Raw genomic sequence first — 53217 nt, 5'->3', positions numbered from 1 at the left:
TTCGTCACCGCCGGTCAGGTCAGCGACTACATCGGTGCGCGGGCATTGCTGAGCAGCCTGCCGGATGTCGACTGGTTGCTCGGGGACCGCGGTTATGACGCCGACTGGTTCAGGGAAGCGTTGAAAGACAGGGGCATACGCGCCTGCATCCCTGGCCGGAAGCAGCGAAAGAAACCGGTGAAATACGACAAGCGCCGATATAAACGCCGCAACCGCATCGAGATCATGTTTGGCAGGCTCAAGGATTGGCGGCGTGTGGCAACACGATACGACCGCTGTCCGAAGGTCTTCCTCTCCGCCATCGCCTTAGCGGCGACCGTCATGTTCTGGCTATGATAGCTCAACGAGTCCTGACCCTAAAGAGACACAAACACCAGTTGGGGCTTCCCAAAGATGCTGAAGTCGAGGTTCTCCGGGTCGTGGCCATGCAGACCGGTCATGATGCCTGCGCCCGAGAGAAAGCCGCCCATGCGGAGTTTCGCCGTCTTTATCCGGAAACCGTAGTCCCGCAGCCGGAATACTCGGATCTGATGAATGTGGTGTCCGAGATCTATCGTCCGCAAGCCCTCGCCATTCTTCAAGAAACCCTGGACCGGATCGAGTCGGAGGTCGCCACGGGCGTGTTCATCCGGACTTCGAATGAACTGTCCAACCCCCGCCAGATCGCGAATGGTGACGATCCGGAAGCGCCGCATCCTGATCCGGAAGTTCGCACGCCCGGCGAAGCCGCAACCCGGACTCCGGAAGCCATGCTGCAGGATCGTGCCGCCGCGTGGCGTGACCGCCTCCCGATCCTGGACCGTCACTGGGGCCTGACCGGGTAACGGGGGCCGGGACGGGGCGTTCCGGATCACGCGACGAGACCATTTCGCCGATCCGGATGACCCCTGCGGCAGGGAGGGCGGCAGCGCGTCTCCCCGCGATCCGGAAGCCATGCCGCGCCGAAAGAATGTCAAGGCTGCCTTGCCGCCCGCATCCCGGACTCCGGATCCAAACAGCTTCGTCACCCCCGAACCCTGAAGGTTTCCGGATCCCCGCCTGCCTCACACCTGACACCGTCACCTCATCCCGCCCCCTGCGGGACCGCGCCCCTCCGCAACCGATGCTGCCGCCATCCGGAGATCCGGATGTCCCTCCCATCTCATACCCGGAATCTTGCCATGACCCAGACAATCGCAACCAGCCCCCGCAACCCCAATCCCGAATCCGGAACCCATAATCATCCCGTCTGGGGGCCATTGGCCCGCCAGGCCATTCGCCGCCTGCGGGCCGATCTGGCCGAGAGGCTGACCCCGTCCTGGGATCCGTGCCTCGACCCGGAAGACATGGATCTGCCCGAGCTGCTGGAGGCCGCGATGTCGCCTCCGGGCTCCGCTGCGCTTGATGCCTTGAACCGCAGCCCGGCGGCACAAAACATCTCCCCCGAAGAACATGACGCCATTGCGGACGCCGGCGGCGATCCGGCCGCCACCGCCGCCAACGGCACCTCGCAGCCCCGCATCCGCCTGCCCGCCGGCAAGTTGTTCCCACTGCTGCGCCTCGCCGCCAGTATTGGCAGCATCCCGGATCGCAATGCGATGCTGGTGCCGGGCGCGATCACGGTGATCGCGCGCGTCCCGGGTGATCTCATCGATCAGATCAACCGGCTCATGTCGCATCTTCTCCCTCAGGACATGTCCGTGGCCCTGTCACCTGGCCGTCTACCAAAGGGTCAGCCCTACGTGCTGCTGCTCAGCCCGGACATCTCGAACAACAAAGTCTCTGAACGCGCCGTGAGCGCATTTGCCGCCGATCTCGCGCGTGCTGTCGACATGCGCGCACCGATCGTGATCCTCTGGCCAGATGAGGCGGCCGTGCCCGCCATGCTGCAGCAAGCGCCAATCCAGCGCCGGGCCTTTGCGCCTCTGTCGGCGGAGATCCTGATGACCGCCCTGCGCGCCACGCATAGTGCCACCGGACGGATCGACGAGACTGCGGTTCGCACTGCCCTCCCGAACGACGCGGCCCTCTCCGACTTGGAGCCACTGGCCCTCAGTCTGGCGATGCGGGCGCCGAGTGCGAAGGCCGTTGCCGAACGGATCGTGACGCTGACGAACAAAGCCCCGCGCGCCGCAGCTGACGGCCCCTGGCTGGAAGACATCCACGGCAATACCCCGGCGCTGCAGGCCGCGCGCCAGATCACGCGCGACCTGCGCGTTTGGAAGACGGGTGAGGTCGCCTGGCAGGACCTGACCCGCACCCTGCTGCTCTACGGCCCGCCCGGCACCGGCAAATCGTGGATCGCCCGCGCGATGGGCAACAGCGCGGGGTTCAGCGTGGTGACCGGCACCTTCGGGCAGTGGCAGGCAGCGGGACATCTCGGCGACATGCTACGTGAGATGCGCAGGACGTTCAGCCAGGCACGCGCGCAGGCACCGACCGTGCTGATCATCGACGAGATCGACGCCGTCGGCTCGCGTGAAGATCGCGATCGGGATCGCCACAATCACAGCTACAGGGTCCAGGTGATCAACGCGTTTTTGGCCGAGATGGACGCCGTCGCGCGGGAGGAGGGCGTGATCGTCATCGGCACCTGCAATCATCCGGACCTGATCGACCCCGCTGTGTTGCGCGCAGGACGGTTCGACATGAAGGTCGCGTTGCCTTTGCCCGATGCCGATGGTTTGTTCAGCGTATTCCGGCACTGCCTGCCCGATTTGCGCGAGGTCGATCTGCGCGATCTTGCCGCGCGGGCTGTCGGCTGTTCTGCCGCCGATATCGATGCCGCGATCCGGCAAACGCGGGCAATCGCACGGGGACAAAAGCGTGACATGACGCTGGACGATCTGCGCCAAGTCTTCATCCTCGACCACGACCCGGCCATCGACCGCCGCGTCGCCCTCCATGAATGTGGCCACGCCATTATCTGCGCCGCCCTGAACCTCGGCCCGGTCCGCCGCATTTTCCTGAACCGCGACGGCGGCGGCGGCACGGTGTTCACCGCCAGAGAGAAGCCCGGACTGCTCAGCGACCTGCAAGACCGGCTGACCCAGATCCTCGCCGGTCGTGCCGCAGAACGCCTCGTTATCGGGGATATTTCGGCTGGCGCAGGCGGCAGTGCGGACTCAGACCTGGCCCAGGCGACGATGATCGCCACATCGATCCAGACACGATATGGACTCGGTGCCCAGGGCCCGGTCTGGACCGCAGATCCCGAGACCCTGATCGCGCTGGACCCCGACGTGCTGTTTCGTGTCCGCCGCGAGCTTGAGGCTGCCGAGAAGCGCGCTGTCCAGATTCTCAGCGTCCACCGCAACCTGCTCGAAGAGATGGCCGAGGCGCTGATGGCATCGCGCGACATGGACCGCACCGAGGCCCAGGACTGGCTCGCGCGGGTGCGCCATACCGCGCCGGACGACGATCATAACGCGCGCCCCGCGCCGCAACCGGAGTAGAGACTGAAGGGGTGACGCCCAACCGGCGATCACGCGTCACCCTGTCACACCACGCCCGCACAAATAATAGAGACAAAAAAACAAAAGAGCGGCAACGCCGCCAAACAAGCCCTCAAAACCAAAAACCGTGCTCCCTGCGGCGGGCCCTACCCGCCGCCCACTCCATTCCCCAGCGGAATAATAAGGAGAGAGCAAAAGACCGAGAACAAAAAACAAAAGATCAAAAAAACGCTTCGGGCATTTCGGCGCCGCAGTGCGTCCAATTCAAAGAAGAGAAAGATCAGGCGCAAAAGAACAACGTGATATGGCGCGGCACAATCAAATCCTCCGCCCGTGATGTCCTGACCCCTCTCCCCCCGGATATTCTCCCCAGATGGGACGATATCTGCGTCACCGTTCTCAGCCTCGCCCATCAACGCGGGCAATTATCATACCGGCTGCCGGACGGGTGCGAATCCCCCGAGGCTGCCGCGTGGTGGGGCCGGCGCGCGGGCGAGGTCCTGCCGCAGCCGAACATCACGGCCGCGCATGGGCTTGGCCCGGCCTGGGCCACCACGCAGGTGCTTTCGGTCCTCTGCGCGCTTGGTCTGGTCGGATCCGGTCAATGGGCCGCAGCCGCGGAACCGGTGCTCTGGCGCGAGGAGCCGCCGGAATGGGGTCTCGACATCGCCGCCGATCCGCGCTTCCGGCAGGCGCTGGACCGGGCCATCATCGAGATGCCCGCAGACATCCGCCACGAACTGGACCGGCTGGTCACGATCACCGAGGCGGACGTGACCGAGGGACTGATCCGGCGCGAGGCCCATCAGGAGGGGCTGCGCGCGGAATACGGCGCCAGCCGGGTGATCGGCCTGCCGCTCACCCGGGAAGCGGTAAAACAGGGCCTGATCTTCATCAGGATCCATGATCTGGATTGGCTATTCTTTTCGAACTGGCGGTGGCCGGACGGCTGGCTCCCCCCGTCAGAACGGAAACGGACGATGGAGATCTTCCACGACAGCCTCGCCATCCGCATGCGCAGGGCAGTCGTCAGGCGGCTATACCCGGACCGGCCGGAGTTTTCCGGATGAAGCATCGGGGCGATCTGGAAGCTGGATCATACGCCCTGCCCCGTAAAATCCGGATAATTCGCGCCCGATGTTCCGCTTCGCCCCAGCTCTCGCCCCGCCCGGCGATCAGGAGGCGGTCGTCGCGCGCTCCCAATGAGCCGCAGTCGTCCCTCGTCATCCCTCTTGAGGGTGAGATTTGCGTATTTTCAGGTGGTTATCCACATTCACGAGACACGAGAACCCAGTTTTCAGCTTAGAGAGCCGTTCCCATGCCCTATGATCATTCCAACAGCAGCGGGACCACCCGCACACAGGATCATCATCAGCGAACGCCGATGGGCCATGTCCCACGGCGCAGGGAGCAGCTCGGCCCATGGCGCGAGACCGGAGAGATATTGCCAGGAAGGACGGCGCCGCACAGACGGCGGCCGCCGCTTCGGCCCCTTCGGCCGATAGCACCGACAAAGCCCTTGCCCAGAATCACGAACCGCCGCACCCTGACCTTGTTCGCCTCGTCCAGCTGCTGGCGCGCCACGTCGCCCTGGCCGACATTGCCGCGCAGAAGGCAGCGCATCGCCCGAAGGAGTAACGCATGATCCAATCCCCCGCACTGCGCGCCGCGATCTATGCACGCTATTCTTCGGACAATCAGCGCGAGGCCTCACTTGAAGACCAGATCCGCATCTGCCGACGCCTGATCGCGCAGAAGGACTGGACCATTGCCGAAGTCTATACCGATGCCGCCATCTCCGGCGCATCGGCTCTGCGCCCTGGTTACCAGAAGTTGCAGGACGACGCCCGGCGCCGCCGGATCGACGTCATCGTCGCCGAAAGCATCGACCGGATCAGCCGCGATCAGGAACATATCGCCGCCTTCTACAAACAGGTCAGTTTTCTCGGCATCCCCCTGATCACCGTGGCCGAGGGCGAGATTTCCGAACTGCATATCGGGCTGAAGGGCACGATGTCGGCGCTCTACCTCAAGGACCTGGCCCAGAAGACCCATCGTGGCTTGGAGGGCCGGGTGCGCGACGGCAAGAGTGCCGGCGGCATCAGCTATGGCTATCGCGCCCGGCGCGAGTTGTGTGCCGATGGAACGCTCACCACCGGCGAACGGATGATCGACCCCGATCAGGCTGCGATCGTCACCCGCATCTTCACCGAATATGCCTCGGGACGTTCCGCCCGCGCCATCGCGGCGGCGCTGAACGACGAAGGCATCGCGTCGCCCGACAGCGGCAAGGGCGCGGGCACCTGGGGACCATCCACGATTTCCGGCAACTGGAAGCGCGGCACGGGGATCCTGAACAATGAGCTTTATATCGGCCGCCTCGTCTGGAACCGACAGCGTTTCGTGAAGGACCCGGCGACGCAGAAGCGTCAGGCCCGGCCGAACCCACCCGAGGACTGGATTATCGAAGAGGTGCCTGACCTGCGGATCATCCCCGATGACCTCTGGCATGCGACCAAGGAACGGCAAGGCGCGATCCGCGCCGATATGAACCCGGCGGGCGTCCAGTCTGCCCGGCCCCGGCCCGAACGCGCCCGCCGCCCGGACTACCTGTTCTCTGGCCTCGTCAAATGCGGCTGCTGCGGGGCGAGCTATACGCTGATCAACAAGACCCGTTACGGCTGCGCGGCGGCGCGCAACAAGGGCCACAGCATCTGCAGCAACCGTGCGACAATCCTGCGCGAAGAGGTCGAGGCCCGGGTGCTCGACGGGTTGCGCGAGAAGCTCCTGCACCCCGATCTGATCGCCGCCTTCGTCGAGGAATACCGCAAGGCGTTCAATGCCGCAGCGGGCGACCGCAGCAGCGACCGGGATAATGCCAGGCGCGACCTGAAGCAGATCCAGAAGAAGATCGCCGGCATCCTCGCCGCCATCGAGGACGGCATGTATCACCCGTCGATGAAGACGAAGATGGCGGATCTTGAAGCCCGGAAAGCGCAGCTCACGGCCTTCCTCGAAGATACCCCGGAGCCTCCGGCCCTGCGGCTGCATCCGCGCCTGTCGGATCTTTACCGCGAGAAGATCGCAAACCTTTCAGCAGCGCTTCAGGAACCGGGGATGAAGCTGGAAGCAACGCAGATCCTTCGGAGCCTGATCACCGAGATCCGGATGGTGCCCGAACCCGATGCGCCCGGCGGACACGAGATCGAACTGCTGGGCGAACTGGCCGGGATTCTGGCGCTTTCGGAGGCGGATACGACAAAGCCCCCGCGCTTGGCGAGGGCTGGTAAATCAGTCGAGTCGGAAACGATGGTTGCGGGGGCAGGATTTGTAAACTGTTTCGCAATGTCCAAAGCGATCATCCCGCCCTGCCTCACAATAGCAGCCTGAGGCCTTGCACGCAACGCATACTCAACTGCGCGCCCTGCTCCGCCGAACCCAATCCGCCCCGCCGTAGCTTACCGCATAGATGAAGACCTCGCGCACGTCATCATCGACTGCGAACACCACGATGCCCTTTCGTCCGGCCGGGATCGCCCGAAGCCCCGGAGAGATCTCATCGCGTCTGCTCCCCTTGTGCGGGGTCAGCGCGAGACTGCGGATCACCTGTTCGATTTCATCAAGCTTGGCCGCAGCACTGGATGCTCCCGCATAGTCAGAGATCCATTCGGCAATCCAGTCGAGGTCGTCGGCTACCGAAGGATGGAAGCGAATGCGGTAGGTCACCTCTCACCAGATGCCAGGCGGGCGCGAGCCCGGGCGAATACCTCATCACCATCAACGAAGGCATCGCGTGGCGTCTGCAGCCTGCTTCGGATCTCGTCGGCGAAGACACCGAGCGCGATCTCGCGCTCCTCCTCGTCCTGGATCATCTGCTCCAGCGCAGCCGCGACGAGCGCAGATTGCGAGGCGAAGACACCTGCCCCGACCTTCTCCGTCAGGAAACGGTGATGGCGGTCCGTGAAACTCAGCGTGGTTTTAACTGTCATGAAAGCCCCCACAGTATGACTACATCATACCTGAAGCAGCTTCGGACTCAATCCATTTCGACGAGCAGCATACAGCATACAGATGATCAATCTGCATTCATCAGCCGGACCTCCCCGAACACCCCACATGCTTCAATAGCAACTTCACCCCCGAGATTCCTTCACCATTCGCGCCTATGTTTTACTTATCGCAATCGGTGCGCCGGCCATTTTGTCCCCACTGACACCGAAGACCGCAACGGTGATCGCCCTGGCCTGCGCCGCGTCCGACGCACTAAAATCATGCCGATGCACCCCATCGACTCGCCATCCTCCAAAGCCCTGATCAAGGTGGATCGTCAGTTGACGCCCATCTTTCAAGGTGATCGCCAGGCTTCTGTTATGCGCCATCTTTGCCTTTGTAAGCAGACGGACATCCGCTCCCGGCACCAGTTGGCACATGACCTCACGCCGCGCCGTGTCGGCGGGAAATGTGTCGTGAAGGAAGCGTGGCTCTTCTCGCGGCCTGCCAGCGAAGGCCAGCGTGATCTCCTTGCGGGCGTCACCTGCGCCCGGCGCAGATTTCAGCACCTCGGACAAAAGCCGAAGCGTGTAGGGTGAAAGCAGATAGCGATCACTGTAAGATAAGCTTTGCACTCCGACAGACTGCATCGCTGCGATCTCCAGCGGAGCCTTTCCTGACAACCAGGACCAGAACCGCCGTCCAAAGCCAGAGGCAGGTCCATCCACATCTGTGCCGATATTCAAAAGATGGGCATTACCCACACCAAGTTCGATCAGCTTCTGCACAGACAATTTTGCACCGATTGCCAACTCGGGTGCAGGCCCCATCAGCACCGGCGCTGTCGTCCCGCTTCCCCATTCAGCCCCCGGAAATGCCTCTGGCGGCCCCATAACCGCGAGAGCCTCGCCACCGACACCGCAATCCAGACTGAGGAAAACCGGGGCATCGCCTGCCATCGGCAGCTGATCCACGCGATGAAAGTCGGCTACCGATGACAAAGCAAAGATCGCCAGTTTGCGAGAAAGATCGAACCCAGCTGCCGTCAAAGCTGTGGCTGGCAAGTGAATACGGGGGCGAACCCCGGCCTCCGACATCTTTGCAAGAAGCCGCCGCATCCGCCAGGAGCCAAAATCCCACTCCCCCGGATCGCCATGAAGCCAGATGTCTAGAGAACGCAACCGCCCTGATTGCAACCGCTCGGCGACGAGATCTGTAGCGCTTCGACCCGCCAACCTCGTCCGGGGTCCAAATACCTGCTCACTCGCATCCAGGGCCAACCGCATGCGCAACGCCTGCGCCAGATCGCGCGCACCGGGCCGATCAAGAACAATATCACGCCGGTTGAGATCAGGGCGCAGGATGCACGACGGGCAGCCCTTGCGGCAGCCGTCCGGACAATCCAGCAAAACAAGAGCGCGGTCGAGACAGGCCTCCAGCATCGACGGCTCGGCCATACGCGCAACAAGCCCTGCCCCGCCGGCAGCCCGATCATGAAGGAACAGCGACAGGCGCGCATCCTGTGCTGGCCCGGTCGAACGATCCGTCGCCGGGCCGATTTCGTCCGGCTCGACCCCCAGTCTCTCGGCCAGTGCCTCACGCAAAGCCGCAGCCAGGGCTAGGACCGCTCCGGCAGCAGGGTCGGCAGGCAGCTGCCATTCCCAAACATCTGTTCGCATGATCTGGGCCAGATGCACATTGTGCTGAATGCGTCCGGGCGTATTGGCCGATGGACAATACCCATCATGGGTCAGCTTCAGTCGGCGCCCCAACAGCAACGGCCGGTGAGAACGCATCGTCTTCGACGTGACAGTGGGGATGCCCGGCTGCGGCCTCGGCTCCGCCTCTGCGCGCCCACAATCAAGACAGATGGCGAATCCACCCCCCAATGGCCCCGCCACGGAGGGTGCCACCAACCCCGCCGGATCTGCGCGCATCCGCCCGACGCCATCGCCAAGCGCAATCCAGTCACCACCATGGGCCGAAAGGCGCAAGGGATCGGTTTCAACATGGGCAAGATTTTCATAGCCGACATGGGCAGGTTTAGCCCCGAGGAAACCGGCAGGCCGCAGCACCTTGCGATAACGCAGACCGCTGTGTCCACAGCGCGGACAAACAGCGGGTTCGCCTGCTTCAAGGTCAAAAGAGTGACAGGCATCGCAGGACCACAACGTGCGCAAATCCTCAAGCCTCGAGGCATCTGTGCCTGCCTCCCACGCCGGCAAGATTCCTTCCGACTGGTGAACGAGACCATCAATCACCAGTTCCGCGCCCGGTGCATATTCCCGGATCGCCTGATCAAGCGGGCGCGATGCCGTGCCACGGCGGAGGTGGCTGGTTCCCTCATCCGCATCAGCTGGACTCTGGGACAAATTGGCGAAGGTCACCACATCGGTCGGGAAGCCATAGGCCGGCGTAAAGCCGCGCCGTGCCAATTCTCCAAGCAAGAACTCCCCTGCAAGACGCCGCGCCCTGAGTTCCATTGCCTTGCGTGCATCTTTGTCAGCTGCCGCCTCCGCACCTTCAAGCAAAGTGCGATGTTCGGTGCGCCAACGCGAAACCAGACGCTCGAACGCATCATGGCATTGCGCGACAAGCGCATACACCGGGCGAGCCTCGAGGCATGTGCCCATAACCAATGGCGCGATCCGGCTCGCCTGCGCTTCTCCCCACGCGCCGGCAAGCGCAATCAAGAAGGCGTCGGCCATGGCCTCGGGAAGAACCGGCAGATCGGCCGCCTCCCCTGCCCCGAGGAATGCACCGATGCTACCCCTGACGTCCTGTCCGCCGTTCCCGGACAGCCATGCCGTCAACAGGGCGGCGTTGACATGGCGCTGCACCAGCGAGGGGCTGTCGAACCAGACCTTCGGCGCAACGATGGGTCGGCGCAGAAAATCGGCCGGGCTTTCGAAAACCCGGCGATCAAGTGGCAGGTCACGGCAGAAGGTCAGGGTAAAGGCCCAGGGCTCCCCCCGTCGGCCGGCCCGGCCCGCACGTTGCCGATAGTTCGAAAGCGCGGGCGGCACGTTGGAGTTTACCACCAATCGCACATCAGCGATATCAACCCCCATCTCCATCGTGGTCGAACAGTTGAGCAGATTGATGCGCCCCTCGCGGAACTTTTCCTCGTAACGTTGTAGCGTTGCCCGTGGAATCTGCGCGGAATGCTCCTGCGCCCGGATATAGGGCGGGAAGGCAGCAAGCCGGTCGTGCAGATCTGTCCAAATTCCGCGTCCACGCAAAACGGCCACCTCGGGGGCTGTCTCGGTCCAACGAGCGACCTCTGCCCGTTGATCGGGTGTCAGTCCGCCGGCATTGGCGACGGGCAGGCGCGGCATGGTGATCTCTGTCATGACTTGCAGGGGGTCGTTCGGACTGCGACCGCCCGCAGACCAGCCATAGGGCCTGCGCGTGACCGGGCAGAGCCAGGCACGATCCAGCCGCTCGACGGCGGCGCGCGAGAAATCCAGACGCCAGGCGCCTTGCCCCGTGTCGCGTGCGGCATTGGTGCATATCATCGCCCAAAGAGTGTCCAGAACCTCTCCTGCCCGGTCCTGATCCAACGCCGAATCCGGGCTGCCACCCGTCAACGCATAGATCAGCTGCACCAGCTTGTGACGCTCAGTCCTGGGTCCCGGCCAACGCCTGGCACGGTCCGGCATCTGGTCGGGGGGAGTATTTGCCGCATGGATCGTATTCAGCCGTCCAAAGCGCGGCGCAACAAGCGGCACCATATCCAGCGGCATCTCGACCGACAGCGCCTGACGGAACACCATATCGGCAGCCAGATGCGCAAGGGCTGCCCATCCCTCAGCGTCAATCCCTGCTTGTGCAAGCGGAGCCGGCGGCCCGAAAAGACGCGCCTGCTCCGCCATCTTCGGGAATGTCAGACGCAGCAAGCCCATCGTCTCGGGGTTGTTCTGGACACGCGGGCGACGGAACAGTTCGCGAAACAGAAAGGCTTCGGCAAGTTTCACCGGATCATCGGCCATTTCCTTGCCGATGCGGCGGCTGCGCCAAATGTCACCGGCAAACTCCGCCAGATCGACATGCCCTGCAAAGCGCTGCACCAGATCGCGCCAGGCGACCGGCGCAGACGCAGCTCCGGTCAACATCGTCAACTCGCGTTCTTTGTCGTCAGCCATATCGTCGAACCCCACGGCCCGAAGCTTTGCCACCTCGCCTTGGAGTTTTGCAACACGGGCAGGGTCGGCAGTCTCCCCCTCCTGCACCCTGTGCCAAAGAAAGGCCCGGGTCAGACTTCGCTCCGCATCCTGTTGCAATTTGGCGGCAAGGCGCGCGACACCCTGACGACTGTCGGTAAAAGTCAGTGCCCGCCGCCCACCGGCGGGCAAACCGGGCACTTGTTCTGGCGGCACTATGTCTTCAATCAGCCCACCAAGCGCATTGCCCAACAGGAAGGCGGGGCCGAAATGCAGACCCATCAATCGGGCGGAACCGGCACTGTCACAACAGTTTCGATCAGCCGGATCATAAAACAATTGCATCCTGCGGCCACGGACGCCATCTGGTATCGCATTGTCATAGATGCGCCCGTCATCGGCGAGCCATATTCCATCCCCGGCAGACAGCCAGGCAAAACCGCGATCCGCTTCGCCCCCCTCCCCCTCTTCAGGCTCTGCATCAAGCGCGTAGTCGTCCCCTTCGTCCGGCTCGGGCGGCTCCAATCGGGGCTCTGCCCCCCCATGGTAAATACCTTGCAAGAAGACCTGCCCACAGTCTGAACAGGAAACCACTTCGTAAACCGGTGCGCCACAATCGCAACGTGACCGTGCCGAGAACCAGACCGCACCAAAGGGCCAACCCGCTTCATCGCCTGCCAGGTCAGGCTGGCGACACTTGCAGGACGCATCTGGGCAAGCCCAGATCCCACCTTGGGAACGGTGGAAGATATGACCGCGCCATGGCAGCAAGGGCCGCCCCTGGCGGGTCGCAGTCCCCAAAAGATCGAGCAGCTGCGAGGCCTTCGCCCGTTCCTTCGGATTACCTGTTAAAATCTCTGCCACGCGCGAAAGGGGCAAGCCATCCCGGGACATCTCATTGCACAGCTTCTGAACTCTGGGATGCGGTGCCAGAACGGCGGCGGCCTCTTCAGGCGCCATCAGGGCAAGCCTGTCCGGATTCAGTTGAACATCCGGACCCTGTGCGGGCAGAACCGGCGCATCTTCCTTCCCCTCGACAACCGCGACCCGTGCCTCATCCTGACCGGCGAGCGCCGCCGCGAAAGCACGCAGCTTTGCCGGAGCATCCGCTTCGCCACCAATCGTGGCCGAGGTCGCCATCAGCCTCACATCTTCCGAGGCAACTCCGAACCCCGCCCTCACCCGACGCAGCAAAAGCGCCATCTCTGCCGCCTGGCTGCCAATATAGCTGTGGGCCTCATCCAGAACGATCCAGCGCAAGGCACCCTGGCTGACCTCAAGCAACGGCCGGTCCTTCGTCCGCAGCAGCAGATATTCGAGCATGGTGATATTGGTCACCAGAATTTCAGGCGGGCATTCGCGGATCTTCGCGCGCGAGCGCAGTTCGATCCTGTCAGATTTGATCACAGCTTCCCGTTCGGTCTCGGGTGTGTCACCATTCAAAAGCGCGAAGCGGACCCTGCCTCCCAAACCCGCCGCCCAGGCCGCGAGGCGCTCGCGCTGGCTCTCGATCAGGGCGTTCAACGGATAGAGCAGGATAGCCCGCACCCCGCCACCGGGTCTTGGATTGGCCAGGATGTCCTGCAGAATCGGAATCAGGAAGCACTCGGTCTTGCCCGCACCGGTGCCTGCCGTCACTAGAACCGAGCTGTTACCCTCAAGACTGGCACGCCACGCCTCCAGCTGATGCTGACGAGGTTGGCTGTCTCGTGCCATCGCTTTGCCTTCAGCCTGGTCGAGGGCAGTCACAAGACCTTCGCTCAGCAGCCCACCCGCCAGATCGCTCATGGTTTCATTTGCAAGCTGCCATGATTTCGCAACCTCGATCACCGGGTCGGCAATCAGGGCCGCAGGAGAACCCGGAGGCACAGACAGCACACGCAGAAGCAGCGCATTGAGCCCAGTTGATGCCAGTCGCGAACGAGCAACCATGCCGCGAGCCGAACGCTGCGCCAGGTGATCGAGTGCCGGTATAAGATTTGAATTGGATTGGGTCATCGGGTCGCTTCCAATGCGAGAGTCAGGGCGGCAGGCAGAGCCGTATCAAACCAGACCGGATCAGCCGCGCGCAGAGCAATGAGCTGCAGATACTCTTGGGGGGTGGGGTTTGATCGCCCCCCCGTTGCAACTTCGGCTGCAACCAGTGGGGCGTGCAACAGCGGGCGGGCGTCATCGGTCCCCGGCAAGGCAACTTTCAACTTCCGGGCTGACAAGCCCGACACACCATCGGGCAGGCGGGAAAAACGACGAAGCGCATCCTGCGCCGCATCTGCAAGACGATCGCGAGCTTTGGGCACGGCCAGTGGGATAGAAGCACCGGTCGCCGTCAGCGCCTGGGGCCATTCGCCGGCCCGTGCAAAAGCCTGCCCAAGATGCACCGCCAACTCGGGCCGCAATGCAATGATTTCCCCGGCGGCCTTCGCCAGCCGCTCCGCCACCAGCGAGCCGATATCTTCCTCACCGATACCCGCGTTGCGCAGCCGATGGCGCAACCCATCCCGAACAGAAACCAGCGCTTCGGTCCAGGCGGCGCAAGAAACCAAAGGCCACCATAAGGGGCTTTCGGTCTCTGTCAGCAGGGCTGCGGCACGATCTGCACGGCCAACACGCAGCAGAAGCGCTACCGCAGCGGCAGGCACGCGGGCAAGAGCCTGCACCTGATCAAGCGCAGAAGCATCCCCGGCATCTCTGACCGCAAGGATCAGGCTCCATATCCTGTCCCATCCCATGTCATCGGGTTCAGACAGCAAACGCCGCCACTCCTGTGCGTAATCCTGAAGGCGCTGCTCACGCGAAGACCATTCTCCGGGTTGCGCCGACCAGACCATAGGTCGCATTACACCACGGCTTTCCGAATAGCCCTGGACAAACCAAAGCCCATCACCATCTCCGAGCCAAACTGCCGGGTCCGTGCGGCTTTCGACATTAACCCTCACGATCCGGGCAGGGTCATCGAGACAGACCGCCGTCAGGCGCGTCACACCTGTCCCCAGATGCCAGAAGGGTCCCGCAGGCTCGGCACTCCAATCATATCGGCCGATCTCCAGTCGGGGCGTTTCCTGCCCACCTCCGATGAGACGCAAATTCACCCGACCATCGGCGCTTTGCAGCGCGAGGGCCTGATCAATCACATTGCTGAACTGGATCAACGGCACCGCCCCACCCGCGGAAAAGGCCACAGGCGCCCCGCCAAGAGCCATACGCAACTGCACAGCCCCGCCGTTTGCGGGCAAAACACCACGCCAGCCGGCCATCCCCTGTCTGGAAATCGGACGATTTCCCGTCACGCGCGCGCCCTGTGCATCAATAAGCCGGGCCACGCGAGAGGGCCAAAGGCCCGTCATGGCCAAGGTTTCCCCGTTGCGCGGATCGGACAGCCGAATATCCAGAGACGCCGGTTGTCCTTCAACAGTGAGCTCCAGCACCGCACGCCCGTCCGCACCGATCACGGCAGCTTCCCGATGCCCTCCGCCCCCAAGATGCAGATGAAGGCCCTGCGGCAGGCCAGAGGCTTGAAGACGAACCTCTCCATCAGAAATCTCATGCAAAGAGATCTTCATCGTTTCCGGCAAGACAATGTATCGGCACCTTGCAAGAATCACACCTGCATCTTGCCATTCTGCGACGCTCCCCCCCAACAGGCCGGCCACCGCTTTTGTGCGCACATGCGTGCCAAGCGGCCGCATCGGGCCATCGCCTTCAACGCCCAAGAGCATCGGGGATCCAAGAAAGGCCGCCACTCCCCCGTCCACCAGGAAACCCGCAAGCGGGCGACCAACCACAGCAAGCCTTGCCTCGGGAGCATCGGTGTCGGCGCCAGTCGTAATACGCAATTCATGCGCCCCGAAACGGACAACACCTCGGCCAGATACCGACCAAAGCGTGCCGCCAGGCGCCTTCGCTCCCATGCTGACATCCAGATCGCTGTCACTTTGGGGAGGTAAATCACCAGATACCAGCACGAAAACCTGACCCGCCCGCGTCAGTCCCCGTCCCGAAAGCGGCACCAATATTTCGGGAAATTCCGCATCGGCATCGACTGCCCGCCAGAGCGATGGCGCTTCATCCGGCGCGGGTTGCCCAGCGTCAATCACGATCCGGGCCAGAAACTGCCCGTCGGCATGCGCATTCAGGAACACCGGCTCGTCAGGTGCAGCAGGCATCAGCAGCGCCCCGCGCCCGGCATTGCGCACCAGTTCCCAGCCACCTTCTGCCGGGATACCAAGGAAGCCCGCACCCGTATCATTCGTCAGCCGCAAGCGCAGATGGTGGTCGACGCCTGACAGATTTGCATGCGGCAGAAACGCTCGCTCCGGGATTTCGGCTACACCAAGCCAGGGACCGCCGGGCTGCTTGCGCAACTGCCTGCGCACCAGAACGGGCGTTGGTCTTTCGCCGCTCCGTTCGCTGATAAGCACCGGACGGACCAGCGCTTCAAAAGCCTCTTGCGACAGCCGAAGGGGCAAAGCCTGGCGCCAACCAGGATGATTGGCATCAAGCCAGGGTTCGGCGGCTTCGACGACCATATCTCCAGGCAAGAGATTTCTGGCCGCAACAATCGCCAAGGCGAGTTCGGCCATAAGGCGAGCCTGCTCTCCGGTGCGCAAAACCTGGGGCAGATCATCGACCAGCCTAAGGGCCACGGTGTCGGCAATCGACACCCCGAGAGCACCCTCGGCCTCGATGGCGGAAACAAGTCTCAGCAGCGCTCCGCGATATCTGGGGGCATTTGCGAGTGCGAGATCGGGCAATCCCCCCTCGGCAAGCAAGGTGTAAAGAAACTCCCTATGCCCATGATCGCTACGCCGGAGCTTGCGCCTCCAAGCGGCAAGACCACGATCGGTCAACTCGATTGCGGCGGGTCGATCATAGTCGAGTGCAATACCTTCGAAAACGAACTCCCAGCTCAACTGTCCTCCCCGAAAACCCGTCCGGATATGCTCTGCCGCCCAAAGCACAAAGCCCTGCGCGGTCGATGGGGTAAGTCCGCCCATAGCGATCCGCATACGCAAAAAGGAACCCAGAGTCTCTCGTTCGGCATCGGTAACGCCATAGGCGTAAAGCGGGCGCCCATCAGGATGTTGCAGCCCGTTCCGAGCAAGAATTGACTGAACAATCTTCATAGAAAGGCTCCAAGCATCAAATCATCACAAAGAAGGGTAAAAGCGTCCACAGTCGTCAAACCTTGACGTAGGTCACATAAAAACTGCGGATCATGCGATGATCCTGCATGCGCTCGCCCAGAGAGAAGCCGTTCAGCTTGCGCGGGGTAGGCTGGAAAATGTCGAGGCCACGATCCAGAACCATCTTCCAGCCGGTATCCGTAGTGATATCGCGCGCATGCAGCGTCCCGGTGCCATCAAAGGCCCAGGTAAAATCCACCCCGGTTCCGGTGCATGCCTCCGCAATGCCATCCAGACATTCACGCTGCTCCTGGATGTTCCCATCATCCGGAGATGTCACAAGATGCACCGCAATCTGATCTTCGGGGGCTTTGCGGCGGATCAGCATCTCGATGAACTCCATCACGTTCCGGGCCTGATGGAACTTGCGGATATAGGGGTCGGTGATGGTGATCTTGCTCGCCCCATCCGTCCAGGGACCAAAGATCTTGTCGAAGCTGATCCCCTTACGGTTTTCGGTAAAAACGACATGGCCCGCTTTGGGAGCGAAGGCTGCGGGCGCCGTGGCGCCCGGCATCGGAGCCGCCGCAGCAGCAACCGGAGCCACGGGAGCAGGCTCGGCCTCTTCGATCACACTGTCAGTATCCACCGACCGCCGATGGTAGAACTGGGGGAACTCTTCCTCCTCCAGCGTGGTGACCACCCGTTTCGATCCGTTTTGGGCGACGTAGTAAAAATCTGCCGCATCAAACGTGCTGTCGATGCGCAAGAGTTGGTCCTTCACCCGCTTACGGCATTCGATGGCAAGACGAAGCAATTCCTCAACTTCCGCCTCGGTCTCGCCACCATTGGGGAAGATCAGTTTCAAGAGGCCCGACATCGTCTTGTTGATCGCCGCCCGGTCGCGGATATGGGTCTGAACCGGCACTGTGAAATAGCGGTCCGGCCGGTTCGAGAAGTCCTCGGCTCGCAGGTGCCGCAGGATCTCGGCCAGGTAGTCGACGATAAAGCCATAGCCCGCAGTGAACATCTCGCCCCGGATGATGTCGACCTCCCACCCCGGCAGATAGGCATGCAGCCGGTCGATGAAGGCTGGGTCATGAAACTGGGGCGGCAGGGCCTCGAACAGGTCGCTGTTCTTCAGCATCCACGGCACATTGTGATCCGTATTGCCGACAAAGGCAAAGCTCGCCTCGGCCCCCATCGGGTTTACGCCCCGCGAGAACTGCTTATTGGCCATGTAATTTTTCATGATGTCGACCAGCGCCTTGTTCGCGGTCTTTTCGCGACCTGCGAATTCGTCAAAGGCCACGACATCCCAGAAACCAACCAGCCCGATTCGCCCGTTCGAGTTATTCACGAAAAGCTTCGGCACCGTGATCTCGCCCCCCGAGATCAGCTGTCCGTGCGGGGAGAATTCAGAATAGATGTGGGATTTCCCCGTCCCTTTGGGGCCAAGTTCAATGATATTGTAGTTGCGTTCAACAAACGGGATCAGTCGCATCAGTTGCAAAAGCTTTGATCGCCGCCCAAAGACTGCAGGGTCAAACCCGATGCTTTGCATCAGAAGGTCGATCCATTCCTCGGTCGTGAACTGATCGCGGGCCTCGCGATAACCGTCATAATCAACTTTAGCTATCTGGATCGGCTTCAGCGTATCGATGATCCAAGGCGAAATCCGGCTGTCTTCAGAAAATTCATATTGCACATCGGCAATGCACCACACCCCAGTGACCAAAAGCTTTGGGTGCGCCTTGACGGTCGCGCTGTCGATCGCCACCCGCTTGATCCCGAGGTTCTCAAATACCGCCTCATAAGCATCTGTCTTCTCATTGAGCGCCACACTGACCTGATCGATGACCTTGTGACGACCGCGCTCCTTGATGGTCGACTGGATAAGACCCGCCTCCGAGCGGTGAACATAATGCTTGCGCAGGATGTCCTTCACTGTCTCGATGCCGGTTGCAATCGAAGCCTCATCGTCGGTCGCGCAATACTGACCGAGCAGATATTCCAGCACGTAGCCGGGCACGATAGCATTGCCCCGCACCGCTTTCACGAGATCCTTGCGAACCACGAAACCGGCAAAATGTTCGTTGATCTTGTCATCAAGGTTCGACATCGGCACCTCATTAATCGAAATCTGTGCTGATCCCGCGTTTCAGCAGCAGTGGCTGCGACGCGTGATCTTCGAAATGACTAGTCTTACCGATGCGTGTTCGCAGCTTCAGGAAGACTATCTGATTATTGTAAGCGTCTGCTGCTTTGGAGAGCAGGAAGCTTCGCGATAGCTCACGCTCGCGCGGGTTCTCGGATACGAAATCGAACTCAAGCTCAGCTTCGTCAGAGATAAGCGCTCCATCGGCAGCAAAGATCGCAGCGTGCACCAATCGAGGCTGTTGCTTCTCGGTAACTGGCTCTGCCTGGTAGAATGTGAGCTGAATCTGGCCAGTGGTAATCTGGGCACGGGGTGGCGGAATGATCTGCACCGTCACCTGCCCCACATCCTCTTTGCGCTGCTTGCCTACACGCAAGACAGGCAGAACGATCTCCTGCAGACTTGCCCCACCATGGACAAAGCGACTGCCGGATCCTTTCACCCGCAGGCGATTGATCGAGTTCGGGATCAGGAAGTCCTGATCCCCGCCCAAGCCCAGCTGCGCGGCCGTGAACTTCTTCATGCCACCGTTGCTGCTAAGGCTGCGCCCGATCACGAAACGTCGGTTGCGTGTCACAATGTCGCCTTCTGGCTCACTCAGCGCGAAATCACTTTCTTCCAAGGCTTTATGTTGCCACAGGAATCCATGATCGGCAGTGATCAGGATGTTGGAGAAATTGGCCGACGTCAGCTTGCGCACCAGCTTCACCAGATCCTCGATCGCTGCCTCTGTCGCCGCAGGAACATTCTCTTCGGTGGCGAGCTTGTCGCCAATTGCGTCAATCTGATTGTGGTAGAGATACAGGATGTCGTGATCTCGGAAGAGCTCTTTGCCCTCTGACGTTCCAAGGTTCATGAAATCCTTCGCCGCCAGAACCTTTACCCGGTCTCCAGCCCTGCCAGCAGCCAGCGCCTTTTCACGGGCGGCGGCGCCCATGGTGCTTTCACCGTCCAGCAGCACCAGATCATTGTCATCGCGGATCGCCAGTTGCCGGTGCGGCAAGAGCGCCGCCATGCCGAGCTGGGTATAGCTGGGCAAGGCCCCGATCATCGGCTTTAGATCGGCATCAAACCGGTTGAGCTTGCGGATCTCGCGCAGCGCCTCTTCGGCCACCTCATAGCGCAACGCATCCGAGATAATGACGACGACCTTCTGGTCTTTACGCCTGAACTCTGCGGCCTGCTCGCGGTAGAAATCCACCTGCCGTGGGAAGCCCGGAATCGCCCAGTCCGTCAGGCGCGCAACCTGGTCCTGCCAGGCATCGTTCAGCTTCAGCACGAAATTCGTGGTGTAGCGGTTCTCAACCGCCTCATAGAGCGCGGATAACAGCCCCGACTGACCGCTTTTCTGCATATGATAGATGAACTTACGATAAAGCTGGTCCAGCCGGAACCAGCTTGCGGAGTAGCGCTTCACACCATCGGACAGGCTGGTCATCGTCAGATCAGCCTCGGCCAGCGCCTGCTGAAACTCGGTCGCATAGCCGATGGCCTGATAAACATCGGCGTAACGGCCATACCAATGGCTCTGACGGCGATCACGCACCCATTTCAACACATCTGTCGCCGGCAGGCTCTGCTGGGCCAGCCCCTCAACAATGGCGACGACGATCCGCCGGTCCACTTCCTCGAAATGGTCATGCGGGATCAGGATGCGGAAATCGCGCGAGGCCAGATCATCCCTGATCTTCAGCACATCCTGATAATCGCCCGACAGCTTCTCGAACGCTTCACCCCACCGACGCGAAGCGCTCCAGCGGCGGAACATCAGCGCGGCATCGGTATTCAGGGGCGCAGTCTCTCCCATGGCCCGCGCCCAGGCGCTGGAAAACAGCGTAATGGCGAAATCCTGAAAATCCGGCGTATCCGGCCTATAGCCGTAGCGCGTCGAGACCTCTTTCCAGAAAAACTCCGCTAGCCCGACCCGATCCACCAGCTTCAGCGCGTCATCACGGTCTTCGGCGAGTTCGGCCAGCAACGCCTCGATTACCGTATCGAGATCGCCATCCGCACCGGCGCAGACTGCCAGCATCTTGCGGCGGACATCGTTGACGCTTTGCGACGGGCGCTCGCGCTCGATGGCGCGCAGGGCTTCCAGCCGCTTACCGGAACGGTAGAATTCGGCGTGATCGCGCACGGCCGCTTCGTATTTCGCCGGAATGCCAAGATCCGCCACCCAGATCGCTGCCTGATCGGCGCGGAACACGGCGCTAGCCAGTTGCACATCCAGCAGCCAGTTCTCAGGCATCGGCGGCTCAGGGCCGTCCTTGTAGAGCAGGAACCGCGCCTTCGGTTCCTGCCGTAGCATGCGGTATTTCAGGCCGAATTCGTTGTTGGCGATCTCCACCTTGGTCACGCCGGGCAGGTCAACGGTATCAAACGCCGCGCGCAGATCGCGGGCGGCGTCGTACCAGAAAACGATGCGGTGGCCCTGATCCTCATAGAGCCGCGTCAGGCCGGCAGTGATGCGGTCAGTCATCCGCAGCCTCCAGCCCCTTGATCGGCTTCAGCGCACCGGCGAACAGCGGATAGTTGCGCTTCACCCCGTCATCCAGATCGATGGCGATCTTCTGCTGCGCCATGGGGTAGACAACTTCGCGTTCCCATTCGGTCAACTCGGCAATCTGTTTGATGACCGTGGCTGTTTCCTTCTGCGCCTTTGTTTGCTGGGCGGGCGTGGCGGCAGGATCTACAGCCAGCTTTTCCAGCCGGGTGCGCTCCACCTCCAGCTTATGGATGAATTCGCGCACATATTGGTTCAGCACGACAGAGACGGTGTCGGGCCGGTAGCGGTGCATATAGATCAGCGCATTGAAGCTGCCCTTGGGGCTGGAGAACATCCAATAGATCGGGCGCTTCTTGTAGCGGCGCACATGATAGTCGAAGAAGTCTCTGGTGAACCACTTGCGCAGATCCTTCCCAAGCGCCGCCTCAACGAAGGCGAGGTTTTCGCGGAACTTCGCCTCACCAAAGGTGACGCGCAGGAAATCGCGGGCACGGGTGACTACATCATCGGCGAACCAGTCGGCATCCAGCACCGGGATAACATTGTCGCGGTCTGGCGCGAAGCTGGGCTCCGGCACACGGGCCAGATACTCCTCGATCCCTTCGCCCTGATTGGCGAGGATCAGGCCCGGCACGTCGAGGCTGTAGCGCCCGAACATGCATCCCACGGCAAAGTGAAGGAATTCCGCCACCGTATCCTCGCGCAGCCGCGCCTCGCGGTCCTCCTCCGTGCCCTTCACGCCATAGCGATAGGCCGGGTTGCAGGTGAGGGTGACTTCCTCGATCGCCACTTCGGGTGTGAGTTCGTCAGCCAGCCCATAGGCATCGATGAAGATGCGATTGTTCTCCTCCTCCAGCCGCTGCATCTTGTCCGTCATACCCTGCCAATGGGTGCGGAGGTTGGCATAGGTATCCGCCAGCGTTTCGGCCCGGTGATCGGGTGAGAGCAGCGGGAACGTGGTGAAATCCCAAGAGGTTTCGGAGGCATCCCAGTCGGATTTGGCGGTCAGTAATGCAGTTTCCGCAACGCGCCTGATTTTCGCTTTTGAGTTCTGGACAGCCTCCACCAGCCAAGGAAAACGAGCTACGTCGCCTGGCTGGGTCGTAACGGTTGGATTGATAGCTCCCAATGCAAAGTCGCAAATCTTTGAATTTAGAAACGCAGAAACGATGGAGAGATTTGAAGCGCCTGGAAATACCGACGATCCCGCCATGTCAAAAATCGTTCCCTGCTCGCAAATCCTGACCCCAAAGGATTTTGACTTGATCCGAGTCCAGGTGACCGCTGGAAGAAAATAATATTGTTCATTTTTGGGCTTCGAATTACTCGCTAGAATCTCTCCACGCTCAAGCCGCTCAAGCTTATCGTTGCGGATATTTTCTCCATCATTTAGCCAGTCAACGACCTTCTCGTTATTTCCAAACCAGCGCCGATAAGTTCCGCCGGCATTCAATGGGAACCACTTGTAAGCGGACGCTCGAGAGGTTTCCGGGTCAAGTGGCTCGAGCGACGACTTTGAGTGCTCAACTTCGTGCCAGATACGGACGAACTTTGCATTGTCTCCAGTTTGCAGCCCGGTACGGGTCGGAAAAACGTCTCCCAGACGTTCGGAACGCGCAAAAGCCTCGAGAAAGTTCTTACCCAACCAGTACGCTATCGGTTTTCCCGGAAGGTGCTCAATTTGGTTTTGTGAAGCATAGTACTTACCATCGATTGTCGAGCCAGATGCTATGGACTTGAGTTTCTCAGACTTCTCGCGTTCGTCGCGTCCATCGATAAGCCTAACAAAGAGGGCGGAATGGTCCATTTTCCGCGAATTCTGCAAGCAAAAGGCAGTTGTTGATACGACATCCCCACCTATCGAGTCGAATGCACGAGGGCCAAGATGTGCCATGGTGAGAAGGTGAGAGTGACTAAATAACTTACTGCGAAGCGCCTCAAAATATGGAAGAAACATCCATGACTGCATATTGACCATTGCTACGATGCCGGACTCTGCGGTCAGGCTCACAGCCCGCTCCATGAAGATCGCGTACAAATCGGATTTGCTGTCAGCGTAAAAGCTTTTTGCAAATTCCTGCAATTTCGAATTCATCCCACCTCCGCCCATATAAGGCGGATTAGCCACCACCACATGATACTTCGGCGACAGAGCCTCAGCCATGCGCAGCACTGCCACGACACGCGCCTGCACCTCCTTCAGCAACAGATCGGAGCCGAAATCACGCGCCTTGGCCACCCGCAGCGTCTCGGCCGGGTCGCGCAGCTTTGGCACGATCAACGAGCCGAAGTTCTTGGCCGGCTCGAACTGCCCCAGCGTCTCGCGCAGCTCATCCGTGAACAGATCCTTGCCCACCACGGCGGCCACGTCCTGCACCTCGGCGGGCGTGAAGCGCACATCCTGCAGCACGACGATGTCGGGCTTTTCTTCCATCCGCAGGAATCGCCGCCGCCCCAGCTTAGCCGCCGCCTTCATCGACAGCGCAAAGGCCGCCAAGGCGCCGGCGCGGTCGTCAATCTCGATACCGGTCAGGTTATGCTGCAGGATCAGGCCGGGGATCTCGGCCGCGTCATGGCCTTCCTCGGCATAGATTTCATAGAGCAGGTCAAAGGCATAGGTCAGCATATGGCCCGAGCCGCAGGCCGGATCGCAGATGCGAATTTCCTCGGGCCGGGTGATTTTCAGGAAATCCGTCTCCGGCTCTTCCGGCGCGATGTAATAGTCCATCTTCGCCGCCAGCTTCGATTGCGGGCGGTTCAGCAGCCACAACCGCCCCAGCGAGTTTTCCACCAGATAGCGGACGATCCAGTGCGGGGTGAACAGCTGCGTCGCGGCGGGGATATTCTCCGCTGTGATCTTCTGGTTCTTCTTCAGGCCCGCAAAGACCTGATCCTTCTTTTCGCTGATATAGAATTGGTACAGCCAGCCGATGATCTCGACATCCTGGCAGGCATCTTCCGTCATCATCTCGCGCAGGCGGGCAAGGATGCTGTCCAGCGACAGAAGATCGTCGGGCATCAGCAGTTCGGTATAATCCTCGGCCCGGTCGAGCATGTCGGCGCGCTCGAACATATAGGGCATCGCGCCGTGCCATTCGTTGCAGGCATGGATCAGCAGCAGCCGATAGGCTTCAGCCTGTCCGTCATGGGCGGGACGGGTACCATTCAGATATTCGGCAATCTCGGGCCGGGCGCGATTCGGCAGGTTGCCCGCCATCGCCTCAGCCAGAATTTCTGGCCGGGTAGCGCCATCGGCGGGTGATACGACGCGCGGGTTGGTCAGGCCTGTCGCATCCATGAAGCGCAGCGCGCTGAAGCGGTTGAACCAAGTGTAGGCCGCCTGTTCGATCACCTGGGCGCGGTTGCTGTTGGCGGCCGCTTCCAGCCTGGCAATCGCCTTGGGATGCTCGCGGCGAGCTGCCGCGCCTTCGGCCAGCACCATGTCCAGCCGGGCAGTGACCTGATCGATCAGCAGGTTGCGCGCACTTTGCGCAAATTTCTTCAGGGCGTTGGTATCCATCAGACAATCACTTTCTTGCCCGCGCCGATCTCGGCCAGCAGGGTCTTTTTCATCTCGTCGAGGTAGCGGGTCACATCGTCCTCATCTTCGAGATAGGTTTTCGCGAAGGGAACAGTGATCGACTGGGCCTTGACATATTGGGGTTTCACCGGTGCCGGCGGCACATATGGCGCTGGATGAGGTTCGGCCACGCCGCCGGTAGGTTCGGGTTGAGGCGTGGGAGTCGGCGCCGGTGCAGGCGTCAGTTCGGCAATCCGCGTCAGCGTGTCGGCCAGAAGGTTGGAACGCACCTCGGTCGCCCGATGGCGCAAGGCCGGAATCAGAGTTTGCGAGGCCACGGCGGATTTCTGCGCGGCAAGCTCATCCCGAATACGCGTCTGCTGCTCTGACGGTAGCGCACGGAATTCCGAGGTCTGGGTGGTTTTCTCGGCCACCTCTTCGATCGCCGCGATGACGGCGTTGCGCTCTGCCAGAACCGTTTGTTCGATACGCTCCTTCAGGGCGTAGAAATCCGCCTTGAGTTCCTGAATCGCGGTGCCCTTGAAGCACTGCGGATCGGCCAGTGCCTGACGCAACATGTCGGCGGCAGGATCTTCGGCAAAGGTAACGTTCTGTTCCTGCCTGGTCAGGAAAGAACGCACTTCATCATAGATGGCTTTTTGCGCCCCGCGCATGAAGCTGCGGATTTTGTCGAAGACATCCTCTTTTGCATCAAGAAGCTGGTCTTCCTGCCCGATGGGGCCGGTGATGAACCAGGTGGCAGATTGATCGCGCATCCCATCCAGCATGCTGCGCAAGGGATCGAGGGCCGTGGCAAAGGGATAGGCTGCAATGGCACGGCTCTCCTGCTCGACATCACCAAGCAGCTTGCGCAGTTGCGTCTGCCATTCCGCACCCAGACTGCGCGCGTCATTCCCCGAGGCGGGCAGATCGAACAGCTCCTGAAACAGTTCGCGCGATTTGCGGATCTGGGCGGCAGTGAACTCGATTTGCGGGGAAAGCAGAATGTTGCCAAGGGCATGGCTGTTGCGCAGCCCCTGTATCAGCGCATCGCCCTCCAGGAGAGCGCTGTCGGCCCGAGCTTCGAGCTTGCCGCGCGCAACAAGGCTCGCGGTCAGGCAGAGAACCGCGATGGCGGGCCAGCCATAAGGTTTTGCTCCGAACTTCTCGACCAAAGCCTTGACGGAGACACGCGTCCCAAGGCGCATCTGAGCCTGAGCATGATTCAGCACGTCCTGCTCGGCTTCAGTCAGACCGCCGCCCTCGCCTCCGAAAAGCCCACCATCAATGCGGCCTGCGCGCCCTAGATCGGCTTCCGTGTAAGTAATGCCGCGCAGGACAGGCAGGCTGGTATAGACCTTGTCGACCAGGACCTGGAAACCTTTGACCAGCCGATCCTGCGGATCTTCGCCGCCGATCTCCAGCTCGGCACCGCGCACGAAAAGGCGAGCATCCGCGATCAGGCCGCGCAGCCGCTGCACCAGTTCCTTTTCACGCCGTGTATTCTGGTCACGCTTTTCCGCAATGATACGATCACGACCGGGTTGGGCATCCCCGCTGGTGACCTGACGCGCAAATTTCACGGTCTGGAGCCAGAGGACGAGATCGCGCGTGAAGCGCACATCACGTCCCAGCAGGACAACCATCTCATCGCTTGCCATGCTGTTCGAGCGAACCACATCCGGCGCGTCGGAATCGTCGCTGAAGGGTGAGATGATGTTCACCGACAGCTCATGCTCCCGGTTCAGGCTGTGCCCGTCGAGCTTGCGGGTAAAAGCATAGTCCACACCCGCGCCAGCATGCTTGAGCTTGCTATGGCGCAAAACCGAACCGAAAGCCCATTCGTCGAGCTGCCGTTCGATTTCGGCGGGATCGACGGCGATTGCCTTGATCTCAGCCTCGACGTCCTTTTCTTCATTGGTAAGGAATTCGTAGACCTCACCATTGCGCTGGATCAGCGTCTGGCGTTCCAGAAGCGACAAAGCCTCTTCGATATTGCGGCGCTGCTCGGTCTGGTCCGTCTCGAACCGGGAAAGCAGGAGGATCGATATGTTGCGAGCGGTCGGCTTGAATTCCTTGACGTATTTCACAAGGAACAGGACTTTCAGAACCCGAACGGCGAAATCATCGCCAAGGTTCTTCTCGGCCAGCTGGATCGACTGCTGAACCGAGGATTTGAGGGCAGTGCGAATCCCCTCGAACATCAGGTCGAAGGTCGCCAGCCCCCCGACTGGCGTATCCGCCAGCTTCTTGGCCACCTCCTGAAACACCCCCAGCATGGAGCGTTCGCCGACCGAGCTGTGCTTGCCCTCAAACGCGTTATGCTGCGAGAGGCCCATGATCGCGCGCTGGAACAGATCATACTGGTAGTTCGGGAACGGGTAGCTCGCGACGAATTGCTCCTTTCCGGAGAAATTCCTGAACTTGAAGGAATTATCGCCGAAATCGAACAGAGTGCGCAGGTTGTTCTCCTCAGCATCATAAAGATTGCCGAGGGTGATCTGACCGGCCTCGGTCTTGGCCAGAAGGCGGCGCTGGATGACTTCGGCCACATCCTGGGAGTTCAGCGGCATCCGGTTGGCGAAGCGCGCCTGGATTTTCGAGAAGTCATTCTCCTGCTGCGCCGTCAGATCACCGATGACCGAACCCATGTCCTGCTGGGCGGTGACAACAATCCAGGCCTGTCCCTTGCACTTCGTGTTCAGGCTTTCGGCGATGGTCTGCAGGTTCGTCATCAGTTTGACGTTGTCGGCGATATACTGCCCAACTTCGTCAACGAAGAAATTCAGCCGGAACTTCGGCCCCTGCGCATCGATCCACGACTTCACCATATTGGCGAAATCCTCGATCGAGACTTTGGTATCCTTGCGGTATTGGCCGAGGATGTCCTTGCCGTCGTCCCCAGTTACCTCAGCGAAGGCAGCCGCCACATGGCGTCCTTCCATCAAAGCCTGCTCACGACCACGCTCCCACGGCTTACCCGAAGATTTCGCAAACGCATCCTTGAAGGCTGCCAGCTTTCCACGGCTATCAAGATCCCGCTCGAACTGCGCGATATGCGGCAGCTTACCGTAATAACCGCACATCTCGTCAAAGACCTTCTGGAAGACCGCTAGAAGCGCATCCACATCAGTCTTCGAGATGACATCGGCTTTCTGGTCGATATTGAACAGGACAGAGCGTGAAGGGATCGAAACCGCTTTGCGCAAGGCTCCAGCAAGCATCGGATTGTCAGCAAGCTTGCCTTCGAAAACCTCGAAGGCCCGGCGCCCCTCGATTTCGTCATTTTCCAAGAGAAGGGCAAGCATCTTGAGAAGGTGCGACTTTCCGGATCCGAAGAATCCGGAAATCCAGACACCATTGGCCGTATCGTAATTATTGTAGGCATCTAAGAACTGTTCAAGCCGAGAGCTGATTTCATTAGTGATGACATATTCATCCAACTCGGTCAGCAGGCTGGCTTTGTCATCGGCCTTGATTACGCCATCAATCGCGCGGTCGACCGGTTTGGCAAAGATGTCACGCAAAAGGGTAGCCATAGGTCAGACCTCGTAATTCAGGATATTGAAAGCGCGGTAGTATTTGTCGTCATGCAGCAGGCCGAACAGCTCGAGCGAAGCGCCGGTGGCCAGAGCATGAGTGTAGCTACCGGGAAAGAACATCACTGTCGGGCAGTCTTTGGCGGTGCTTTGCAGATTGTTCAGCACATTATGCGACCGCAGGAAGGGATAGACCTCGCCCACGCCCGACAGGAAGATCACGTCATGTGGCGTGTCTTCGATCAGCTTGCCAATCGCCGGGATCAGGTGCTCTTGCGGATCAAGAACGCCTTGCAGCAACTCTTTCAACTCGGCCTTGTCGGTATCGGCCTCAACCTCGATCAGCTGTTCGAAAATCTCGCGCTCTTTCAGGATCTCAATCGACAGATCGTAAAGATCAACATCAAGCACCCGCATACCGGCATGGCCGAGACGCGCGATCAGATCCTTGCGGTCTTCAACCTGAGTCAGGCCGTCCGCTGCATCATAGGCGCAGATGAAAAACGGCACCTCATTGCCCAACCCCTGCTTATTCAGGAACCGCGCGCTCGAAACCACCTTGAAAAGATGCTCGGCACGCACGCGCCGGTCTTTCATCAAACTCACCTTACCCCCTCACTCCCCGGAAAGACCCGCAGATCTTCAGGGTTATTCTCTTCGATCAGCAGCTTCATACGCAGCGGCAACCAAACGGCCTCAATCTGGCTGCTCACCGAGAGCAAACCAGATTCGCGCAAAATGCGAAACAGAACCTGCCGCAATTTCGCGCAGGTTGATGGCGAGAGTTCGGCAATGCCTTGATCGAATTCAGCCTTTCCCGCTAGAAACCGGTCGAAGGCGTCATGACCAAGTTCCAGCCTCCAACCGGCAAAGCGTTCGGCAATCACCTCAACCGCGAATTCACGAACAAAACGGTAAGTGCGACAAATCGCCAGCCACATCATCGCCTGCTGCCCGGCACGATCAGCTTCTTCCACCATCCACAGGCGCTCCGCCTCTGTCAGATGCCCGATCCGGTCATAGACTTCCCTCAAAGCACGTGTCTGTGACGCAAGCTTCGGCAACGAAGACGCGCCCTCCTGCAACAGCCGATCACGCGCGGCTGCCCAAGTCTCGCCCGCACGATAACTTTGCGCAATCACAAGGCTTTCGTTCAGCATTAGTCCACCGACGCTGAATGACATGCGATATTTCTGCGACGGTGCCATCATCAGACACCACCCTCGCCACCGGCGCCATCGAACTCATGCTGTGCCCGCGCAAGTGCGGCGGCGAGTTCAGCGGCATTCGCGGCCACGATATGCTGCGTGCGGGGATCGCGACCTTTCGCATCCTCCAACAACCCAAGGCGCCGCATCACATAGAACAGCATGGCATAGCGGACCGTTAGAACGGACCGCCCACCTACCATATCGTAATCCTTCGCAACCACAGCCTGCTGCCCCGGCGACAGCGCCGGATGCGGCACGAGGACGATGTCGAAAGTCTCATGCCACAGACGATCCTGCGCCCTGTCGGCACCGGGCGCGGAAGTCCCTCCGATTTCCAGAATACGCGGCAAAAGGAAATCCTTGAACCGCCCGGTCTCATGGCACCAGGCACGGGCATGCCAGCGGAATCCGTCATGACCAAAGGCGTGGGGGCTGATCCTGCGCCAGATCGGGTCCGGGCGATCGCGGCTCATCGACTGATAGCGGACATCCAGCGATTGCCCCTCTCGGATTGCCGCCAGAACGGCGCGCAATACCCCCGCATCGACCTTCCGGCGCGGCGTCAGCGCAACATCCATCTCGGGCGGCACAGAGAGCCAGTTGGTTCCAGCTTCGACCAACCCCTCGGCCAGCGTCCGCAGGCGCATCAGATAGGCGTCGGGATCTGGGTCCATGAACACAGGCCGGAACTTGGGCCCAGCCACATAGCGACGCGCGCTTTTATCATAGACTGCATTCTGGGGTGCGCGCTCCTGATAATGCGTCAGATCCTTGGAAGCCTGCGGCACCGAGACGCCAAATGTGTCGATCAGGTCGGATCGGTTGACGCCGCCCTCCCAGAACAGGCGGAATTCGATGAACTCCAACCGCCTCTCGACACCCCATTTCAGCATCACTGCTCCATCATACCGTAAGAATAGAAACTATATGGACATCTACGCAATGCCCGTATATTTTATATTCACACCAATCCAAACTTGTCAACCTGACCGAGACCACCCATGCGCATCCTTCACACCGCCGACTGGCATATCGGACAGACCCTGAACAATTGGTCTCGTGAACATGAGCATCGCGTCTTTCTGGAAAGCCTGCGTGATCTGATCCTTTCCGAACGCGTCGACGCCCTTCTCGTCGCCGGGGATGTCTTCGACGGCATCAACCCATCGGGCGAAGCACAGCGCCTGCTTTACGGCGCCATCGCTGATTTCCTGCGCGCCAATCCTCGGTTGCAGATTGTGATGACCGCCGGCAATCACGATCCCGCACAGAGGCTTGAAGCACCCGAAGCGGTGCTGGCGGCGCTAGGGGTGCATGTGATCGGCACCTTGCGACAGGGTCCTGAGGGCGTCGATATGGACCGTCATCTGATCCCGCTTCGAAATCGGATAGGCGAGATTCGAGCCCACGTTCTGGCCGTGCCCTTCCTGCGGGCGGCCGATCTGCCGGGCCTGCAACTGGGTGCCACTGGCGAGGCCGAGCCCGCCGTTACCGCCGCCGCCCGCGCCCTGCATCTGACCATGACCGAAGTTGCGACCGCCCGCGCGAACGGTTTCCCCCTCCTCGCCATGGGACACCTGACCTGTGCTGGCGGCCTCGAATCCGAAGGGGCAGAGCGCCGTATCCTGATCGGCGGCGAACATGCGGTGCCGCCCGACATCTTTCCGCCCGCGCTGTCCTATGTCGCGCTTGGACATTTGCACCGCCCACAATCGCTCGACGCAGGGCGGGTGCGCTATTCCGGCTCGCCCTTCCCCCTGTCCGCCGCCGAAATTGCCTATGAGCATGGCGTGACTCTCCTGGATCTGGACGAAGGCTTCGCGCCACGTCACATTCCCGTGCCGCGCCCTGTTGCCATGCACCGCCTGCCCGCACGAGGCGCGGCGCCGCTGGCCGAGATTGCCGCCGCGTTGGCAGCCATGAACCTTTCGCCCGACACGCCACGCAATGCGCAACCTTTCGTTTATCTCTCGCTCCTCGCCGACCGTCCGGTAACGCAGATTCGGGCCGAGGCAGAGGCGCTTATCGAGGCTTTGCCCGTGCGCCTCGCCGGCCTTTCGATCATCCGACCAGAAGTTGCCGCAGCCACTGACGCACCGCCCCCAAGCCTGTCCGAAACCACGCCCGAGGATCTGTTCATCGCCGCCTTCCAGCAGGCGCACGGACAAGAGCCGGGCAGTTCCCATCTGGCTGCCTTCCGCGACGCCATGTCCGAAGTCTGATCCGGGAGTTCTGAAAATGCGCATCCTCTCTATTTCCGGGCAGAATATCGCCAGCCTCGCCCAGCCTTTCACAGTGGATTTCTCCGCCGAGCCGCTGGCAGGCGCCGGCCTTTTCGCCATCACCGGCGAGACCGGGGCGGGAAAATCCTCGATCCTCGATGCGATGTGTCTCGCGCTTTACGGCGATGCACCGCGCCTGGCGGGTGGGTCGGCGACGGATGAGGTGCCGGATCCGTCGGGCGACACGATCAAGGCGCGCGATTCCCGTGCGATTTTGCGGCGCGGTGCGGCACATGGCTGGGCCGAGGTCCGCTTTACCGCCCGGGATGGGCAGGACTATATAGCGCGCTGGCAGGCGCGGCGCGCGCGTGACAAGATAGATGGCCGTTTGCAAAACGTCTCGCGTTCCTTGACCCGGACCGTGGATGGTCAAGCGCTTGCCACCCAACTCTCGGCCGTCAACGATAAGGTCGTAGAGTTGACCGGCTTCTCCTATGAGGAATTCCGCCGCACGGTTCTTCTGGCGCAGGGGGATTTCGACGCCTTCCTGCGCGCCGATACCAATGACCGCGCCGGGCTTTTGGAAAAGGTCACCGGCACCGGGCTTTATCGCGATGTCTCGATCCGTATCTATGAGCGGCACGACGCGGCCCGACAGGCCCATGAAGCGCTGATCCAGCAGCGGGCGGGCTACCGACTTTTGTCAGACGTGGATCGCGCCAAGATGGAAGCCGAGCAGGCGATCCTGACCGAGGCCCACCAGCACGGCATCGTCACCGGCAAGGCTCTGCAAACAGAACTTGATCTCCATACCCGCCACGCCGCCGCCCTGAGGCAACTCGCGCTGGCCGAGGCCGGGGAGGCAGAGGCTATCGCCGATCACACCGCCGCCGCGTCCGAGCGCGCACAACTGGCCCGCATTGATCGCGCCGCGCCCCTACGGGCGCCGTGGCAGGCCCTTCAGGCATCCGAAACCCGGCTTGATGCTGCGAACATGGCCCTTGCGCGCAGCCAGATGCTGGCGACCGAAGCAACGGGCAAGGCCATCACCGCGAAACAGCAAGCCGATCAGGCCGAGGCCGACCTTGCCGATCACGAGGCCGAGTTCAAAGCCTTCGGGCCGATCTGGGATCAAGCAGCGTCTCTGGACCAGCAGATCCTGTCCGCGGCAGAGGAGGCCACGGACGCGGAAAGTCATGCCACCCGTGCAGCGCAGCAGACAAAAGCCCTTCACGAGGCGCTCACCACCTTGCAAGCCGAGGAGACCAATCACCGCACCACGCTGACCGAAGCGGAAACGGCGCTCGCCAGCCTTTCAGCGGATGCGACCTTGGCCGATGGTTGGGCACAGATTCGCAACCAGATCGCGGAACACAACGGTGCCAGAGAAGCGCAAGCCGAGGCAGAAGCCGAGGCGGCCAAACACACAGAAAAACTGGTCGGGCTTGCGCGGGAACTCGCGGAGTTGAACACACAAGTTGACCGCGACCAAAAGGCCGAGGCCGATCTCGCCCGGCAGTCGGTTGAACTTGCCACAGGCATCAGCGCAGTTGAGGCGGCGCACCCTGCCTGCCGCATGGGGGATCTCGCGGCGCTCTCTTCCGCTCTTGCCGACATGATCCGCGCCGGGGCCGATCATGCCAATGCAAGCACTGACCTCGCAAATACCCAAGAGAATGCAAAAGCGGCGACAACCCTCATTGCCACGGCGCAAAGCGATGCCGCGCGGGCCGCCGCTGAACTAGTGCGCGCCGAGGCGCAGGTCGCAGCCCTGACCGCCCCGCTTGAGCGTGCCGATCTTGCGGCCTCCGAGGCCGCGCAGCAGATGCGCTTGCGGCTGGAAACCGGCGCACCCTGCCCCGTCTGCGGCGCGACCGACCATCCAACCCGTGCCGACGCTGCACTTGCAGATCTCGCCGCCAGCCTTCGCAACGATCTTGCCACTGCGCGGATGGCATCGGATTCTGCCCGCAAGCAGCAAGCCGAAGCCCTGCGGCAACAGGACCGCGCAACCGCTCAGGCAAAACAGGCCGACACAGACACTGCGCGGGCCGGCGCACGGATCAAAGAGGCGCTCAACTTCTGGCAAGAGGCCCGTCTGCGGGCATGCAATACGCCCGATTGCCCCGCCCTGCCTGAAAGCCCGCAAGATGCCAGCGCCCTTCCCGCACTGGCCGCCGAAGTGGCGAGATTCCAGCAAGCCGAAACCGATGCCCAGGGCGAACTGGCGAGGCTGCGGCAAAAATTGACCCTTCTGACAGGTCAGCGCGAGAGCCTGCGCAATGCACTCGTCGGGCAGGGCACCACGCGCGAAGCCCTGACAGCCGCACGCGCCACGGCCCAGAATGCGGAAAACCTGGCAAGGCGTGATGCCAAGGCGGCCGAGGCCCAAGCTACCCGCCTTGCAACCGCCCTGACCCCGATCCTGACCGCGGTGGATGAAGCCGGCGCGATTGAAGACGCAACCCTAGCCGACCGACTTACGACCCGGGTGGCGCGAGTCGAGGGGCTGCGGACAACCCGCGATCAGGCCCGCGCGGCTCTGACCGCCCTTGCCCCGAGCATCGCTACGGCCACAAGTCAGGCGGAAGGCGCAGTCGCTCAAGCCGCGACAGCCAAAGCGCAGGCCGAGACCCGAACTGCGGCGTTCCTCGGACTGCAAGCCAAGCGAGCGGACCTGCTGGGCGGTGAGGCAACCGCCACCCATCGCACTCGCCACAATGAGGCACGCAAGGCCGCATTGGCCAGCGTTGACCTTGCGCGCAAAGCACTGACCACCGCCCAGACCGAAGCCACCGCGGCAACCACGCGCGTGGAAACTGCATTGGCAGAGCAATTCCAATCCGAACAGGCCCACGACGGCGCGACGACCGATCTGGAAAAGGCATTGTCGGCAAGTGACCTCACTTCCGCAACTCTCGACGATCTGTTCGCGGTGCCACCGGATGCGATTGATGCCCTGCGTGGGAAGTTGCGCGCACTCGATGATGCCCTCACCTCGGCCCGCGCCACCCTTATATCCCGTCGGCAAGACCATGCTGCGGCGCTCGCCGACGGCCTGCCCGAAGATCCGCCTGAGACTCTGACCGAGAAGCTGGCCGAGTTGGAGGGCCTTGCGACAGCACGCTCGCAGCGCATGGGAGCGATCGCGGCGGAATTCCAGCACGATGCACAGACACGTGCGAGCCTCGCCGGGCTTGAGGCCAAGATCGCCACTGCCCGCACGGAACTGGATGTCTGGGCCGCGGTCAACCTTGCCGCCGGATCGCGCAATGGCGACCGTTTCACCCGGATCGCGCAATCCATCACGCTGGATGTCTTGGTCGGTCACGCCAATCATCATCTGGCCGATCTGAACCCCCGTTACCGTCTGCGCCGCGCCGCCGATCTGGCGCTTCAGGTCGAGGATCGTGACATGGGTGACGAGCCACGCGCCACCCGGAGTCTTTCAGGGGGCGAGCGTTTTCTTGTCTCACTCGCCCTTGCACTGGCCTTGTCACGTATGGGCGGGAAAGGCGGCTTGGCCTCAACCCTGTTCATCGACGAAGGCTTCGGCTCGCTCGATGCAACCAGTCTGGATCTGGCCATCGACGCGCTGGAGACCCTGCAGTCTCAGGGTCGGCAGGTTGGCGTTATCAGCCATATCGAAGCGATGAAGGATCGCATCACCACCCGTATCAATGTGCGCAAACAGGGTGGTGGAAAAAGCGTGATCGAGATCAGCGGGCTGACTTGATGATGGACGGGGGTAAAGAAAGGGCCTCCCTTCATCACCCGAAGCCATGGCCAAAGCGATCATATCCACTGCCACCGCCATGGCAGAACGAAGCAAAGTCGTGCTACCGACTGTTGCGGCTCGATAGTATGAATCTGGCGCTCTATTGCTTTTACCCCATATTATCGGGGAGCGGAAAACGCCCTATTCATGTGGGGCTGATCTTATCGATCTGAAAATCGAGCCGGCGGTGGATCCGGATTTTATTCGTTTTGGTATCGAATAGCACACTTGTCGGCATCGGACGCGGCTTGGTCTGCAACTATGGGCACCTATTCAAAAGTCTGAGCACCATATTCGATTCGAATCCTCTGACCTTGAGAGTGACCAGAACCATTCGCGGGTCGTGTCGCGAAGGCTGTGGAAATTCCCTGGCGGCTTGCTCCGAGTATGTGAAATTGGCGCGGGTTATGCGGCGAGGTCAAGTGCCATCGGCCCAAGCGGCTGAGCGAGGGTCTCCCATCCGTCGACCTTGCGCATCTGGATCTGCCCCGAGGCCAGCAACGCCCAGAGCAGCATCGGCACGGTTTCGGCGCATGGCAGCACGGTCTGGGTCTTGATCCGGCGTCGAAATTCCTCGTTCAGACGTTCTATCGCATTGGTGGTCCGCGCCGATTTCCATTGCGAGGGATCGAGGCGAGTGAAGGTGAAGAGCCGATCGCCGGCCTCTTCCAGGCTATCGGCCACGGCCCGGCACTTGAGCTTCCACTTGCGGAGGAAAGCCTTGCGACGCTTCTCGATCTCGGCGGCGGTATCGGCGTAGATCATGTCGCGGTAATCCTCGCTCAGCTCGTCATGCAGGCGCTTGGGCGCGTGGCCGAGCAGGTTTCTGTGCTTGTGAACCGTGCAGCGTTGAATGGGCAGCTCCTCGCCCCAGAGCGCCACGAGCGCGGCTTCCAAGCCGGGCGCACCGTCGACGATCACGAACTCCGGTCGTTTCAGGCCCCGTGCATCCAGATCGGTGAGGAACTGACACCAGGCAGCTGTGCTTTCGCCGCCCATATTCCTGATCGAGATCAGCACCTTCTGCCCGTCGCGACGGACGCCGATCGCGGCTAGGACCGAGATATTGGTGGCCTTGCGGTCCAGCCGGGTCTTGATGACGGTGCCGTCGAGAATGAGCCTGACGACATCTTCACCGGCCAAATCGCGGGTGGACCAAGCGTCCCAATCAACCTTCACCTTGCGCCAGGCCCGGCTGACGACATCCTTGCTCACGGCCCCTTCGAACAGGCCAAACAAAGCCCGTCTTTTTGCAATGAAGAACGGCGTGCCGAAAGTCCTAGAACGATTTACCTCGGAATTGATCTGCCCGGAGACAGGCTTGCGGCCATCTTTCTCTCATCCGAACCGATCAATTTTCGCAAGGGAGTGGACGGGTGGCGAACCCGTCGTAACCGGCACTCAACGGCCCGCCTTGCTTCGATGCCTGAGCGCGTCGACAATGACGCGGAATGCCGGCAGGTTCTGTCTGCGGCTGGGGTAGTAGAGGAAATATCCGTCGAACATGGGCGACCAGTCGTCCAGAACCTGCACCAAAGCGCCTACAGCGATCCGGTCCGCAACGATATCCTCCGGCACATAGGCGATGCCGTAGCCGCTGACTGCCGCGTCGATCATCGCATAGGAGTTGTTGAAGGCCAGTTGCCCGTCCACCCGGACGCGCAATTCCTGCCCGTCCTTCTCGAACTCCCAGGCATAGAGGCCGCCGGCACTCTCGTGGCGCATGTTGATGCAGATGTGGCGGACCAGATCGCGTGGGTGCTGCGGCGTGCCATGTTCGGACAGATAGCCGGGCGACGCCACCGCCACCAGCCGCCAGTCGGGGCCGATGCGCACAGCGATCATATCTTTTTCCACGCTTTCGCCCAAGCGGACGCCGGCGTCAAAACCTTCCTCGACAATATTGCGGAAGCTGCTGTCAAGGATCAGTTCGACGCTGATATCGGGATAATCCTTCAGCAGCGGCTTCAGCTTCGGCCAGACCACGCTATCCAGCGCGTGATCCGACAGCGTCAGCCGGATGGATCCCGAGGGCTTGTCGCGCAACGCCGTCAGCGCGGCGATCTCTTCCTCGATCTCAACGAGGCGCGGGGTGATGGTTTTCAGCAGCCGCTCACCCGCCGGCGTGGTCGAGACGTTGCGGGTCGTGCGCGTTAGCAGGCGGATACCCATACGGGTCTCCAGCTGCTTGATCGCATGGCTCAGCGTCGATTGCGCGACACCGATCCGCGCTGCCGCGCGAGTGAAGCTGCGTTCCTCGGCCACGACGCGGAACCAGGTGAGTTGGTTGAGGTCGGTCTTTTCCATTGTGCCAGATTAATCGACTGGGTCGATTGATCCAATCAAAATGAGACGGGTAATCGGAAAGATTCGGATGGGCTATATCCGGCCAGAACCCAACCGTCAGGAGCTAGCGCACATGGTTTCCACCGTGGAACATGCCGGCAGCAGGCCGGAGGCCGCATGGGGCGCAGTCCTGTCGATGGCGCTTTGCGTGGCGATGCTGATCGCCTCCGAATTCATGCCGGTCAGCCTGCTGACGCCGATGGCCGAAGGGCTGGGCGCGACCGAGGGCCAGACCGGACAGGCGATCTCGGTCAGCGGGTTGTTCGCCGTTGCGGCCAGCCTGCTCATCACCACCGCAGCCGGGAGGCTGAACCGCAAATGGGTGTTGGTGGCCCTGACATTCTTCATGCTGTTGTCGCTGGTGCTGGTTGCGGTGGCCCCGAGTTTCACCGTGTTGATGATCGGACGTGCTGTCTTGGGCATCTGCATCGGCGGCTTTTGGGCGCTGGCGACGGCAGTGATCATGCGGCTGGTGCCGGCACAGGACGTGCCGAAGGCCCTGGCGCTGATGTATGCCGGGCAGGCGATTGCGGCGGCCTTCGCCGCGCCGATCGGCAGTTATCTGGGCGGGATCTTCGGCTGGCGCGACGTCTTTTGGGCGCTAACGCCCATCGTCGCCATCAACCTCGTCTGGCATATGATTGCCCTGCCGTCGCTGCCTGCGCAGCAGCGGCAGGATGTCCGGGCACTGTTGGACCTGCTGAAGCGGCAGTATTTCCGGCGCGGTCTGATGGCCTGCATGCTGTCCTGGGGCTCGGCCTTCAGTATGTTCACCTATCTGCGTCCGTTCCTGGAGCAGGTAACCGGCGTGGATGTGGCCACGCTTTCGGTCCTGCTGCTTCTGCTGGGCTGCGCCGGTTTTATCGGCACCTGGGCGGCGGGTCGCTTCATCAAGGGCGATGCCGCACCGTTCCTGAAACTGCCGGCGCTGGTGATGGGAGGGGCCACGGTAGGACTGTTGCTGTTGGGCCATTCCGTGATCGCCACAGGATTTCTCATGGTGATCTGGGGCGCGATGAACACGATGTTCTCGGTGATCTGGATGACCTGGATGTCGCAGAACGCCGATGACGCGCCTGAAGCTGCCGGCAGCCTGATGGTCGCGGCGATTCAGGCTTCGATCCTGCTGGGCACGGTGGTTGGCGGCCTGCTGTTGGACGGCATCTCGATCCGGGCGCCCTTCATCGGCAGCGTGGTGCTGGCAGTTTTCGCCGTGGCGCTGATCGGGAACGGGCGAACGCTGCTGAACCCCCAGGAAACATGAGATGACAGCCGGCCCTCGCTTTCCCTCCACCCTCTGCTCACCTGAACACGAAGGAGATATCCCGATGGATGAACGCCTCAGCCGTCGAACCCTGCTTGGGGGATCGCTTGCCGCAAGCACTGCAATCATGCTGGGCACCGGGTCCACCGTGGCGCAACCGACCTCCGCAGAAACCGAAGGAAATGCCATGAATCAGGACTGGGACAAGGTCTTCCCGAAGAGCGGGAAGGTCGACCATGAGAAGGTGACCTTCACCAACCGTTACGGCATCACGCTTGCGGGCGACCTCTATCTGCCGAAAGATCGCAGCGACGACCACCTGCCGGCCATCGTCGTCGCCGGCCCGTTCGGCGCCGTCAAGGAGCAGTCGTCGGGCCTTTATGCGCAAACTATGGCCGAGCGCGGCTTCGTCACGCTGGCCTTCGATCCGTCCTTTACCGGCGAAAGCGGCGGTGAGCCGCGCGACGTCGCCTCGCCCGACATCAACACCGAGGATTTCATGGCAGGCGTGGATTTCCTTGGCCTGCACGCTGCCGTGGACCGTGAGCGCATCGGCGTCATCGGTATCTGCGGCTGGGGTGGCATGGCGCTGAGCGCCGTCGCCTTGGACAAGCGCGTCAAGGCCGTCGCGGCCAGCACCATGTATGACATGACCCGCGTCATGTCGCGGGGCTATGACGACAGCATGACATCCGAGCAGCGCGCGGAGGTGCTGGAAACCCTCAGCCGCCAGCGTTGGGAGGATGCCGCGAATGGCGCCCCCGCCTATCAGCCGCCCTATAACGAGTTGCAAGGCGGCGAGGCGCAGTTCCTGGTCGATTACCACGATTACTATATGACCTCGCGCGGTTATCACGAACGTGCGGTCAATTCGGGCAATGCCTGGACCCAGACAACGCCGCTACCATTCATGAACCTGCCGATCCTCACCCATATCGCGGAAATCTCGCCGCGTCCGATCCTGCTGATCCATGGCGAGAATGCCCATTCGCGCTATTTCAGCGAAACCGCCTATGAGGCGGCGGCGGAGCCGAAAGAACTGGTGATCATCCCGGGCGCCAGTCACGTCGATCTTTACGACCGGATGGACGTGATCCCCTTCGACAGGCTGGCGACGTTCTTCGACCAGCATCTTGCCGCCTAGACCACGACTGTGAGGTTGCCTGCCATGATGGATGATGCGGACATGCCCACTGAACCCGCCGGCCTCTCCCGGCGTATGTTGTTGGGCATCGCCACCAGCTTAGCCCTTCCTGCTATCGCCCGCGCCCAGGAAGGATCCGTCATGCGCATCCGGTTCATCTTCGCTGATCAGAGTTTCACCGCGACGCTGGAGGACAATCCTTCGGCCCGCGACCTCTTCGACATGCTGCCACTGGACCTGACCGTCGAGGATTACTCGACCAACGAGAAGATCGCCTACCTGTCGCGCAAGCTGGCCGAGCAAGGCAGCGGCCCCTTCGGCAACGAGGCACCAGGCGATCTGTGTTATTATGCGCCATGGGGCAACCTGGCGATGTTCCATGCCCCCTATCGCTGGTCGCGCGGGCTGATCCGGCTTGGCCGATTGGACGGCGGGCCTGCGCCCTTACTGGTGCGCGGTGAATATCCGCTGCGCGTCGAACCCCTTGCATGATCCGCGCCAGCGGACAACTCTTGCCCACAAAGGAACCTGACATGACCATTCTCGCCTATGGTGCCACCGCTGCCGACCAGCCGGTCTCCCGCATGGAAATCACCCGCCGCGCGCCCGGTCCGCATGACGTGCGCATCGAGATCCTCTTTTGCGGCATCTGCCATTCCGACCTGCACCAGGTCCGCAGCGAATGGGCCGGCACGCTCTACCCCTGCGTGCCGGGACACGAGACCGTCGGTCGCGTGACCGAGACCGGCAGCCATGTGACCGCCCATAAGCGCGGCGACCTGGTCGGCGTCGGTTGTATCGTCGATAGCTGCCAGAACTGCGCCGATTGCGACGACGGGCTGGAGAACTATTGCGACGGCATGGTCGGCACCTATAACGGCCCAACCGCCGACGCCCCCGGCCACACGCTGGGCGGTTACTCCCAAGCGGTCGTCGTGCATGAACGCTATGTGCTGCGGATCACCCACCCCGAGGATCAGTTGGCCGCCGTGGCGCCGCTGCTCTGCGCCGGCATCACCACCTGGTCGCCGCTGCGCCATTGGGGCGCCGGGCCAGGCAAGAAGGTCGCCGTGGTCGGCATCGGCGGCCTCGGCCATATGGGCGTGAAGCTTGCCCATGCGATGGGCGCGCATGTCGTGGCCTTCACCACCTCCGAGTCCAAGCGCGCCGATGCCAGGGCGCTTGGCGCCGATGAAGTGGTGGTCTCGCGCAACCTCGATGAGATGGCGGCCCATGCGAAAAGCTTCGATTTCATCCTGAACACCGTCGCCGCGCCGCATGACCTGGACGCTTTCCTGGCGCTGCTGAAGCGCGACGGCACCATGACGCTGGTCGGTGCGCCGGCAACGCCGCATCCCTCGCCCACCGTGCACAACCTGATCGGCAAGCGGCGCTCGCTGGCCGGCTCGATGATCGGCGGCATTCCTGAAACCCAGGAGATGCTCGATTTCTGCGCCGCCCACGGCATCGTGGCCGATATCGAGATGATCCGCGCCGACCAGATCGAGCCCGCCTACGCCAGGATGCTGAAAGGCGATGTGAAATACCGCTTCGTCATGGATATCGCCACGATGGGCAACTGAAGGGAGCCGCAGATGAAAATCACCCGCGCAGGTGCGACGCCCTCGACCGCCGGTCCGGCCGACTGGTTCACCGGCACCGTCCGCATCGACCCGCTGTTCGCGGCCGAGGCGCCGGGCCGCGCCGCCGGCGCCCATGTCACCTTCGAGCCGGGCGCGCGCACGGCATGGCACACGCATCCGGCCGGCCAGACGCTGATCGTCACTTTCGGCCGCGGCCGCGTCCAGCGCGAGGGCGCCCGGTCGAGGAGATCCACCAGGGCGACGTGGTCTGGTTCCCCGCCGGAGAAAAGCACTGGCACGGCGCCGCCCCCGACACCGCGATGAGCCATATCGCCATTCAGGAAGCCATCGACGGATCGGCGGTCACCTGGATGGAGGAAGTCTCGGACGCGGATTACGCCGACTGAAAGGTGTCAGATTGAGGAGCAGACGCGCGAAAGCATCGACGAAAAGTTCGGCCCGTGGAACAGGGCGTGACCGCAGGGCTAATGATCTAGGCTGAGAAACAACGGACTCAGAAACGCAACCCTAAAAGAATGTGCCGTCCACTGGCTGCGTTCATGACCGTGGCGCTGGTGATGCCGAGAGCAGACTTAGTCAACTGGCTGGCAATGCGATCAGCAGCTTCGGCGACATGAGGCAATCAGTGGACAAACTGACTCGCCGACCAGCTGTGCTCTGCGCCTGCGGGCACAACATCCGTAAGATCCTCGGCCAGATCAGCACTCTTTGGACCTTCTTCATCCGCTTCATACACGGCATCATCGTGGTCGTTAACAGACCAATTGAGACGCACGGCGCGGCATAACCGCGTTGTTCAGAGCTGACTATCCAGTGACATCAAGGTTTCGCAAACCAACCGAGACCTCCGAACCCGTCACGGTTCTCGATCTGTCATCTCCCGCCACTGGACCAGCGCCCGCCGGATCATCTCCAGCCGCGCGCAGATCCGGTCGCCGCCAGCGACCTGATCCAATGGTCAGCTGTCAGTGAGCCACGATTTCTGATCTTGGCAATCTCGGTGTCAAAGAACGGATGTCTCACCCTTTTCTCAGGCTGTCCCATTTCTGGATGACGATCTCTTACTTTTCCGAGCTTTCGGCAGCGCGCCTCGCCAACCATTCGGCCATTACGCGCCGCACAACTTCGGGACGCGACGGCAGATCTGCTTGCTCTCTTCGATAATCATCGATCGCGCGCAGCATTTCTCGGTCCATACGTATGGTGACCGGTTCAGTGTCTGCGGTTGGTCGCCCCATTTTTGCCATATTCGAATCTTTCTCAATTTTACTACTTGACTATTCAGTGTCATATAGTCATATTGAGCGAGCCTTGGCAAGGGATTAGGGCCCCTTACCAAAGCTCTGACCACATCGATCTTTAGGGAGATCAATCATGGCTACCTGCACTCCTACTACAACCAATCGCTTTTCGGAACCCGCTGTCGCGTTTACGCACTCACCGGCCTCCAAGACCTTTTCTCGGCTTCTCGGAGCACTGGCGGCACACATTGAAGCCGAACGCGACATCGAGGATGTGGCGTCCTTCGACCCTGCCTTCATGGACTGGCAGCGCGACGCCGAATGCGCCCGCGCAGAAGTTCTGTCGATCATCACCGAACTTCGCCATACACCGATCCGTCGCCGGGAAGACAGCCCGCTGAAACGCATGAACTATGTGATGTATGCCATGCTCCAGAGCACCAGCACCGAGGAATTTCTGCGGCTGCGGGCATTTGTGACCGGCAATGTCGCTCTGTTCTCATGCTCCGGTCAAAGTCCGGTGGCGCAGCGCGTTCAGCAGATGCTCGCGTCTGCTTTCGATAGGCTGGAGGAGCTTGCCGCTTTGGACACCTATGTCGATCCATTCGACGTGGGTTGCACGGCTGGCAACATCGACGAGCCCGCGACCATGCTGGCCCCCGCAGCGTAATCGCCCCTTCTATCTGACGGCATCAGCCTGGTGACCATCGGGCAAGCCAGCCGCACCCACACCATTCCTTTTGCCACCGGCTCCTGGTCGCACGTCCTGCGTGCGCCCGAGGTCTGGCTTCATCTTCTCATCCTGCTTTCGGGAGGACTTCCTATGTCCACGACCAACCTGTCTTCGCACGACACCCGCACCCCGCTTTCGGTTTCCGAACTGCCGCTCGTCATCCATCCGGGCGAGATGCATGCCCACTGGGCCGAGGCCGCCCGCGCCAAAGGCTTCGACCTCATCGCGCGCGTTCGGGACCGCTTGCATGTAGCGCTGCGCTGCCAGAGCTGCGGCGGCATCCATGTGACGCGGCACTCTGTTGTGATGACGGCGCAGCCGCTGTGCCCGCACTGTATCGAGGCGCGCTGGCGGGCGACCGCCTCCGCCGCCGGCCTGACCTGGCTCGGCCGGGATCCGGATCACCGCCATTATGGCCGCTATCTTCCGTCCTGTGGCCACGAGATTCGGCGCCAGTTCAGCTTCGTTGACCGTATTGCGGCAAGCGCGGTCTCCGTGCGTTGCGAGACCTGCCTCACCCATCGTGAGGAAGCTGAGGCCGCTCGTTTCCGTTGGACGCGTCTTGGGCGCGACCCGCTGGGCAACGCGTCCTACCGGCTTTACCGCCACAGTTGTGGCCACACCCAACGCATCGCGGTGGCGAACATGCGCTGGGGTCAATGCGACTGCGCCGGATGTGGGCAGAGCTGGACCGCCAAGCCTTCCTACATCTACCTGCTCGACATCCGTCACCCCCAGACCAAGAGGCACTATCTAAAACTGGGATATTCTTCGCATCCTGTAAAGAGACACAGACACCAACTCGGGCTCCCAAAAGATGCTGAGGTCGAGGTGCTCCGGGTCGTGGCCATGCCGACCGGCCACGGTGCCTGCGCCCACGAGAAGGCGGCGCATGCCCGCCTCAAACGCAACCATCCGGAAGCCCTGGTCCCCCATCCGGAATACGCGGACATCATGAATGTGGTTTCCGAGATCTACCGGCCCGAGGCCCTTTCCATCCTGCAGGCTACCCTTGACCGGATCGAGGTGGAGATCGCGGATGCCGCCCGCATCCGGAGTCAGGATCACCTCTCCACCCCGCCCGGCATTGCGGCAAGCAACGATCCGGAAGCCCCGCACGATACCCCGGAAACGCCCTTACCTGCTGCACCGGCCACCCGGACTCCGGCACCATCCCACCCGCGCCGCAAACCCCGGCCCGCCGGAGCGGCGCAAGATCGGCACCCGATCCTGCGTCGGCACTGGGGCCTGACCGGATAACGGATCCCGACGAGACGATTCCGGATCGCGCGAGGAGACCATTTCGCCGATCCGGATACCCCGGGACAAGCGGGGCGGCAGCGCGCCCCAACGCGATCCGGAACCCATGCCGCGCCGAAGTAATGCCAAGGTTTCCGGCGGTTTTCATTCCGGAATCCGGATCGGATCGGCTGCGACACAGCCGAAGCCCGAACGTTTCGGGATCCCCGCCGGCCCCAGCCCTGACACCGCCACCGCATCCCTCAACGCGGAGTCCTGCCCAGCTCTACCACCTCTCCCGCCGCTATCCGGATCCCCGGATGGCCCGCCTCTCTCATATCCGGAATCCCCGCCATGACCCAGACAAACGCAACCAATCCCCGCAATCCTGACCCCAAATCCGGAACCCGTCATCCCGCGCCCTGGGCTTCCCTGGCCCGCCACGCCATCCGCCGCCTGCAGGCCGATCTGGCCGAGAAGCTGAGCCCGTCATGGGATCCCGCGCTCGACCCGGAAGACATGGATCTGCCCGAGTTGCTGGAAGCCGCAATCTCACCTCCGGGATCCGCCGCGCTCGATGCCCTGAACACCAGCCCCGCCGCGCAGAACGTCTCGCCCGAAGAGTTTGACGCGATCAAGGAGGCTGGCGGCGATCCTGCCGCGACGACCGAGGATGGCGCGTCGCAGCCGCGCATCCGCCTGCCCGCCAGAAAGCTGTTCCCGCTCCTGCGCCTTGCCGCCAGCATCGGCGGCCTCGAGGACCGCGACGCGATGCTGGTGCCGGGCGCGATCACCGTGATCGAAGGCATTCCGGGCAACCTGATCGATGCGCTCAAGAAGCTGCTGCCGCATGCGTTGCCGCAAAGCTGGTCACTGGCCATGTCCATGGGCCGGCTGCCTCGCGACAAGCCTTGTCTGCTGGTGCTGGGCCCGGAGCTCATGAACGGCAAGATCTCCGACCACGCCGAACGCGGCTTTGCGGCGGAACTCGCCACGGCCATCGACATGCGGGTCCCGATCCTGATCCTGCTGCCGGAGGTGGCAACCGCGCCCGAGGTGCTGCGCCACCCGCCAGTCCAACGACGGGCCTTTGCGCCTCTGTCGGCGGAGATCCTGATCACCGCCCTGCGCGCCACGCACAGCGCCACCGGCCGGGTCGACGAGAGTGCCGTCCGCGCCGCCCTGCCGGACGATGCCGCGCTGCCTGACCTGGAGCCACTGGCCCTTGGTCTGGCGATGCGGGCGCCGACCGCGAAGGCGGTCGCCGAGCGGATCGCAGCCCTCACAGTCAAGGCGCCACGCGCCGCGGCTGACGGCCCCTGGCTCGAGGACATCCACGGCGACACACCTGCGCTCCGGGCCGCGCGCCAGATCGTGCGCGACCTGCGCGCATGGAAGACCGGCGAGGTCGGCTGGCAGGACCTGACCCGCACGCTGCTGCTCTACGGCCCGCCCGGCACCGGCAAATCATGGATCGCCCGTGCCATGGGCAATTCGGCAGGCTTCGCGGTGGTAACGGGCACCTTCGGTGAATGGCAGGCCGCAGGCCATCTGGGCGACATGCTGCGCGAGATGCGCCGGACCTTCCGCGAGGCGCGGTCCAAAGCCCCCACGGTGCTGATCATCGACGAGATCGACGCTGTCGGATCGCGCGAGGATCGCGATCAGCACAACCGGTCCTACCGCACGCAGGTGATCAACGGCTTCCTGGCGGAGATGGACAGCATCGCCCGGGAAGAAGGTGTCATCGTGATCGGCACCTGCAACCATCCGGAAATGATCGATCCCGCCGTGCTGCGGTCCGGACGGTTCGACATGAAGGTCGCCCTGCCGCTGCCCGATGTCGAGGGCCTCTTCGGCGTGTTCCGGCACTGCCTGCCCGACTGGCGCGAGGCCGATCTGCACGACCTCGCGGCGCGCGCCGTCGGCTGCTCGGCGGCAGATGTCGATGCCGCGATCCGGCAAACGCGCGCCGCAGCGCGGGGGCAAAAGCGCGACATGACCCTTTCCGATCTCCAGCGTGTTTTCCGCGTCGCCCATGATGCCGACATCGACCGTCGCGTCGCCCTGCACGAATGCGGTCATGCCATCGCCTGCACCGCCCTTCGCCTCGGCCCGGTGCGCCGCATTTTCCTGGGCCGCGATGGCGACGGCGGCACGGTGTTCGATGCGGATGCCAAACATGGCTTGCTCAGTGATCTGCAGGACCGCCTGGTGCAGATGCTGGCCGGACGCGCGGCCGAGCGTCTGATCCTGGGCGATGTCTCGGCCGGCGCGGGCGGCAGCGCCGACTCCGATCTGGCCCAGGCGACGATGATCGCCACATCGATCCAGACGCGCTACGGGCTTGGCGCCCAGGGCCCGGTCTGGACCGCCGATCCCGAGACCCTGCTCGCACTCGACCCCGACATGCTGTTCCGTGTCCGCCGCGAGTTGGAGGCTGCCGAGAAGCGCGCCGCGCAGATCCTCAGCACCCATCGCGCCCTGCTCGAGGAGATGGCCGAGGCGCTGATGGCATCGCGCGACATGGACCGCACCGAGGCCCAGGACTGGCTCGCACGTCTGCACCATGCGGCACCGGACGAAGTTCATGACGCGCACCCTGCGCAACAACCGCAATAGAGACAGACGGGTGGCGCCCGCCCCACGCGATCGCACGTCACCCTGTCGAACCAGCCTTTCACGAACAAAAAGCCAAAACAAAAAAAGCAGCAGAGCCGCCAATCAAAAATCCAAAACAAAAAACGGCGCTCCCTGCGGCGGGCCCAGCCCGCCGCCCACTCCATTCCCATGGAAGAATAAAGAAAGAGAAGAAAAAACCAAAAGACAAAAGACCCGGGAAAGCCTCGGGCAGTTCGGTCCACAGCGCAACCAGCTCAAAAAGAGAAAGATCAGGCACAAAAGAACAAAGGGCACCTCGATTTTTGACCTTTTCCGGTCGTGGGTCGCGGGCTCGGCGGCTTGAAATGGGCGTGATGCCACCCGTCAGTGCCCTTGTGCGCTACGGGGTCTTTGATGCTTTGCCTGTCGCGCGCGGCGTTTCGTGCCGCACGACTTGATTTCCGCGCCCCTGGGTTAGCCCGGGCACGGGTTCAGGCGGCTCAGCTGGCCGAGGCGGCGCATGTTGTAAGCGAGGTTCTTCATCCCGATCTTCGCCTTCGCCCGCACCATGCCGATCGTGCGCACCAGCGTGCCGCCCATGTCGTTGGTCTGCGCGCCGAAGACATGCTCGACCCGGGCACGCACCGAGGATTTGGTCCGGTTGCTGCTTTTGGCCTGCTCGGTCAGCGGCTTGCCGCGCTTGCCCTTGCGGTGGATGTGGCTCTTCAGCTTCATGCCGCGCAGCTTGGCTTCCATCTCCTCGGACCGATAGGCCGGATCGGCCCAGACCCCCGCGCCGGTATTGCCCCGCGTCAGCAGGTGGTCCACCGCTTGGCTGTCATGCAGGGCAGCATCGCTGACATGGTAACGTCTTACCAGCTTGTGCTTCCTGTCCATGCTCACATGGTTCTTGTAGCCATAGTGGGATTTGCCGTGCTTCTTGGTCCAGCGGGCATCAACGTCCTTCTGTGACCGCTTGGCCGGTTTGTCGGACCAGCCCTCGGGCACCTCACCGCTCTTGATCGCCTTGTTTTCCTCGCGCGTGTTGTGGTTCTTCGGCACCGGGACGATGGAGGCATCCAGGATCTGCCCTCCCCGCGCGATGTAACCCCGTCGCGCCAGATAGCCGTCGAACTGCTTGAACAGCGCCTCCACCAGGCCCGCCTGCGCCAGCGCTTCGCGATAAAGCCACACCGTCTTGGCATCGGGCACCCGGTCCTCAAGCCCTAGGCCGAGGAACCGCATGAATGACAAACGGTCGCGCACCTGATACTCGATCTGGTCGTCGGACAGGTTGTAGAGCGCGCCCAGGACCAGTGTCTTGAACATCAGAACGGCGTCCATCGGCTTGCGCCCGGCGCGCGACTTCCGCTCCGCATCTGGCTTGCGCCAAACCCGCTCCAGCGTCGGGCGGAACTCCTCCCACGGCACAACGGCGTCAATCTCGACCAAGGGGTCCTTCTTGGCATCCAGGCTCGCATAGCGGTCCGAAAGATCGAAGAAACCCATCTGTGCCATCGTTACGCCCAAGCAGCCGATCACCCCCCGTTCATACCGCAGCAACTCGGGCCGGGCAATTTTTCGAGGTGCCCCAAAGAGATACGCACCCCCAGAACCAAATCACCGGCATCCCCCGACGGAATTCGAAGCTCCCAGTTGGCCATACGCAGCCCGCCCCGCAGATCCTATTATCTTCGGACAGTGTCTTGAGCCCCTGACAATCGGCTCATGCGACAAGGCAGGCCGCTCTTGATGTCCTGAACCATATCCCCCGGATATTCCCCCAGACAAGGAAACCAGCAATGATCCACCCTCCAAACCCCGCAACCTGGATCCCTCCGGTGATCCGCTTCGCAGCCAACCTTCCTGTCCTCGACCCCAGCGGCGAAGAATGGGACCACATGTTCACCTCCGCCTGGCAGTTCGGCTGCGAGGCGCTGATCGCCCTCGGTCAGGCGGAGGACACCGGGCGCGGTGCGCGGCCGCTGGCTCACCCCCGACTGCCGGATATTCTTCCCAAATGGGACGATATCTGCGTCACCGTGCTCAGCCTTGCCAATCAATGCGGGCTTCTCTCTTACAGACTGCCCGACGGGTGCGAATCCCCCGAGGCCGCCGCATGGTGGGGTCGACGCGCGGGCGCAGTCCTTCCGCCGCCGAACATCAGGACCGCGCATGGCCTTGGCCCGGCCTGGGCCGCCCCGCAGGTGCTGCCGGTGCTGCGCGCGCTTGGACTGATCGAATCCGGCCAATGGACTGTAACCGCGAAGCCTGTGCTCTGGCGCAAGGAGCCACAGGAATGGGATCTCGACATCGCCGCCGATTCGCGCTTCCAGCTGGCGCTGGATCGGGCCGTCAACGAGATGCCCGCAGACATCCGCCGCAGGCTGGACGGGCTGGTCACCATCACAGAGGCCGATGTCACCAAGGGGCTGATCCGACGCGAGGCCCATCAGCAGGGCCTGCGCGCGGAGCACGGCGTCAGCCGGGTGATCGGCCTGCCGCTCACCCGCGACTCGGTGCGGCAGGGCCTGATCTGCCTGCGCATCCATGATCTCGACTGGCTGTTCTTTTCGAACTGGCGGTGGCCGGACGGCTGGCTCTCCCGCTCGAGCGGAAACGGGCGATGGAGATCTGGCACGATAGCCTCGCCATCCGCATGCGCAGGGCCGTCGTCGCGCAGCTTTATACGGACAGACCGGAGTTTGCGGGGTGAGCCGTCAAGACGATCTGGAAGCCCGGACCGGACGCTCCACCCAGCCCCAAATAAAATCCGGATAATTCGCGCGGATGGTCCGCTGCGCCCGGCTGGAGCCCCGCCCGGCACGTAGGACGTGGTCGACGCGCTTGCCCGTGGGCCGGCCCCATCCTCGACTGCCCCTCTTGAGAGTGAGATTTCCATATTTCGCAGTTGGTTATCCACATTCATGCGACCCGAGAACCCTGTTTCCAGCTTAGAGAGCCGTTCCCATGCCCTATGATCATCCTGGCAGCAGCGGGCTCATCCCCGCACAGGATCATCATCGAACGCCGGCGGGCCATGTCCCGCGGCGCAGGGAGCAGCTCGGCCCATGGCACGAGACCGGAGAAATATTGCCGACAGGGAGGGCGCCGCGCAGGCGGCGGCCGTTCCTTCTGCATCTCCCGGCCCTGCGGTTTCGGCCCCCGTGGCCTCTCCGGCCGACAAAGCCCTTGCCGGGAATCGCGGTCTGTCGGAGGATCGCGACCTGTTCCGCCATTTCCTGCGCGCCCTCGCCCGCGACGCCGCGCGCCGCGACGATATCGCCGATCCCGACTGATCCCTTCCGCCTCGAAGGAGATGCCCCATGACGAAGCAAAAATTACGCGTGGCGATCTACGCCCGCTTCTCGACCGACAAGCAGCGTGATGCCTCGATCGAGGACCAGATCGACTCCTGCCGCGATCTGGCAGCCCGCGAGGGCTGGGAAGTCGTCGCCACCTATCACGACCGTGCAATTTCAGGTGCCAGCATGTTCCGGCCCGGGATCGAGGCCCTGCAGCGCGATGCCAGGGCGGGGAAGTTCGACATCGTCCTGGCCGAAGCGCTCGACCGGCTGTCGCGCAAGCTCGCCGACATCGCGAAGTTCCACGAGCGGATGGAACATACCGGCATCGACATCCACACCCTGACCGAGGGCAAGGTCGATGCCATGCTGATCGGCATGAAGGGGACGATGAACCAGATCCTGCTGCGCGACATCGGCATCAAGACGCATCGCGGCCAGAAAGGCCGGGTAAAAGACGGCAAGCTCGCCGGTGGCAATGCCTACGGCTACGATGTGTTGCCCCCAACGCAGGTCAACGGCAAGGCCGAACATGGTGACCGCGTCATCAACCGCGCCGAGGCGGAGGTCGTGCGGCGGATCTTCACGGACTATGCGCAAGGCATCTCCGCCGGGAAGATCGCCGAAGCGCTGAACATCGAGCGCATCCCCGGGCCGCGCGGCGGCTGGTGGGGCGCGTCGACCATTCTCGGCAACCGCGAACGTGGAACCGGCATCCTGAATAACGAGCTTTACGTGGGACAGTTGGTCTGGAACCGGCTGAACTACCGCAAGGACCCGGATCACGGCAAGCGTGTCTCCAAACCGAATGCACCCGAACGGGTAATCAAGACCGCCGTGCCGCACCTGCGGATCATCGACGACGCGCTTTGGGACCGGGTCAAGGCACGGCAGGGTGCGATGAAGACCAAGAACACCGATGTGCCGATCTGGGACCGGCGCCGCCCAAAATTTCTGCTTTCCGGGCTGATGGCCTGCGGTTGCTGCGGTGGCGGATTCTCGAAGGTCTCAAAAGACGGCTTCGGCTGCTCGTCCGCCCGCAAGAAGGGCGCGGCCGCCTGCACCAATATGGCGGTGATCAGGCAGAAGGATCTCGAGACCCGGGTGCTCAACGCCCTCGAACACCACCTGATGGACGAGGAAGCGGTGCGGATCTTCTGCGAGGAATATGCCGCCGAGCGCAACCGGCTGCAGGCAACCCGCGCGGCCGGGCGCGCTGATCTGGAACGGGAACTGAAGCAGGTGATCACCGACCACAAGAAGCTGATCGACGCGATCATCGCCGGTGTGCCTGCGGACCAGGTGAAGGACCGTATGATCGAGTTGGATGCCCGCCGGAAGGACCTAGAACGCCAGCTCTCGGCCTCCCCAGCCCCGGACCCGATCCGGATCCACCCGGGCATGGCAAAGACCTACCGCGCCCGGATCGGCGCGTTGATCGCGGGCCTGTCGGAGGCCGAGCGGATGGACGAGGCGAAGGAGGCGCTGCGAGCACTGATCGACAAGGTGGAGCTGGTGCCGGTCCCGGCGGAAGACAGTGGCGATGGTAAGCCCGGGCTGGCCATCCATCTTCACGGCGCTCTGGCGAGCCTGCTGCGTCTGGCCTGCGGTCTGCCGGTGCATGAGATTGTGGGCGCGGCGGCGGGTCAAACGCAAAAAGCCCCGCGGGAAGCGGGGCGTGCGGGTGTAATCAATGGACAATCCGCAAACGCGGATATTCAACACATTGATATCATTGGAGAAAAAGTTTTGGTTGCGGGGGCAGGATTTGAACCTGCGACCTTCAGGTTATGAGCCTGACGAGCTACCGGGCTGCTCTACCCCGCGGTAGTTTGTTGAGAGAGTTACGCTTCTTTCCAGGTCTGGCGGTGACCTACTCTCCCACGTCTTTTGACGCAGTACCATTGGCGCTACGGCGCTTAACTGCCGAGTTCGGGATGGGATCGGGTGTTTCGCTCGTGCTAAAGCCACCAGACCGGGAAAGGAGCGTATCGGCGTGACCCATTCGGGTTGGTTGTCCAAGGATGCTTTTTGGAAGCTGACGTGCAGATATTTTTTTCTGGTCTGTCTTCTTCCGGATCAAATCAAGCCAATCG

General features: G+C 62.0%; 33 protein-coding genes, 1 tRNA gene, 1 rRNA gene and 4 pseudogenes. 21 read left to right on the top strand and 18 right to left on the bottom strand.

What is annotated here, in order from left to right; genetic code table 11:
* The 6 genes from M511_RS14785 to M511_RS14760 all read left to right on the top strand — a co-directional run.
* Positions 1-336 (top strand): IS5 family transposase (locus M511_RS14785; RefSeq protein WP_139824603.1); only part of this gene is annotated, 336 nt, incomplete at its 5' end.
* An 83-nt stretch (positions 337-419) separates the two neighbouring features.
* Positions 420-824: a hypothetical protein gene (locus tag M511_RS14780; protein ID WP_176224562.1), complete on the top strand. Its 405-nt coding sequence runs from the start codon at positions 420-422 to the stop codon at positions 822-824.
* A gap of 336 nt (positions 825-1160) precedes the next feature.
* Positions 1161-3434 carry an AAA family ATPase gene (locus M511_RS14775; RefSeq protein ID WP_240547657.1) on the top strand — a complete coding sequence of 758 codons (2274 nt, stop codon included), beginning with the start codon at positions 1161-1163 and terminating at the stop codon, positions 3432-3434.
* Positions 3435-3445: 11 nt separating this feature from the next.
* Positions 3446-4504: a hypothetical protein gene (locus tag M511_RS14770; protein ID WP_254901064.1), complete on the top strand. Its 1059-nt coding sequence runs from the start codon at positions 3446-3448 to the stop codon at positions 4502-4504.
* Between the two features lie 352 nt (positions 4505-4856).
* Complete coding sequence (locus M511_RS14765; protein WP_085502599.1) at positions 4857-5072, top strand: hypothetical protein; 216 nt, start codon at positions 4857-4859, stop codon at positions 5070-5072.
* Positions 5073-5075: 3 nt separating this feature from the next.
* On the top strand, positions 5076-6824 hold the full coding sequence (locus M511_RS14760; protein ID WP_085502598.1) for a recombinase family protein: 1749 nt from the start codon (positions 5076-5078) through the stop codon (positions 6822-6824).
* A 21-nt stretch (positions 6825-6845) separates the two neighbouring features.
* Here the strand turns inward: M511_RS14760 and M511_RS14755 are convergent, their stop codons facing one another.
* The 3 genes from M511_RS14755 to M511_RS19290 all read right to left on the bottom strand — a co-directional run bounded on the left by M511_RS14755 (position 6846) and on the right by M511_RS19290 (position 10777).
* The gene (locus tag M511_RS14755; RefSeq protein ID WP_085502597.1) at positions 6846-7160 is read right to left on the bottom strand and encodes a type II toxin-antitoxin system RelE/ParE family toxin; all 315 of its coding nucleotides are present in this window, start codon (positions 7158-7160) and stop codon (positions 6846-6848) included.
* Positions 7157-7423, bottom strand: coding sequence for a hypothetical protein (locus tag M511_RS14750; RefSeq protein ID WP_220185190.1), 267 nt, complete (start codon positions 7421-7423; stop codon positions 7157-7159). Before M511_RS14750 ends, M511_RS14755 begins: the two co-directional genes overlap by 4 nt.
* 174 nt (positions 7424-7597) lie before the next feature.
* Entirely contained in the window at positions 7598-10777 is a 3180-nt protein-coding gene (locus M511_RS19290; RefSeq protein WP_240547656.1) for a helicase-related protein, read from the bottom strand.
* A 333-nt stretch (positions 10778-11110) separates the two neighbouring features.
* Between M511_RS19290 and M511_RS19285 the strand changes: the two genes are divergently transcribed.
* Entirely contained in the window at positions 11111-12169 is a 1059-nt protein-coding gene (locus M511_RS19285) for a hypothetical protein (RefSeq protein WP_240547655.1), read from the top strand.
* Between the two features lie 594 nt (positions 12170-12763).
* Here the strand turns inward: M511_RS19285 and M511_RS19680 are convergent.
* From M511_RS19680 to M511_RS14705, 9 genes and pseudogenes are all read right to left on the bottom strand, one after another.
* Positions 12764-13303: pseudogene (locus M511_RS19680) on the bottom strand (DEAD/DEAH box helicase); the annotation flags it as partial.
* Between the two features lie 278 nt (positions 13304-13581).
* On the bottom strand, positions 13582-16710 hold the full coding sequence (locus tag M511_RS14740) for an STY4851/ECs_5259 family protein (RefSeq protein ID WP_085502595.1): 3129 nt from the start codon (positions 16708-16710) through the stop codon (positions 13582-13584).
* A gap of 55 nt (positions 16711-16765) precedes the next feature.
* Positions 16766-18832, bottom strand: coding sequence for a BREX system Lon protease-like protein BrxL (gene brxL / locus M511_RS14735; RefSeq protein ID WP_085502594.1), 2067 nt, complete (start codon positions 18830-18832; stop codon positions 16766-16768).
* Positions 18833-18842: 10 nt separating this feature from the next.
* Complete coding sequence (pglZ, locus tag M511_RS14730) at positions 18843-21347, bottom strand: BREX-1 system phosphatase PglZ type A (RefSeq protein ID WP_085502593.1); 2505 nt, start codon at positions 21345-21347, stop codon at positions 18843-18845.
* Complete coding sequence (gene pglX, locus M511_RS14725; RefSeq protein ID WP_085502592.1) at positions 21340-24894, bottom strand: BREX-1 system adenine-specific DNA-methyltransferase PglX; 3555 nt, start codon at positions 24892-24894, stop codon at positions 21340-21342. Before pglX ends, pglZ begins: the two co-directional genes overlap by 8 nt.
* Positions 24894-28433: a BREX system P-loop protein BrxC gene (gene brxC / locus M511_RS14720; RefSeq protein ID WP_085502591.1), complete on the bottom strand. Its 3540-nt coding sequence runs from the start codon at positions 28431-28433 to the stop codon at positions 24894-24896. The genes pglX and brxC overlap by 1 nt, the downstream gene beginning before the upstream one ends.
* Before the next feature lie 3 nt (positions 28434-28436).
* A complete protein-coding gene (locus M511_RS14715) occupies positions 28437-29030 on the bottom strand; it encodes a DUF1788 domain-containing protein (RefSeq protein ID WP_085502590.1) in 594 nt (197 codons plus the stop codon).
* A gap of 5 nt (positions 29031-29035) precedes the next feature.
* Positions 29036-29644, bottom strand: a complete 609-nt coding sequence (locus M511_RS14710; RefSeq protein WP_085502589.1) for a DUF1819 family protein — start codon at positions 29642-29644, stop codon at positions 29036-29038.
* Complete coding sequence (locus M511_RS14705; RefSeq protein ID WP_085502588.1) at positions 29644-30537, bottom strand: WYL domain-containing transcriptional regulator; 894 nt, start codon at positions 30535-30537, stop codon at positions 29644-29646. Before M511_RS14705 ends, M511_RS14710 begins: the two co-directional genes overlap by 1 nt.
* 108 nt (positions 30538-30645) lie before the next feature.
* Between M511_RS14705 and M511_RS14700 the strand changes: the two genes are divergently transcribed.
* Entirely contained in the window at positions 30646-31866 is a 1221-nt protein-coding gene (locus tag M511_RS14700) for an exonuclease SbcCD subunit D (RefSeq protein WP_085502587.1), read from the top strand.
* A 16-nt stretch (positions 31867-31882) separates the two neighbouring features.
* A complete protein-coding gene (locus M511_RS14695; RefSeq protein ID WP_085502586.1) occupies positions 31883-35602 on the top strand; it encodes an AAA family ATPase in 3720 nt (1239 codons plus the stop codon).
* A gap of 447 nt (positions 35603-36049) precedes the next feature.
* Here M511_RS14695 and M511_RS14690 read toward each other — a convergent pair.
* Together M511_RS14690 and M511_RS14685 are read right to left on the bottom strand one after the other, a co-directional pair.
* A pseudogene (locus tag M511_RS14690) lies at positions 36050-36892 on the bottom strand (IS256 family transposase); the annotation flags it as partial.
* Positions 36893-37045: 153 nt separating this feature from the next.
* Positions 37046-37951 carry a LysR family transcriptional regulator gene (locus M511_RS14685; RefSeq protein ID WP_010400197.1) on the bottom strand — a complete coding sequence of 302 codons (906 nt, stop codon included), beginning with the start codon at positions 37949-37951 and terminating at the stop codon, positions 37046-37048.
* A 112-nt stretch (positions 37952-38063) separates the two neighbouring features.
* Here M511_RS14685 and M511_RS14680 point away from each other — a divergent pair, with 112 nt between their 5' ends.
* The 9 genes and pseudogenes from M511_RS14680 (at position 38064) to M511_RS14640 (ending at position 48180) form a co-directional block, all read left to right on the top strand.
* A complete protein-coding gene (locus tag M511_RS14680; RefSeq protein ID WP_139824602.1) occupies positions 38064-39254 on the top strand; it encodes an MFS transporter in 1191 nt (396 codons plus the stop codon).
* Between the two features lie 64 nt (positions 39255-39318).
* The gene (locus M511_RS14675) at positions 39319-40398 is read left to right on the top strand and encodes an alpha/beta hydrolase (protein WP_010400199.1); all 1080 of its coding nucleotides are present in this window, start codon (positions 39319-39321) and stop codon (positions 40396-40398) included.
* 141 nt (positions 40399-40539) lie between these two features.
* Positions 40540-40890, top strand: coding sequence for a cyclophilin-like fold protein (locus M511_RS14670; RefSeq protein WP_010400202.1), 351 nt, complete (start codon positions 40540-40542; stop codon positions 40888-40890).
* A gap of 41 nt (positions 40891-40931) precedes the next feature.
* Positions 40932-41981, top strand: a complete 1050-nt coding sequence (locus tag M511_RS14665) for an NAD(P)-dependent alcohol dehydrogenase (protein WP_085502584.1) — start codon at positions 40932-40934, stop codon at positions 41979-41981.
* Positions 41982-41993: 12 nt separating this feature from the next.
* Positions 41994-42388: pseudogene (locus M511_RS14660) on the top strand ((R)-mandelonitrile lyase).
* A 988-nt stretch (positions 42389-43376) separates the two neighbouring features.
* Positions 43377-43913: a hypothetical protein gene (locus tag M511_RS14655; protein ID WP_139824601.1), complete on the top strand. Its 537-nt coding sequence runs from the start codon at positions 43377-43379 to the stop codon at positions 43911-43913.
* Positions 43914-43943: 30 nt separating this feature from the next.
* Positions 43944-45236: a hypothetical protein gene (locus M511_RS14650; protein WP_254901063.1), complete on the top strand. Its 1293-nt coding sequence runs from the start codon at positions 43944-43946 to the stop codon at positions 45234-45236.
* A 333-nt stretch (positions 45237-45569) separates the two neighbouring features.
* Complete coding sequence (locus M511_RS14645; RefSeq protein ID WP_240547653.1) at positions 45570-47837, top strand: AAA family ATPase; 2268 nt, start codon at positions 45570-45572, stop codon at positions 47835-47837.
* Positions 47806-48180: a hypothetical protein gene (locus M511_RS14640; protein WP_139824600.1), complete on the top strand. Its 375-nt coding sequence runs from the start codon at positions 47806-47808 to the stop codon at positions 48178-48180. Before M511_RS14645 ends, M511_RS14640 begins: the two co-directional genes overlap by 32 nt.
* Before the next feature lie 110 nt (positions 48181-48290).
* Here M511_RS14640 and M511_RS14635 read toward each other — a convergent pair whose 3' ends face one another.
* On the bottom strand, positions 48291-49334 hold the full coding sequence (locus M511_RS14635) for an IS5 family transposase (RefSeq protein WP_085502601.1): 1044 nt from the start codon (positions 49332-49334) through the stop codon (positions 48291-48293).
* A 284-nt stretch (positions 49335-49618) separates the two neighbouring features.
* Here M511_RS14635 and M511_RS14630 point away from each other — a divergent pair, with 284 nt between their 5' ends.
* From M511_RS14630 to M511_RS19275, 3 genes and pseudogenes are all read left to right on the top strand, one after another.
* Positions 49619-50647, top strand: a complete 1029-nt coding sequence (locus tag M511_RS14630) for a hypothetical protein (protein WP_240547652.1) — start codon at positions 49619-49621, stop codon at positions 50645-50647.
* A 240-nt stretch (positions 50648-50887) separates the two neighbouring features.
* The gene (locus M511_RS14625) at positions 50888-51115 is read left to right on the top strand and encodes a hypothetical protein (RefSeq protein ID WP_085502581.1); all 228 of its coding nucleotides are present in this window, start codon (positions 50888-50890) and stop codon (positions 51113-51115) included.
* Positions 51116-51142: 27 nt separating this feature from the next.
* Positions 51143-52180 (top strand): annotated as a pseudogene (locus M511_RS19275) (recombinase family protein); the annotation flags it as partial.
* 285 nt (positions 52181-52465) lie between these two features.
* Here the strand turns inward: M511_RS19275 and M511_RS19270 are convergent.
* The 3 genes from M511_RS19270 to rrf all read right to left on the bottom strand — a co-directional run bounded on the left by M511_RS19270 (position 52466) and on the right by rrf (position 53096).
* Positions 52466-52846, bottom strand: coding sequence for a hypothetical protein (locus M511_RS19270; RefSeq protein WP_231493273.1), 381 nt, complete (start codon positions 52844-52846; stop codon positions 52466-52468).
* 25 nt (positions 52847-52871) lie between these two features.
* Positions 52872-52948: transfer RNA gene (locus M511_RS14615), tRNA-Met, on the bottom strand.
* Positions 52949-52981: 33 nt separating this feature from the next.
* Positions 52982-53096 (bottom strand): 5S ribosomal RNA (gene rrf, locus M511_RS14610).
* Positions 53097-53217 lie beyond the last annotated feature (121 nt).

Origin of the sequence: Paracoccus sp. J56 (assembly GCF_019633685.1) — a bacterium.
Taxonomy (GTDB): Bacteria; Pseudomonadota; Alphaproteobacteria; order Rhodobacterales; family Rhodobacteraceae; genus Paracoccus; species Paracoccus kondratievae.
The sequence above is the reverse complement of the archived record's forward strand: the minus strand, read 5'-3'. Positions and strand labels throughout refer to the sequence as shown.

Bases quoted from the DNA above. Each gene is read 5' to 3' on its own strand.
- M511_RS14675 (WP_010400199.1), top strand. From the start codon at position 39,319: ATGGATGAACGCCTCAGCCGTCGAACCCTGCTTGGGGGATCGCTTGCC.
- M511_RS14635 (WP_085502601.1), bottom strand. From the start codon at position 49,334: ATGGCACAGATGGGTTTCTTCGATCTTTCGGACCGCTATGCGAGCCTG.
- M511_RS14625 (WP_085502581.1), top strand. From the start codon at position 50,888: ATGGCACGAGACCGGAGAAATATTGCCGACAGGGAGGGCGCCGCGCAG.
- M511_RS14640 (WP_139824600.1), top strand. From the start codon at position 47,806: ATGACGCGCACCCTGCGCAACAACCGCAATAGAGACAGACGGGTGGCG.
- M511_RS14700 (WP_085502587.1), top strand. From the start codon at position 30,646: ATGCGCATCCTTCACACCGCCGACTGGCATATCGGACAGACCCTGAAC.
- M511_RS14685 (WP_010400197.1), bottom strand. From the start codon at position 37,951: ATGGAAAAGACCGACCTCAACCAACTCACCTGGTTCCGCGTCGTGGCC.
- M511_RS14645 (WP_240547653.1), top strand. From the start codon at position 45,570: ATGACCCAGACAAACGCAACCAATCCCCGCAATCCTGACCCCAAATCC.
- M511_RS14715 (WP_085502590.1), bottom strand. From the start codon at position 29,030: ATGAAAGACCGGCGCGTGCGTGCCGAGCATCTTTTCAAGGTGGTTTCG.
- pglZ (WP_085502593.1), bottom strand. From the start codon at position 21,347: ATGACTGACCGCATCACTGCCGGCCTGACGCGGCTCTATGAGGATCAG.
- M511_RS14665 (WP_085502584.1), top strand. From the start codon at position 40,932: ATGACCATTCTCGCCTATGGTGCCACCGCTGCCGACCAGCCGGTCTCC.
- M511_RS14670 (WP_010400202.1), top strand. From the start codon at position 40,540: ATGCGCATCCGGTTCATCTTCGCTGATCAGAGTTTCACCGCGACGCTG.
- pglX (WP_085502592.1), bottom strand. From the start codon at position 24,894: ATGGATACCAACGCCCTGAAGAAATTTGCGCAAAGTGCGCGCAACCTG.
- M511_RS14775 (WP_240547657.1), top strand. From the start codon at position 1,161: ATGACCCAGACAATCGCAACCAGCCCCCGCAACCCCAATCCCGAATCC.
- M511_RS19285 (WP_240547655.1), top strand. From the start codon at position 11,111: ATGGATCGTATTCAGCCGTCCAAAGCGCGGCGCAACAAGCGGCACCAT.
- M511_RS14710 (WP_085502589.1), bottom strand. From the start codon at position 29,644: ATGATGGCACCGTCGCAGAAATATCGCATGTCATTCAGCGTCGGTGGA.
- brxL (WP_085502594.1), bottom strand. From the start codon at position 18,832: ATGTCGAACCTTGATGACAAGATCAACGAACATTTTGCCGGTTTCGTG.
- M511_RS14630 (WP_240547652.1), top strand. From the start codon at position 49,619: ATGATCCACCCTCCAAACCCCGCAACCTGGATCCCTCCGGTGATCCGC.
- M511_RS19290 (WP_240547656.1), bottom strand. From the start codon at position 10,777: ATGACAGAGATCACCATGCCGCGCCTGCCCGTCGCCAATGCCGGCGGA.
- M511_RS14750 (WP_220185190.1), bottom strand. From the start codon at position 7,423: ATGACAGTTAAAACCACGCTGAGTTTCACGGACCGCCATCACCGTTTC.
- M511_RS14655 (WP_139824601.1), top strand. From the start codon at position 43,377: ATGGCTACCTGCACTCCTACTACAACCAATCGCTTTTCGGAACCCGCT.
- M511_RS14740 (WP_085502595.1), bottom strand. From the start codon at position 16,710: ATGAAGATTGTTCAGTCAATTCTTGCTCGGAACGGGCTGCAACATCCT.
- M511_RS14695 (WP_085502586.1), top strand. From the start codon at position 31,883: ATGCGCATCCTCTCTATTTCCGGGCAGAATATCGCCAGCCTCGCCCAG.
- M511_RS14765 (WP_085502599.1), top strand. From the start codon at position 4,857: ATGGCGCGAGACCGGAGAGATATTGCCAGGAAGGACGGCGCCGCACAG.
- M511_RS14680 (WP_139824602.1), top strand. From the start codon at position 38,064: ATGGTTTCCACCGTGGAACATGCCGGCAGCAGGCCGGAGGCCGCATGG.
- brxC (WP_085502591.1), bottom strand. From the start codon at position 28,433: ATGGCTACCCTTTTGCGTGACATCTTTGCCAAACCGGTCGACCGCGCG.
- M511_RS14760 (WP_085502598.1), top strand. From the start codon at position 5,076: ATGATCCAATCCCCCGCACTGCGCGCCGCGATCTATGCACGCTATTCT.
- M511_RS14705 (WP_085502588.1), bottom strand. From the start codon at position 30,537: ATGCTGAAATGGGGTGTCGAGAGGCGGTTGGAGTTCATCGAATTCCGC.